This is a genomic window from Corticibacter populi, from assembly GCF_004217315.1.
GTDB lineage: Bacteria > Pseudomonadota > Gammaproteobacteria > Burkholderiales > Burkholderiaceae_C > Lampropedia > Lampropedia populi.
The window spans coordinates 198,061-254,567 of sequence record NZ_SGWR01000004.1; the positions used below are offsets into that span (position 1 = coordinate 198,061).

A 56,507-nucleotide genomic window follows, 5' to 3' on the forward strand; every position below is an offset into this window, starting at 1 on the left:
TCGCATCGCCTGTTGTTCGGCCTGGGGCGCGACTATGACGAACTGGTCGCGCGCGAAGACCGCAAGCAGATCGAGGAGCGTCTCAACGGCGATGCCGACGTGGCCCGACTGGTGGTGCTGCGCAACAGCGCACAGGTCACCGCACTGGCGCTGGAGCTGGCGGGCAATCAGGGCTTGTCGCGCAACAACGCGCTGGAGCGCCACCACCGCGACGCTCTCTCGGCCAAGGCGCACGGCCCCAATGCCAGCCTGCTGAAAGCAGCGTTGGTGCGGTATGGGCTGAAACAGCAGGGCAAGGAATGGCCTCCGGCCGCTCCTGCCGTTCCTGCGGCACCGGCGGCGCAGACCGCTCAACTGAGCGGGACAGCTGTAGCATGAGGGGTGCTTGATGGCGCTGGCAGGCATTGACGCGGCGGGCACTGCGCCCGTTGTCGCTCCCCGGCATGGCTTTGTCACCTTTTGCGTGGGCAGCGGTGTTTTTGCCGCTGGCGCAGCGGCGCAACGCACCGCGATCGGCTGGCTGGCCTGGGATTTGACGCAGTCGGTCGCCGGTGTCGGTGCCTTCGTGCTGGTGGATCTGCTGGCCACCCTGTGGGTGGCACCACTGGCCGGGGCCGTCACCGACCGCACGCAGCCGTATCGCTTGCTGCTGCGCACCGGCGGCGGCTCCTGCCTGCTGGCCTTGGTCCTGTGCGCACTGACCGTGCAGGAAGCGCGCAACCTCTATCTGATCTGGGGCATCGTGCTGCTCGATGCCAGCCTGCGCGGCTTGGGCCAGCCCGCGCAGATGCTGGCGCCGGGCATGCTCAGCGCGCCTGGGCGGCTGTCGCGGGCGGTCGCCACCTCGGGCATCAGCATGGCGCTGTCCCTCAGCATCGGCCCGGCGCTGGCGGGGCTGTGCATGCATTACCTGGACAGTGTGGCACTGGTGTTCGCGCTGAACGCCGTGTCGTTTCTGGGCCTGTTCGTGGTGTTGCGCAAGCTGCGCCCCTGGCTGGACCAGCGCCCGCCCGCCCGCGCGTTGAATTTCTGGCAGGACATGCAGGAAGGCTTTGGCTATGCGCTGCGCACGCGGCCCATCCGCCAGGTCTTGCTGATGGCGCTGCTGTTCTCGCTGCTGGCCCGGCCTTTCGGCGAACTGCTGCCGGCCTTCGTGGGCGACGTTTTCCACGGCGGGCCGGGCCTGCTGTCCGCATTGATGGTGGCCAAGGGCCTGGGTGCGGTGCTCGGTGCGGTGCTGATGCTGCGCGCCCATGACACTGCGCAGTTGTTTCGCTCCCTGTGCGTGGCCAGCCTCGGCATCGTGCTGGCGCTGCTGGTGTTCGTGGCCGCCCGGGAGTCGACCGTGATTCTGGCGGTCATCGCTCTGGCGGGCCTGTTCCATGTGACCTGCAACATCTGCATGCAGTCGCTGTGCCAGTTGCACAGCGCGCCGCCCTTGCGCGGCCGTGTCATGGCGTTGTATGGCCTGGTATTTCGGGTCGCGCCAACCGCCGGCGCTTTTGCCATTGCGCAGTGGGCATGGCTGGTGCCCTTGGGAAGGCTGATTGGCAGCCTGGCCGTGGGTTATGCCTTGCTGGTGTTGGGCGTCTGGCTGTTGGAAAAGAAAAAGACGGACTTGGTGTGATGAACCGCAAATTACCTCAAAAGACGCTCACCGAGCGTCTACCCGGCATCGTGATCGTGCTGCTGTTGCACGCCGGTCTGGCGTGGGCGGTGCTCAGCGGCCTGGGCCGCAAGGTGGTCGAGCAGATCATCCCGGCCGAGCCACTGGAAGTGGTGCTGCTGGCCGAGCCTGAGCCGGTGGTCATCGAGCCGCCACCACTGCCAGAGCCACCCCCGCCACCGCCTGAGCCACCGCCGCCAGCGCCACCCCCACCGCCCAAACCGCCCCCACCGGCGCCCAAGCCCGCCTACGTGCCGCCGCCCGAAGTGCCCGTGGCCGCGCCCGTCGCGCCCACCCTCACCGCCGTGCAAAACACCGCGCCCGAGCCCGCCCCGGCGCCCGCAGCCCCGCCACCACCACCGCCCGCGCCCCCGGCACCACCGGCTGCGCCCGCACAAGTGGCCATCGGCGTGGCCTGCCCCAACCACGTCGCCGTGCGCTCCAGCGTGCCGTATCCCAGCCGCGCCGAGCGCCGCGGCATCGAAGGCCGTGTGGTCGCCGAATTCACCGTCAGCCCAGGCGGTGCGCTGCAGAACGTGCGCATCGCCAGCAGCAGCGACGCCGTCTTCGACGACGTCGTCCTGCAGGCCGTGCAGCGCTTCAAGTGCAACGGCCAGGGCAGCCCCGTGCGCGTGCGCGTGCCGTTCGAATTCAACCTCCGCTGATCCGTCCCTTGCATTGATGCCATGAAACCTTCCACGTCCACCCCATCCCTCTTGCCGCAACGCCTGCTGGCAGCCGCACTGCTGGCCAGCCTGCTGGCCGCACCGCTGGCACAAGCCCAGGACAACCCAGCCCCACCGCCGCCACCGGAGGCGAGCGCCACAGCGCCATCGCCCACCGAGCCAGGCGCTACCGCCGAAGCCACGCCAGCGACCACAGGCACGAGCGCATCCGCACCCGCAGCTACAGCCACAGCCGTGCCAACAGCGGCCACTGCGGCGCCAGCCGCCGCCCCAGGCAGCACCCAGAGCATCGAAGTCGAGAACCCGTACGGCCTCAAAGCCATCTGGGAGCAAGGCGACCTGGTGGCCAAGATCACCCTGTTCATCCTGGTGCTCATGTCGGCCGCCAGTTGGTACGTCATCCTCGCCAAGCTGATCGAGCAAAGCCGCCTGCAGGCCAGGGCGCGCCATCTCAAGCGCAGCTTCTGGCAGCAGGCCGAGCACAGTGGTCTGCCCCTGGCCAGCAGCCAGCTCAAGCGCAGCAGCGAATTCCGCTTCATAGCCGACGCCGGCCTGATCGCCCAGCAGCAATACGCCGGCGCCCTCACCCAGGAAGTGGACCGCAACAGCTGGCTGAGCCAATCCATCGGTGAAGCCATCGACGCCATTGGCGAGCGCCTGCAAGGCGGCCTGGCGGTACTGGCCACCGTCGGCTCCACCGCCCCGTTCGTGGGCCTGTTCGGCACCGTCTGGGGCATCTACCACGCGCTGACGGCCATCGGCATCGCCGGGCAAGCCAGCATCGACAAAGTCGCCGGCCCGGTCGGCGAAGCCCTGATCATGACCGCCATCGGCCTGGCCGTGGCCGTACCGGCCGTGCTTGGCTACAACTGGCTGATCCGCCGCAACAAGGCCGCGCTGGACGAAGTCAAGGGCTTTGGCACCGAGCTGCACACCGTGCTGCTGGGCGGCAAAGCCGCCAACACCTTGACGGGGGGCCACTGAGATGGCGATGAACGTCGGCCAGGACAGCGGCGACCACCTGGTCTCGGCCATCAACACCACGCCGCTGGTGGACGTCATGCTGGTGCTGCTGATCATCTTTCTGATCACCATCCCCGTGGCCACGCAGACCGTGCCGGTGGCACTGCCGGTGCAGAACCAGCAACGCTACGACACCCAGCCCGAGACCATCAGCCTCTCGGTGACCAAAGACGGCAACGTCTACTGGGATGCCCGCTTGATTGGCCAGCAAGCCCTGCTGGAGCGGCTCAAAGGCCTCGCGCAGCAGGAGCCGCAGCCGCCCATCCAGATCCACGGCGATGAAGCTGCCAGCTACGCACCGATCGGCCAGGTGGTGCTGGCCGCGCAGCGTGCGGGCATCCGCAAGCTCAGCTTCATCACCGAGCCGCCAGCCCACCCGTGAGCAGCCACCATGGCCCTGAAGAGAAACCACAAAGCCGCGCAGCCTGAAGTGATGATGGACATCAACACCACGCCGCTGATCGACGTGATGCTGGTGCTGTTGATCATGTTGATCATCACGATTCCCGTGCAGTTGCACTCGGTGGACCTGAACCTGCCGGTGGCCAGCGAGACGCCACCGCCACCGCAGGAGGAGCCGCAGGTGGTGCGCATAGCGATCACGCAGGACAGCGCCATCGAGTGGGACGAGCAGCCGGTGGACCTGGAGCAACTCGAACAACGGCTGCAGGGCGCGGCGGCGCAGAGCCAGCCGCCGGAGCTGCACATCCGCGCTGACGGCCAGGCGGTCTACCGCCAGGTGGTGGCGGTGATGGGCGCGGTGCAGCGCCATGGCCTGACCAAGGTCGGGATCGTCGGGTTGGAGCAGTTCGAGCAGTGACAAGGCCATAGCGAAAGCCGCGATTCATGACAAACCCATTGCAAGCATTGTGGTACACCCGTTGCGGCGTGCCCACCGGATTCGGTCTGGCCAAGCAGGCCGGTTTCATCGACGAGGCGTTTGCCCGCCAGGGCACGCGCTTGCAGTCCATCAAGGAGTCGGACGACCCGCGCGTGCGCGAATCCCACTTCGACCACAGCCTGCAAAACTCGGTGCGTTACGGCGGCAACGGCCCGGCCGTGTGGGCGCGCGCCAGCGGCAGCCCGACGCGGCTGATTGGCGTCTCCACCAACGGCGACCATCCGCTGCTGCTGGCCAGCGAGGAAAGCGGCATCAAAAGTATCCGGGATTTGAAGGGCCGGCGCTTTGGCCTGCCGCGCTGGTTCAACCAGTCCATCGATTTTGCCGGGGCGTCGGCGCTGCGCACGCTGGAGTCGGCCTTGCGGCTGGAAGGGCTGGAGGTGGGCGACGTGGAGATCGTGGACTACCCCGTGGCGTCCAACATCACCAGCTACGCAGTCAGCCGCATCGAGGGCACGGAGACCTTCAAGCCGCGCGAACTGCCGGACCGGCCCAAACTGGTGCCGGACCTGCTGCGCGGCAAGATCGACGCCATGGCCTCGCTGGGCCGCTCGGGCCTGAACCTGGTGCGCGAATTCAGCCTGACGCAGGTGTTCGACCTGGCCGATCATCCCGACCCGCTGGCGCGCGCCAACAACAACAGCCCGCTGACGCTGGCGGTGGACCAGCACCTGCTGGACAGGCATTACGACTCCGTGGTGACGCTGGTGCAGCAGATTCTGAAGGCCGAGCGCTGGGCCAGGGAGCACCGGCAGGAGGCGCGCACGCTGATTGCCCGGGAAGTGCATGCCAGCGAATACTGGATCTGGAACCACTACGAGACCGCGCAGGGCGGCCTGGGCATCGACACCCACCTGGAGCCGCTGGCGCTGGCGGCCTTGCAGGACTACGCGGATTTTCTGCTGCGCTGGAAGTTCGTGCCCGCCCGGGTGGACGTGAACGAATGGCTGGACCCCCGGCCCCTGGCGGACGCCCGCCAGGCACTGGCCGCAACCGCAAGCTGAGAGAACAACAGACATGACGACGAATACCGATGAATTTGCGCCCCTGCTGGCCAGCGCCCGGGAACTGGCGCGGCGCTTTGCCGGGCAGGCCGACGCCATCGACCGCAGCGGGCAACTGCCGGTTGCCCACTTCCAGGCCCTGTTCGACGCGGGCCTGCTGGCGCTGAACATCCGCAAGGAGCAGGGCGGCCACGGCGCCGGGCTGGCCGTGTCGGAGGCGGTGGTGCGCACGATTGCCGAGGGCGAGCCATCCACCGCGCTGGTGCTGGCGATGCACTACATCCAGCACGGCGCGATTGCAGCGGGCGCCGAGGGCGGCTGGCCGGAACATCTGGCGCGCACGGTGGCCGATGCCGCTTTGCGGGGCGTGGCGCTCGTCAACGCCTCGAAGGTGGACGCGGGCTTCGGCTCGCTGAGCCACGGCGGGCCGCCGGGCGCCGCCCCAGGCGTTCCCGGCGTCCCCGCTGCCGAGGGCCGAACCGTAGCGCGCCGCACGGACGATGGCTGGAGCATCTCCGGCCACAAGAAATACGTGACCGGCAGCCGCCTGCTGCGCTGGGTGAACGTGGCGCTGGTGACGGACGAAACCCCGCCGCGCGCGGGCAATGCGCTGATTCCGTTGGACGCCGAGGGCGTCTCCATCGTCGATGTCTGGAACCCGTTGGGCCTGCGCGGCACCGGCAGCCATGACGTGGTGTTCGACAACGTGCGCCTGCCCCACGACCATTTCTTTGCCAGGCCGGTTGCGGCGGACGGCAGCGCCGCGCCGCCGGTGCGCGGCGGCGGCTGGTATCTGCTGCTGGTGGGCTCGGTGTACCTGGGCGTTGCGCAGGCGGCGCGCAACAGCATCGTGGCCTTTGCCAATGCCTTCAGCCCCGGCAGCCTGGGCGCGGCCGTGGCGACCCTGCCGAGGTTCCAGGAGCAGATCGGCCGCATCGAGGCCAGCCTGGCGGCGGCGCGGCATCTGCTCCAGTCCGTGGCGCGGGCCTACGACGCATCGGCGGGCATCGCGCAGGACGACTACGAGCAGATTGACCGCGATGCCTCGGCGGCGCGCATCAGCGCCATCAACACGGCCATTGCCGTGACCGGCCTGGCGCTGGAACTGGCCGGGCACGAGGGGCTGACGGCATCGGCGGACATCGTGCGGCACCACCGCAATGCCTTGCAGGGTCGCGGGCATGGACCGAAGGAAAGCGCAGTCCATCTGCGGCTGGGGCAGCAGGCGCTGCGCGGCGCCGCGTTTCTCGATGCGTCATCACGGCAGCTTCCAGCATGATCAAGCGTGTGTGTTTTTTTGGGCTGGGTTTTTTGCTGCATGCGCTGCCATGGGCTCATGCAGAGCTTGCGAGCGATGCGGCCGGACCATCGCACGCGCTGGCGCTGCTGGGCGCGCCACGGTACGCGGCCGATTTCAGCCATTTCGACTACGTCAACCCGGATGCGCCCAAAGGCGGCACGCTGGTGTTGCCCAATCTCGATCCGGCGGTGACGTACTTCGACAAGCTCAATCCGTTCAGCCTGCGCGGCGTGGCGGCGCCGGGCATGCTGAACCTGGTGTTCGAGACCTTGCTGCTGCCCAGTGCCGATGAGCACAACGTGTCCTACGGCTTGCTGGCCGAGTCGGTGCAGGCGGCCGCGGATGGGCGTTCGGTGCGCTTTACCCTGCATGCGGCTGCGCGTTTCTCCAATGGCGATGCGGTCACCGCCGAGGACGTGCGCTATGCGCTGGAAACCCTCAAAGGACCCCAGGCATCGCCGGTGTACCAGAGCTATTTCGCCGAGATCAGCCATGCCGAGGTGATCGACCGGCGCACGGTGCGCCTGCATTTCACCCGGCCGGGCGTCGATCTGGTCTACCGCGCCGGCACGCTGCCGGTGTTCTCGCGCCGATGGGGAGAGGCGGCTTTCGAGCGCGACAACGTGGCGCTGACGCCGCCGATTGCCAGCGGCCCTTATGTGGTGACCAGCGCGGACAAGGACCGTGGCCGCGTGGTCTACCAACGCAATGCGGATTACTGGGGTGCGCAGTTGCCGGTGCGCCGCGGCACCTACAACTTCGACCGCGTGGTGGTCAAGCTCTACAAGGATTACGTGACCATGCTCGAAGCCGTCAAGGCCGGCGAGGTGGACGTTAACGTCGGCGGGCCGTCAACCTACTGGGCGCGCATGTACTTCGGCCGCCGCGTCGATGCCGGGCAACTGCTGCGCCGCGAGTTCGAGCACCACAACCCCGTCGGCATCAAGGCCTTCGCCTTCAACCTGCGCAAGCCGAAGTTTCAGGACCGGCGCGTGCGCCAGGCGCTGGCGCTGGCCTACGACTTCGACTGGCTCAACCGCATGGTGTATTACGGCCTGTACCGGCGCCAGCACAGCTATTTCCCCGGCGGGCAGTGGGGCGCTGGCGCAGACGCCCCGACGTCGCAGGAACTGGCGCTGCTGGAGCCGTGGCGCGCGCAGTTGCCTGTCGAGGTGTTTGAGCCGATCGCCGATACGGCACCGGTGGATCTGCACGAGCGGTTGGTGCAGGCGCAGGCGCTGCTCAACGAAGCGGGCTGGCACTACCGCGACGGTGCGCTGCGCAACGCGCAGGGCGAGCCGTTCGAGATCGAGTTCTTCATCAACACGCGCGTGCCCATCGTCTACCTGGATGCCTACATGCGCGCGATCGCCAAACTGGGTTTTGTGGTGCGGCAGCGGCAGATGGACAACATCGTGCAGCAGCATCGGCGCCAACGCTTCGATTTCGACGTGCTGGAGTGGAATACCGCAGGCACTTTCATCCCCGGTGCCGAGTTGCGCAACCAGTTCAGCAGCGCGGCGGCGGACAACCCTGGCGCGCAGAACCTGCCGGGCATCGCATCGCCCGTGGTGGATGCCCTGGTCGAGCAGATTCTGGCCGCCGGCACCGCGCCGCAGCGCCAAGCCGCCACGCGGGCGCTGGACCGGGTGCTGCGCGCGGAATCCACCGTGGTGCTACAGCACAGCGCGCCAACCCACCGCGTCGCCTACGACCACCGGCTGGCCCAGCCGCAGCAATTGCCGCGCTACTACGCCGCCTACGACTGGATTCTGCAGACCTGGTGGGAGCACCCACAGGCGCAGGCACAGGCCGCGCAGTGACGGACGGGGACAACCATGCCTTCCTACATTCTCAAGCGGCTGCTGGCGATGATTCCGACGTTGTTCGGCGTCGTCACCCTGTCGTTTCTCGTCACCCAGTTCGTGCCGGGTGGGCCGATCGAGCAGATCATGCTGGAGTTGCAGGGCGGCGGCGCGCAGAGCGAGGCCGCGGCCACCGGCCCCGGCAGCTACGATGCCAGCTCCGGCATCAGCCCGCAGCAGATCGACGCCCTGCGCCAGCAATACGGTTTTGACAAGCCGCTGGGCCAGCGCTACCTGGAGATGCTGGCCAAGTACGCCCGGCTGGATCTGGGTATGAGCCATTTCCACCAGGAGCGGGTGCGCGATCTGCTGCTCTCGCGCCTGCCGGTGTCGCTGTCACTGGCGTTGTGGACGGTGTTGATCGCCTATCTGGTGTCGATTCCGCTGGGTATTGCCAAGGCCGTGCATGCCGGCTCGCGCTTCGATCTCGCCACCAGCCTGGTGGTGATCGTCGGGTATTCGATTCCCGGCTTCGTCATGGGCATTCTGTTGCTGCTGCTGTTTGGCGGTGGCGTGCTGCCGCCGCTGTTTCCGCTGCGCGGGCTGACCTCCGATGACTGGGAGACACTGAGCCTGGCGGGCAAGCTGCTGGATTACCTCTGGCACATGGCGCTGCCGGTGGCGTCGATGGCGGTGGGCAGCTTTGCCATCGCCACCATGCTGACGAAGAACACTTTCATGGATGAGTTTCGCCGCCAGTACGTGCTGACGGCGCGGGCCAAGGGCCTGTCCAGCAACGCGGTGCTGTACCGGCATGTGCTCAGAAACGCCATGCTGCCGCTGGTGACGGGGTTCTCCAACGTCTTCGTGGCCCTGCTGTTCTCCGGCAGCCTGTTGATCGAGACCATGTTCTCGCTCAATGGCGTCGGCCTGCTGTCGTTCGAGGCCATCATGCGGCGCGACTACCCGGTGGTGCTGGGCAGCATCTATCTGTTCACCATCGTCGGCCTGCTGATCAAGCTGGCGGTGGACATCGGCTACACATTCATTGATCCGCGCATCAAGTTCGATGCCTTGGAGGGCTGAAATGGCCACGCATTCCCGTTCCATCTCTCCCTGGCGCCGGGTCTGGCTGCGCTTCAAGCGCCAGCGGCTGGGCTATTGGAGCCTGATCGCGCTGGCTGCCATGCTGGTGCTGAGCCTGGCGGGCGAGCTGCTTTCCAATGAACGGCCGCTGCTGGTGGTGCACCAGGGGCATTGGTACTTTCCGCTGGTCAACGATTACTCGGAGCGGCAGTTTGGCGGCGCCCTCGATACCGAGGCCGACTGGCTGGATCCGCAGGTGCTGCAACTCGTGCGTGGCGATGGCGGCCAGGTGCTGCGCGCGCCCAACCCGTATTCCCACGACAGCCTGAACTACTTCTCCGCGCAGCCGCACCCGGCGCCGCCTTCGGCGGACAACGTGTTGGGCACCGACACCATCGGCCGCGACGTGTTGGCGCGGCTGCTGTACGGCTTTCGGGTGTCGTTCGTGTTCGGCATCCTGCTGGCCATCGTCGGCACGGTGATCGGCACACTGTTCGGGCTGGTGATGGGCTATTTTGGCGGCCGCGTCGATTTCTTTGGTCAGCGCCTGCTGGAAATCTGGTCGGCCATGCCAGAGCTTTATTTGCTCATCATCTTCGCATCCATGTTCAAGCCCAGTATGCTGCTGCTGGTGGTGCTGCTGTCGCTGTTCAGTTGGATCGGCCTGTCCGACTACGTACGTGCCGAGTTCCTGCGCAACCGGCAGGCCGAGTACGTGCGCGCGGCGCGGGTGATGGGGCTGTCGCATGCGCAGATCATCTGGCGCCACATCATGCCCAACAGCCTGACGCCGGTGATCACTTTTTTGCCGTTTCGCATTAGCGGCGCCATCGTCGTGCTCACCAGCCTGGATTTTCTGGGCATCGGCGTGCCGCCGCCCACGCCCAGCTTGGGCGAGTTGCTGGCGCAGGGCAAGGCCAACCTCTACGCCTGGTGGATTCTGGTGCCGACCTTCGGCGTGCTGACGCTCACCCTGCTGCTGCTGACGCTGGTGGGCGATGCGCTACGCAATGCGTTCGATCTGCGCGACCGCTCTGCGGGGGCCGCCTTATGAGTACCAATCACGCCAAAGCCTTGCTGGAGATCGACCAGCTTTCCATCCAATTCGGCGAGAAGACGGCGGTCGATGCGTTGTCGCTGTCATTGCAGGCGGGCGAGCGGCTGGCGCTGGTGGGTGAATCGGGCTCCGGCAAGAGCGTGACGGCACTGGCCATTTTGCGGCTGCTGAACGCGGCGCGGGTGCAGGGGCAGATCCGCTTTGCTGGCGATAACCTCAACGCCAAATCCGAGCGGCAGATGCAGGCCATCCGCGGCGCCGACATCTCCATGGTGTTCCAGGAGCCGATGACGGCGCTCAACCCGGTCTATACCATCGGGCGGCAGATCGCCGAATCCATCAGCCTGCACCAGGGCGTGCACCCGCGCGCGGCGCGCCCGCGCGTGATCGAACTGCTGGAGCAGGTCGGCATCGACGATGCGGCCCGGCGCAGCTACGCCTACCCGCACCAGCTCTCCGGCGGGCAGCGCCAGCGTGCCGTCATCGCCATGGCGCTGGCCTGCCGGCCGCGCCTGCTGCTGGCCGACGAGCCGACCACCGCGCTGGACGTGACGCTGCGCCGGCAGATCATCGACCTGCTGCTGGATGTGCAGAAGCAGCAGGCGAACGGCCAGAACATGGCGATCCTGCTGATTACCCACGACTTGGGGCTGGTGCGGCATTTCGCCCAGCGCGTGGCGGTGATGGAGCATGGCCGGCTGGTCGAGGTCGCGCCAGTCGAAGCGCTGTTCACCGCGCCGCAGCACCCCTACACCCGCAAACTGCTGGCCAGCACGCCCCGACGCGAGGTGCGGCCCGTGGCCGCCGATGCGCCCGTGCTGCTGCAGGCGCGCGGCGTGGCGGTGGACTATCCGGTGCCTGGCAAGGGCTTGGCGGCATTGGTGCGCCCGGCCACCCGGCTGCGCGCGCTCGATGGCATCGATCTGGACTTGCGGGCGGGTGAGACCTTGGGCATCGTTGGCGAATCCGGCTCGGGCAAATCGACGCTGGCTGCGGCGCTGCTGGGCCTGCAACGCACCAGTGCGGGCGAGATCCGTGTGTTCGGCCGCCCGCGCAGTGATTACGCGCGGCGCGAGCGACGGGCGTTGAGCGCCCGCATCCAGGCGGTATTTCAGGACCCGTTCAGCTCACTCTCGCCGCGCCAGACCGTCGAGCAGATTGTCGGCGAAGGCGTGGCGCTGCACCAGCGGCACTTCGATGCCGACGCACGCTGCCAACTGGTTTTGCAGGCGCTGGCGGAGGTGGGCCTGCCCGCCGATGCTGCAGGGCGCTTTCCGCACGAATTCTCCGGCGGCCAGCGCCAGCGCATCGCCATTGCCCGCGCCCTGATTTTGCAACCGGCTATCGTCATCCTGGACGAGCCGACCTCCGCGCTGGACGTCTCCATTCAGCAGCAGATTCTGCAGTTGCTGACGGACTTGCAGCAGCGCCACGGCTTTGCCTACGTGCTCATCAGCCACGACATTGCGGTGGTGCGCGCGTTGGCGCACCGCGTCCTGGTCACCTGCCATGGCCGGATCGTGGAGCATGGCGAGGTCTCTGCCATTCTTACAGCACCATCGCATGGCTACACGAAGAAGCTGATCGAGTCAGTCTGAGTGCGCCGTACCTCTTTGGCGCGCACCAGCACAGAGTCCTGGCAGATCGCCGCACTGGATGTGCGCACGTCTGGCGCCCTGTGGCCGGGCGCGGCAAGGCGGGCATGTCAGTCGCCGTACGGCAGCGCGCTGATCTCGTGCAGCAGCGCCACCAGCTGGGTGGCGGCATTGTCGACCAGCAGCCGGCCCTTCTCGGCGCTGGCGGCGCGGGCATCGCCGGCGGCACCCTCGGGGTTGTAGTCCTGCATCATCCAGCCCATCTTGGCGCTTTTGCCATTGCCGAGGATGGGATAGCGGCGGGCTCGCTCCTCGGAACTGGAGGCGAAGACGCGGGCCTGCTCCGTATGCACCAGCTCGGGGTGCAGGTGCAGCAGCACCGAGGTTTCCAGCGCGCCGGCATGGATGCCAAAGCGCTGCTCGTGCGCGGAGAACAGCGCCTCGATGTGCGGTGGCTGCGGCAGCTGGTACCAGCTGCTGCTGTAGGTCAGCATGCCATGCCTGCGGCGCAGCTGGCGCGCGACCATGTCCATCACGCTGACCTGGCCGCCGTGGCTGTTGAAGATCAGCAGGCGCCGGATGCCGCTGCGCGCCACGCTGGCGCCGATCTCGCTCCACAGCGCGATGATGGTGGCCGGCTCCAGCGTCAGCGTGCCGGGAAAGTCGGCGTGTTCGGGACTGAAGCCGATGGCCTGCGTGGGCAGGAAGAGGGCAGGGGCTCGCTCGGCCGGTGGCAGTGCCTCGAGCTGCGCGATGGCGCGGCCGACGATGCCATCGGTGATCTGCGCATCGACGCCCAGCGGCAGGTGCGGGCCATGCTGCTCGGTGGCGCCCACCGGCAGCACGGCGACGCTGCGAGCGAGCAGGGCGCTGCCGGCGCGTTCGGCGAAGTCGCGCGTGCCCAGCGCGCTCCAGCGCAGGCTGGGCCAGGCGTTGGGTGTCTCGGAGGGGGCGATGGCTTGGCTCATGCGGCGATTATGCCGTCTGGGCCGGCGCACCTTGCCGGCAGGAGACCCGGCTGAAGTCCGGCCTGAAGGCTTGACAGGAACCAATGCCGGCTTTGGCGCTCATAATCTGCGCTGGCGTGGCGCGGCCTTGAAAACCTGTTCAAAGACCGTTGGCCACGCCCTTGTTCGTGCACGGTGGTGCATGTGATTTTTGGGTGGCTTTTTGCGGTGGCAGGTGCCATTGGTTCCGGGTTGATCTGACGTGTTCGCATCGATTGTTTCTTCAATGGCCCGGCGGGCCTGCATGGGCCGCTTGAGCACCTGGCTCCAGCGGCAGGCGGCGCTGCTGTGTGCGGTGCTGCTGGCCGCCTGGGCTTGCGGTGCGGCAGCGCAAATCCGCTTCTCCACCGACGCATCGGGGGCTCCGGCGGCCTCTGCGCAGGTGCAGACCCCGCATGTGCGCGCCGAGCTGGTGGTGCATGCGCCAGAGGGCCTGCAGCCGGGCGAGCCGGTCTGGCTGGGCCTGTTGATCGAGCATGCGCCGGGCTGGCACACCTACTGGAAGAACCCGGGCGATTCCGGCATGGCCACCGAACTGCAGTGGCAGCTGCCGCCGGGTCTCGAAGCCGGCGCGATCGACTGGCCCACGCCGCGCAAGCTGCGCATCGGCACACTGGCCAACTACGGCTATGAGGGCACGGTGCTGCTGCCGGTGCCGGTCACGGTGGCGCCCGGCGGCGTGCAGGTGGGCGAGGCGCTGGGACTGGGCCGGGGCGCGGCCGTGCCCATCACGCTGCATGCCAGCTGGCTGGTGTGCAAGCTCGAATGCATTCCGGAGCAGGGCAGTTTCCACATCCAGGTGCCGGTGCAGGGCACGACCGGCCTGCACGCCGCCGGGTTCCAGCAGGCCTGGCAGCAGCGGCCCGAGGCGCTGGCCGCCGAAGGCTCCAGTGCGGCTGCCGAGGGCGATCGGCTGCGGCTGCGCATTGCCGGCCTGCCCGCCGCGCTGCAGGGACACAAGCTGGAACTGTTTGCCGAAACCCCTTTTACGCTGGCCCATGGCGCGCGCGATGGCCAGGAATGGCAACAGCACTGGGAAGAAGGCGCTGATGCCGCCGCAGGCGTGTGGATCGCCGAGGTGCCGCTCGCTCCTGACCGCGAGGCCAGCGGTGCCAGCCTGCCGTTGGTGCTCACCCGCATGACGGCCGAGGAAGGTGGCGACTGGCATCCGGCCGGGGGCGAGCTGACGCAGGGCTGGCGCGTGCAGGTGCCGGTCACCGCCGGCTGGCAGGGCGCTGCGCGCGCGCAGCCTTCGGCGGCACTGCTGCAGGCGCTGGCGGACAACCAGGCCCGCGCCGATGCCGGTGCGGCGGTGGCGACCGGTACGCCGGTGACTGTCGGCTGGAGTACCGCGAGCGCCGGGAGCACCGTGCAGTGGGCCTGGATGCTGGTGCTGGCGCTGCTGGGCGGCGCGGCGCTCAATCTGATGCCCTGCGTGTTCCCGGTGCTGGCGATCAAGGCCTTGTCGATCGTGCGCCATGGCGGCGACCGACGCCTGCAGCGCCGCAGCGCGCTGGCCTACGGCGCCGGGGTGGTGGTCTCGTTCGCGTTGCTGGGCGCGCTGATGTTGGCGTTGCGCCTGGCCGGCACCCAACTGGGTTGGGGCTTTCAACTGCAGTCACCCTGGTTCGTGGCCGGCATGGCGCTGCTGTTCACGTTGATGGGGCTGGCGCTGGCCGGTGTGTTCGAACTGCGCGTGTGGCTGCCGTCGGCACTCGGCGATGCCAGGCCACGTTCGCCACTGGTGCATGCGGCGCTCTCGGGTGTGCTGGCGGTGCTGATCGCCTCGCCCTGTACCGGACCGTTCATGGGCGCGGCGCTGGGCGCTACGCTGGGCCTGCCGGCCTGGGCTGCGCTGGGCATTTTCCTGGCGCTCGGGCTGGGCATGGCGCTGCCCTTCGTGGCGCTGGTGTGGTTTCCCGACTGGCTGGCACGCCTGCCGCGCCCGGGCGCCTGGATGGAGGGCTTTCAACGTGCCATGGCCTTCCCGATGTTCGCCACCGTGGCCTGGCTGCTGTGGGTGCTGGCGCAACAGGTTGGCATCGATGGCATGGCGGCCTGGCTGTTCGTGCTGTGGGCGCTGAGCTTTGCGCTGTGGCTGTGGGGCCACCGGCCCCGGTCCGCCGCCCTGGTATTGAAGGGCGCATGGGCTTTGGTGCTGTTGGCGCCGCTGGCCGTGCTGGCGTTGGGCGCGCTGCGTTTTGCGGCTGCGACGGCCGCGCCGCCTGCAGCGCCGCAGCTCTCGCAGGCCGAGACCGGTGCCGGCTGGCAGGAATGGTCGCCTGAAGTCCAGCAACAGGCACTGGACCAGGGGCTCCCGGTGTTCGTCGACTTCACCGCCAGCTGGTGCATCACCTGCCAGTACAACAAGGCCACCACGCTGGCCGACGAGGGGGTGCTGGCCGATTTTGCCGCTGCCGGGGTGCGACTGCTGCGCGCCGACTGGACGCGCCAGAATCCCGCCATCACCGAGGCGCTGCGTGCGCTGGGCCGCAGCGGCGTGCCCACCTACGCACTGCATGTGCCGGGCCGGCCGGTGGTGGTGATGGCCGAACTGCTCGACCGCGCCGAGCTGCGCACGCAACTGCAGGCCTTGCCGCCGCGCTGAAGCGGCGCCGAGGCACCGCCGCCAAGGAGGCGGGGCGTGGCGGGGCTTTGGCGGCAGGCGGACGATCCCGGGTGACAATAGCGCCCATGACATTCCCACGCCTGCACAACGACACCTTCCTGCGTGCCTGCCGCCGCCAGGCCACCGACTACACCCCTTTGTGGATGATGCGCCAGGCCGGGCGCTATTTGCCCGAGTATCGCGCCACGCGCGGGCGGGCCGGCAGCTTCATGGGCTTGGCCACCAACGTGGATTTCGCCACCGAGGTCACGCTGCAGCCGCTCGAGCGCTATCCGCTCGATGCCGCCATCCTGTTCTCCGACATCCTCACCGTGCCCGATGCCATGGGCCTGGGCCTGCACTTCATCGAGGGCGAGGGCCCGCGCTTCGAGCGCCGCGCCGATGACGAGGCCAGCATCGCTGCGCTGGCCGTGCCCGACCTGGAGCGGCTGCGCTACGTGTTCGACGCCGTCACCTCGATCCGCCATGCGCTGGGCGGCCGCGTGCCGCTGATCGGCTTCTCCGGCAGCCCCTGGACGCTGGCCTGCTACATGGTCGAGGGTGGCAGCAGCTCGGACTACCGCAAGGTCAAGACGCTGATGTATGCCCGGCCGGAGCTGATGCACCGGCTGCTGGCCGTCAACGCCGATGCCGTCGCCGCTTACCTGAACGCGCAGATCGATGCTGGCGCGCAGGCCGTGATGATCTTCGACAGCTGGGGCGGGGTGCTGGCCGACAGCCACTTCCGCGCCTTCAGCCTGGCCTACACCGAACGGGTGCTGGGGCAGCTCAAGCGCAGCGGCGCCGACGGCAGCGACGTGCCGCGCATCGTTTTCACCAAGGGCGGGGCACTGTGGCTGGGCGCCATGGGTGGGCTCGACTGCGAAGTACTGGGGCTGGACTGGACGGCCAATCTCGGCCGCGCCCGCGCGGCCGTGGGCGGCAGCGCGGGCCAGCCGGGCAAGGCCCTGCAGGGCAACCTGGACCCGAACGTGCTGTTTGCGCCGCCGGCGGTGATCGAGCAGGAAGTGCAGCGCGTGCTCGACGATTTCGGCGTGCCGCACACCGATGCCGGCACCGTCGGGCCCGCGCACATCTTCAACCTGGGCCATGGTATCAGCCAGTTCACGCCGCCTGAGAACGTGGCGGTGTTCGTCGACGCGGTGCACCGGCTCTCGCACCAGATGCGCCAGCGCGCCGGGTAAGCGGCCATGACCTTCGCGCAGCAGCAGGACAAGGGCAGCGCCAGCGCCTCGCCAGCCATGCTGGTGCCCGATTTCTGGGCCGAGGCCAGCCTGCACGGCCACAAGGGCCGCAAGCCGGTCACGGTGCGGCGCCACGGCTGGTCCAACACCAGCGCGGCGGAGGCGCAAGCCCACGCCCAGGCCCGTGCCGAAGCCGCGCTGCAGCGCATCCTGGCGGGCGAGACGCTGCCGCGGGGGGAGGCCCGGCAGGCCTATAACGGCGCCGACGGCATGCCGATCCGCGAGGAAGTGCTGGCGCGTCATGGCGAGCAGGTCATCACCCGCAACGCCTATGGCGCGCAGTGCCTGAATTCCCCCAATGTGCTGTTTGCCGATGTCGATGTGGTGCCGCGCCGGGCGCCCGGGCTGGCCTGGGTCTTCTCCGGCCTGTTTTTGCTGGTGTTGCTCGGCTTGCAGCTGTTCGCCGGATTCGCGCCGGGCGTGACCTTGCTGCTGGCGGTCTTGCTGGCCTTGCTGGGCACGTTCTGGGTGGCGCGGCCCCTGTTGCGCGGCTGGGTGGCGCGGCGCGATGCGCCCGAGCAGGCCATGCGCGCACGCCTGACGCATTTTGCCGGGACGCATCCGCTCTGGAACCTGCGCCTCTACCGGACGCCGGCGGGCTTTCGGGTCGTCGCCACGCACCGGCCGTTCCGCGCCGATGAGGACGAGGTGCGGCGTTTCTTCGACGCCGTGCAGGCCGATCCGGTCTATGTGCGCATGTGCCTGAACCAGCATTGCTTTCGCGCGCGCCTGACGGCCAAACCCTGGCGCATCGGCATGGATGCGCATCTGAAGCCGCGACCCGGCGTCTGGCCGGTGGCGGCCGAGCGACTGCCCGAGCGCCAGGCCTGGGTCGAGCGCTATGAGGCCCTGGCCAAGGATTTTGCGGCCTGCCACTATCTCGAATCGATCGGCTCGGGGCATGTCGACAACCAGGTCATGCCGGTGGTGGAACTGCACGACCGCCTGACGCGGGCGCATTGGCAGCAGGCCTCGCTGGCATGACGCGAGACCATCAGACAGCCACGCTGCCGCACCGTTTATGCACAGCCACCAGATGCCGCGGCAATGCTGGCAAGGTCTGGCCGGTCGATGCGCCACGGAATGCCGATGATTTCAAAAATTCCACGCAAGTCATTGATTTTCAATGACGGATTGGATTGCCTATTTGCGTGGCACTGCAATGAAAGCCTTGATATGACGCGCCCTGTGGCAGACATGCACAGTGTTTTCCACAAACTTATCCACAGGTTTTGTGGGTTAGTGGAAAAAAAGGCCTTAAATCAATGATTTGTGCCATCAATCGTGAAGAATTCTGAGTTTGGTCTGCAAGTTCGGGTGGGCTGCCCGGGCCTGTGGGAGGGGGCTTGCTCACAGCATGACAAGGGCTGTCACGCACCCCGGGGCGAGATCGGTATCTGCGGAACAAGTAATTGATTCATAAGCATATTGCCATGGATTGTGTGTGACGGATGGTGTCATATACCACAAAATTGGAAGCATCAAGGAAAAATTCTGGATGGATATTCACAAAGTTATCCACAGCCTGTCGTCTTCCCTGTCGCAGCGAGCCGGGGCCTGAGCGATGACGCACTGTGTGCAGGTGGCGCTGGAGGCGCCGTTTCATAGCGGCATTGGCCATTTGCTGAGCTATACCGCCGAGCAGCCACTGCCGCCGGGCACGCTGGTGCGTGTGCCGCTGGGCAGCCGGGAAGTGCTCGGCATCGTCTGGGATGAAGCCGCCCCGGACGACGCTGCGGCTGCCATCGATGCCGCGAGTCTGCGCCCGGTGGCCCAGGTGCTCGATGGCCAGGCGCCGCTGGCATCCGAGTGGCGCCGCCTGATGGAATTCGCCGCCCGCTATTACCAGCGCAGCCTGGGTGAAGTGGCCTTGATGGCATTGCCGGCTGCATTGCAGGACCAGGGGCTGGCGCAATGGCACAAGCGCCTGCAGAAGATCGCCAGGGATCCGGCTGAACCTGCCGCCAAACCCAAGGCCCGGCGCCGCCCCAGGGCCGTTGCCAGCGCGGAGCCTGCGCTGGCGCAGGAGGCTGCCGTAGACAACGCGCCGGCGGAGCGGGTCGCCGCATTGCAGCCGGCACCGCGGCCGGTGCTCACCGCCCAGCAGCAGGCCGTGCTCGATGCCCTGCAGCAGGGCGGCGGCACCTATCTGCTGCACGGCGTGACCGGCAGCGGCAAGAGCGAGGTCTATCTGCGCCAGGCCGAGGCACTGCTGCGTCAGGACCCGCAGGCGCAGGTGCTGTTCATGGTGCCCGAGATCAACCTCACACCGCAGTGGCAGCAGTTGCTGCAGCAGCGCTTCGGACCGTGGCTGGGGCCCGATTGCGTGGCCGTGCTGCACAGCGGCCTGACCCCGGTGCAGCGCCTCAACCACTGGCTGGCGGTGCACCAGGGCCGCGTACGGCTGGTGCTGGGCACGCGCATGGCCGTGCTGGCGAGCTTTGCGCAACTGCGTCTGATCGTCGTCGACGAGGAGCACGATGCCAGCTACAAGCAGCAGGACGGCGCGCGCTACCATGCGCGGGATCTGGCGGTCTGGCGGGGCAAGCAGCTGGGAGTGCCGGTCGTGCTGGGGTCGGCCACGCCCTCGCTCGAGAGCTGGTGGAACAGCCGCCCGGCCAGCGCCGAGGCGCCTGCCGGACACTACCGGCGCCTGTCCATGCCCGAACGCGTCGGCCAGGGCCAGCTGGCCGCGCTGCGCATGGTCGATATGCGCCAGCTGCCGCGCGAGACGGTGCTGGCGCCCAGCCTGCTGCAAGCCATGGAGGAGCGGCTGGTGCAGGGCGAGCAGTGCATGGTGCTGCTTAACCGGCGCGGCTATGCGCCGGTGCTGTGCTGCGGCGCCTGCGGCTGGAAGAGCGACTGCCCGCATTGCTCGGCCCACCAGGTGCTGCACAAGGCCGATCGCAGCCTGCGCTGCCACCACTGTGGCTACGCCAGCCGCATTCCGCGCCACTGCCCGCAGTGCGGCAGCACCGACCTGGCGCCGCTCGGGCGGGGCACCGAGCAGCTCGAGGAAATGCTGCAGCAGGCACTCGACGCCATGGCACTGCCTGATGGCCGTGCGCCGCTGGTGCTGCGCATCGATGCCGATTCGACCCGCCACAAAGGGGCGCTGCAGCAAAGCCTGGCACAGGTGCACAGTGGCGCCGTCGATGTGCTGGTGGGCACGCAGATGATTGCCAAGGGGCACGACTTCCGGCGCATTGGCCTGGTGGCCGTGGCCCAGCCCGATGGCGCGCTGTATTCCAGCGATTTCCGTGCGCCCGAGCGCCTGTTCGCGCTGCTGATGCAGGCGGCCGGCCGGGCCGGACGCGATGCCGGCTACATGCGCGATGGCGCTTCCAGCCCCGAGCTGTGGGTGCAGACCCGCGAGCCCGGCCACCCGCTGTTTGCGGCACTGGCACGGCACGACTACGAGGGCTTTGCCTGTCAGCAGCTGCACGACCGCCAGCAGGCCGGCATGCCGCCCTTCACGCACCAGGCACTGCTGCGCGCCGATGCGCGCAGTCAGGAAACCGCGCAGGCCTTCTTGCGCATGGTGCAGCAGCAGGCCCGCGCACAGGCACTGCCGGGCCACGATTGGGTGACGGTGTACCCGCCGGTGCCGTTGGGTGTGCAGCGCGTGGCCAATGCCGAGCGCGCCCAGATGCTGCTGGAAAGCCCTTCGCGCGGTGCGCTGCAGGCCTTTTTGCAAGCCCTGCAGCCGTTGCTGCAGGCGGCCCGCAGCGAGGCCGGCCGGGGTTTGCTGCGCTGGCTGGTGGATGTGGATCCGTTGCAGATCTGAGAGCGTGTTCGAAGTCTCGGCGTGTTTGCCGCCATGCGTGAAAAACTGCAGCTGCGTGGTGAGACTTTGAACACGCTCTGGGAACAGTCCCTATGGGCCAAGCGAGAAGGTACGCTGAGCCGGCGTTTACTGCGGCTGGCGGCGCTCCGCGCCACTGGCCAGCCGCTGCAGCGCGGCCTGGTCGCGCACCGCCACGCGCTTGCGGCCGTTTTCGACGATGCCGCGCTCCTGCCAGGCGCTGAGCAGGCGGCTGACGGTATGCAGCGTGGTGCCGGTCATCTCGGCGATGTCCTGGCGGGTGATCGGAAAGCCGATGGCGATGCGCCCGTCTTCCTGTGGCTGCCCCGATTGGGCCACCAGGCGCAGCAGCGTGTGAGCCACGCGCTGCTCGACCTCCTCGGTGGCCAGTTCCTCGATGCGCGTGTGCGCGCCCTGCAGGCGCTGGCCGACGGTTTGCAGTGCCTGCCCGGCCAGGCGCGGATGCAGCGCGAGCATGCGCTCCCACGCCCCGCAAGGCCAGGCCAGCGCCAGGCTGTCCTCGATGGCGCTGGCGGTGGCCGGATAGTCCGGGCGGTTGAGCAGCCGGGCGATGCCCAGCAGGTCGCCAGGGCGGACAAAGCGCACCACCACCTGCTCGCCCTGCGGCGTCGTCTTGACGACCTTGAGCGTGCCGCCCAGCAACAAAAAGAAATGCGTGGCGGTCTCGGCCTGCTGGAAGAGGGCTTCGCCGGCGGCCAGGCGGCGCACCTGCGCGTGCAGCAGCAGTGCCTGTAGTGTCTCATCAGGTGCCTGCGCAAACAGGTCGAAGCGGCGTATCAGGGCCAGGCTCAGCGGCGGTGTCACGGAAAGGCTCCCTCGGTGCAAGCTGGGACAGAGGCTGCGGACGGATTGGCTTGATCTGGCGCAAGTGCGGGCCAAGCATTGAACCGGCGCGCCCTTGGCCAGTGCACTTGTTTGTGATGGCACAAAGAGCGCCCGCAGCCGATCGGGCTCAATGCAGACATTCCCAACCCCTTTTGCAAAACAGAACGAGAGGATGTGCCATGAAAGCCCGATTGTCCGTGATTCCCGCAGCGCTTTGTGCGGCTTTTGCCTTCATGCCGCTGCATGCCGAGACCACCAAGGATCTCGAGCGCGTCAAGGTCAGCCTGGTGGCGCCGCCGCTGGTGCATGCGCACGAGCAGGCCACCGAGGCCGCGCCCCGGGTCGTGCAGTTTCGCATGGAGATCGTCGAGAAGAAGGTGGTGATCGACGACCAGGGCACCACGCTGCAGGCCATGACCTTCAATGGCACGCTGCCGGGCCCCACCATGGTGGTGCACGAGGGAGATTACGTGGAGCTGACGCTGGTCAACCCCGCCACCAACGTGATGGCGCACAACGTCGATTTCCATGCCGCCACCGGTGCGCTGGGCGGCGCCAAGCTGACCAATGTGAACCCCGGTGAAGAAGCCGTGCTGCGCTTCAAGGCCGACCGGCCCGGCGTGTTCGTCTACCACTGCGCGCCCGAGGGCATGGTGCCCTGGCACGTGGTTTCTGGCATGCATGGCACCATCATGATCCTGCCGCGTGAGGGCCTCAAGGACGGCAACGGCCAGCCGCTGCATTACGACCGGGTCTACACCATCGGCGAATTCGACTTCTATGTGCCCAAGGACGAGAACGGCAAGTACAAGGACTTTGCCTCGCTGCCCGAGAGTTTTCCCGACACCATCGAGGTCATGGAAACGCTCACGCCCTCGCATGTGGTGTTCAACGGCCGGGTGGGAGCCATTGCCGGCGAGAACGCCCTGCCTGCCAAGGTCGGCGAGAGCGTGCTGTTCATCCATTCGCAGGCCAACCGCGACACCCGCCCGCACCTGATCGGCGGCCACGCCGACTGGGTCTGGGAGCATGGCAAGTTCAACAACATGCCCTGGCGCGACCTGGAGACCTGGTTCATCCGTGGTGGCTCGGCCGGTGCGGCCTTCTACACCTTCAAGCAGCCGGGCGTGTATGCCTACGTCAATCACAACTTGATCGAAGCCTTCTACAAGGGCGCGGCCGGGCATGTGAAGGTCGAGGGCGACTGGAACGACGACTACATGAAGCAGATCAAGGCCCCCGGCCCGATCATCAGCACGCCTTGGTGAGCACCGGCGCCCGGACCAGGGGGACCAGGCGCCGCAGAGAGTGAGGAGTGGAGCCGGCAGGTCCGCGGCGAGGAGCCGCGGGCTCGCCGGCTTTTCTGTTGCCGGCCTCTGCCGGGGCGGCGAATCAGGCGGTCTTGAGGCCCAGCCGCCTGGCCAGCTTGTGCAGATTGCTGGCGTCGAGCTGCAGGCTGCGCGCCGCCTCGGCCCAGTTGCCGCCGCTGGCGGCCAGCGCGGCCGTGATGGCCTGGCGCTGGCACGCCGCGACGCCCTGGCGCAGCGGGACAATCGGCGCGGTCAAGGGCGACGGGGCAGGGGAGGGGCCGGCGCCATGATGGTCCGGCGCCGCGTGATGGCCGCCTTGCGGGGCGGCCAGCCCCGGTTCAAGGTCCATCCATTCCGCCTGCAGCGAGACGATGTCGGTGCGCCGGGCGCCGCGGCTCAGGGCCTTGAGGGCGGCGCGGCTGATGACGTGTTCGAGCTCGCGCACATTGCCGGGCCATGGGTAGGCCAGCAGGGCCTGTTCGGCCTGTGGACTCAGGCGCAGGCTGCGCAGGCCCAGCCGCGCACGGTTGAGTTCCAGAAAGCGCCCGGCCAGCAGCAGGATGTCGCGGCCGCGCTCGCGCAGCGGTGGGATGGGCACCGGGTAGACCGAGAGCCGGTGGTAGAGGTCGGCGCGGAAAAGGCCGCTTCTGACCTGCTCGCGCAGGTTGCGGTTGGTCGCGGCGATGATGCGCACCCGTACGCGGCGCGGCCGGTCTTCGCCCAGGCGCTGGATCTCGCCGCTTTGCAGCGTGCGTAGCAGCTTGGCCTGCACCACCAGAGGCAGTTCGCCGACCTCGTCGAGGAACAGCGTGCCGCCGTTGGCCGCTTCGAAGCGGCCGGGCCGTGCGCTGGTGGCCCCCGAGAACGCGCCCCTGGCATGGCCGAACAGTTCGCTCTCGGCCAGCGATTCGGGCAGCGCGGCGCAGTTCACATGCACCAGCGGCTTGTCGCGGTGGCGCGAGAGCTGGTGCAGGCGGTGCGCAAACAGCTCTTTGCCCACACCGGTCTCGCCCAGCAGCAGCACCGGCAGTTCGGCGTCGGCCACCACCGCCAGTTCGTGCAGCAGTTCGGTGACGAGCGGGCTCTGCCCGAGGATTTCGGCGCTGTCGTGCGCGCCATCGGCCGGCCCGGCCGGGGCGGCAGTGGTGCCGCGCAGCGCGCGTGCCTCGCCCTCGAGCCGGCCGACGCGCACAGCCACTTCCACCACCCGGGCGAGGTGTTCCAGCGCGGTCTGCGCAGCCGCATCGAAGGTGCCGATCTGCAGCGCGTCCAGTGTCAGCGCGCCCCATGCCTCGCCGTCCACCTGCAGTGCAATGCCCATGCAGTCATGCACGGCCAGCGGCTCGCCGGCATGTCCTTCGATCAAACCGTCATAGGGATCGGGCAGCAGGCTGTCGTGGTGAAAGCAGGTGGTGCCCCGGCGCGCCAGGATGGCCGCCAGTCGCGGGTGCTCGCCAGCGGCAAAGCGTCGCCCCAGCGCGTCGCCGACCAGGCCCGCCACCGCCACCGGCCGCAGGTGGTCCTGCTCCAGCTTCAGCAGGGCCACCGCACCGCAGCGAAAGTGCGCCTGCAGCGCGTCGACCAGGCGCTGCAGGCGCACGGCGGCTGGCAGTTCCCCGATCAGATCATCCAACAGGGATTGGAGCAGCGTGTTCATGGTTTGAATGACCATCAAATGGTGAAAATTACCTCAATGAATCAGGTCTTTTATACCATGAGTGTATTCAAGTCGTTGAGGTATAAGGGTGCGACGGCTGGCACATGGCTTGCACTTCCTGGGCTGTATCGACATGCAGACAGGAAAAAAGGAAACCACCATGGGGCACTACCGCAAACTCTGGTTCACGCTGATCGGCGTACTGGCCGTCACGTTCGGAATACTGGGCTTCTATGGCGCCGAGGTGTACCGCAGTGCACCGCCGATTCCGCAACAGGTGCAGACGGCCGATGGCCGCCTGTTGTTCAGCCGGGACGGCATCCTCGACGGCCAGACCGCCTGGCAGTCCGTGGGCGGCATGCAGCTGGGCTCGATCTGGGGCCACGGCGCCTACCAGGCGCCGGACTGGACGGCCGACTGGCTGCATCGCGAGCTGCTGGCCTGGCTGGACCTGGCCGCCGGGCAACTGCATGGCCAGCCCTATGCCGCGCTGGATGCGTCGCGGCAGGCCATGCTGCGGGCGCAATTGCAGGCGGAGTACCGCGCCAATGGCATCGATGCGCAGGGCGTACTCACCGTCTCGCCGCGCCGCGCCCGGGCCATGGCACAGACGGCTGACTACTACAGCCGGTTGTTCTCCGATGCGCCCGAGTTGCAGCCAAGCCGTGCCCATTTCGCGATGAAGGAAAATACCTTGCCGAGCCAGATGCGCCGCCAGGACCTGACGCAGTTCTTCTTTTGGACCGCCTGGGCAGCGGCCACCAACCGCCCCGGCACCGAGGCCACCTATACCAACAACTGGCCGCATGAGCCGCTGATCGGCAACGTGCCCACGTCCGAGAACATCATCTGGTCCATCGTCAGCGTGGTGCTGCTGCTGGCCGGCATCGGCCTGCTGGTCTGGGCCTGGGCCTTCCTTGGCAGGCATGACGATGCGCTGCCGGCTCCGGCCGCGCAGGATCCGCTCTCCCGCGCGCCGCTGACGCCATCACAACGCGCGCTGGGCAAGTATCTGTTCGTGGTGGTGGCCTTGTTCGCCTTCCAGGTGCTGCTGGGCGGTTTCACGGCGCATTACACCGTCGAGGGCCAGCATTTCTACGGCGTGGACGTCTCGCAGTGGTTTCCGTATGCGCTGGTGCGCACCTGGCACATCCAGGCGGCGATCTTCTGGATTGCCACCGGCTTCCTGGCCTTTGGCCTGTACTTCGCGCCGGTGCTCAATGGCAACAAGGACCCGAAGTTCCAGAAACTGGGTGTCGAGGTGCTGTTCTGGGCATTGATCGTGGTGGTGGTCGGCTCGTTCGCCGGCAACTGGCTGGCGATCGCGCAGATCATGCCCGCGCACCTGAACTTCTGGCTGGGCCATCAGGGCTATGAGTACATCGATCTGGGCCGCCTCTGGCAGATCGCGCTCTTCATCGGACTGCTGCTGTGGCTGGTGCTGATGCTGCGCGGCATCCTGCCGGCTTTCAAGGTCAAGGGCACCGACAAGAACCTGCTGGCGCTGCTGAGCTTCGCGGTGGTTGCTGTCGGGCTGTTCTACGCCTCGGGGCTCTTCTACGGCGAGCGTACCCACATCTCGGTGATGGAGTACTGGCGCTGGTGGGTGGTGCACCTGTGGGTCGAGGGCTTCTTCGAAGTGTTCGCAACCACCGCGCTGGCCTTCGTGTTCTCCACGCTGGGGCTGGTGTCCTACCGCATGGCCACGGCCGCCAGCCTGGCCTCGGCCTCGCTCTTCATGCTCGGCGGCATTCCCGGCACCTTCCACCACCTGTACTTTGCCGGCACCACCACGCCGGTGATGGCGGTAGGTGCTTCGTTCAGCGCGCTTGAAGTGGTGCCGTTGATCGTGCTGGGTCACGAAGCCTGGGAGAACTGGAGCCTGCAGCGCCGCGCCGTCTGGATGCAGCGGCTGCGCTGGCCGCTGATGTGTTTTGTCGCCGTGGCGTTCTGGAACATGCTGGGCGCTGGCGTGTTCGGCTTCATGATCAATCCGCCGATCTCGCTCTATTACCTCCAGGGCCTGAACACCACGCCGGTGCACGCCCATGCCGCGCTGTTCGGGGTCTATGGCTTCCTGGCACTGGGCTTTACACTGCTGGTGCTGCGCTACCTGCGGCCCCAATCCGTGTTGAACGACAAGCTGATGAGAACCGCCTTCTGGTGCATGAATGCCGGCCTGGTGCTGATGATCGCCACCAGCCTGCTGCCGATCGGCCTGTTCCAGTTCCATGCCAGTGTCAGCGAAGGTCTTTGGTATGCGCGCAGCGAGGCATTCATGCAGATGCCGCTGCTGCAGACGCTGCGCTGGGTGCGCACCTTGGGCGACCTGGTGTTCATTGCCGGCGCGCTGTCGATCGGCTGGCAGGTGGTACTGGCGCTTTGGAGCAAGGCACCGGCAAGCCTTGATCCGGTTCCGGCTCCTGAGGCGCATGGATGAACGTGAACAGGCACAAGAAGTCCTTGCCGCAGCCGTCCGTCCCTGATGGAGCATGGCGTCGCGGGCGGCCACTGCCCCTGCCGGTGGTGATGGCCGCGCAAGACCCGATCCTCCATTCGATCGAGGAGCCCGGGGGGCGCGAACGCAGGGCCTGGGCGCTGCGCTGGCTGGGCGCCGCGCCCCACCGGTTGATGTTCTTCGTCGGCGCTGCCAACCTGCTGTTGGCCATGTTGTGGTGGAGCTGGTGGCTGGCGGCGGCACGCTGGCCAGCCGTGCTGCCGCTTCCAATGACGCCCCAGCCGCCCGGCTGGCTGCATGCCTTCACCATGCAATTCCAGGTTCTGCCCAGTTTCTTCTTCGGCTTTCTGCTCACCGTGTTTCCGCGCTGGATGGGGTTGCAGGAGTTGCGGCCCTGGCAGTACCTGCCGGTCGGCCTGGGCATGTTCGGTGGCCAGGCGCTGGTGCTGCTCGGCGCCGCGGGCCTGCCGGGTGCCGGCGCGCTGATCGCCCTGGGGCTGGCCGCCACGCTGCTGGGCTGGGGCACGGGTCTGGTCTGGCTGGGGCGCTGGCTGCGCGAGGCCGGGCAGATCAACTGGCATGCGCGCTCCTGTTTCGCCGCCATGCTGCTGGGCTGGCTGGCCATCGCCGTGTTCGCTGCAGGCCTGTGGCTCGGACACCCGGTCTGGGTGCAGGCCAGTCTGAAGGTTGGCGCCTTCGGTCTGCTGCTGCCGGTGTACCTGTCGGTGGCGCATCGCATGTTTCCGTTCTTTGCCGGCAACGTCGTGCCCGGCTATGTGCCCTGGCGCCCCCTCTGGTGGCTGGCGGCGGTGTGGCTGCTGGCGCTGGCACACCTCGTTCCTGAGCTCGCCGGCAGGCCCGCCTGGCTGGCTTGGCGACGGCTGCCCGATGCCGCCATGCTGGCACTGGCGTTGCTCACGCTCTGGAAATGGTGGCCGCGCCGCGTGGCACCTGGTTTGTTGAAGGTGCTTTTCATCGGCCTGCTGTGGTGGCCCGTCACGTTCGTATTGCTCCTGCTGCAAAGCTGGTGCTATGCGGCGCATGGCACGCTGTTGCTGGGCCGCGCACCGGCGCATGCGCTCTTCATCGGCTTGTTCGGCAGCCTGCTGGTGGCCATGGTCACGCGCGTCACGCAGGGGCACTCGGGGGGACGGCTCTATATGCCATGGGTGGCATGGTTCGCCTTTATCGGCATCCAGCTGGTGGCAGTGCTGCGCATCGGCGCCGAACTGGCGCCGGACCCGCATGTCTGGCTGGTATCTGCGGCTCTGGGCTGGCTGCTGGCGTTGGCGCCCTGGGTGGCGCGCATTGGCAGCATGTACCTGCGGCCGCGTGTCGATGGCAAGCCGGGTTGACGGGGGACGATGACGATGATCGCGCATTACCTGCTCATCAAGCATGCGCACATGGGCCTGGCACTGCTCAGTGGTGCGCTGTTCGCGTTGCGTGGCGGCGCGCTGCTGCTGGGCATGGCCTGGCCGCGCCGGCGCAGCGTGCGTGCGCTCAGTTATGCGGTCGACACCGCGCTGCTGCTGGCCGCTTTCACGCTGGTGACCATGCTGCCGGCGGGCTATTTCGCCAATGGCTGGCTGCTGGCCAAGCTGGTGCTGCTGCCGTTCTACATCGGGCTGGGGTTTGCGGCGCTGCGCACGCGCCGGCGCGGCATGCGGGCGCTGTTGCTGGTCTTGGCGCTTCTGGTGTTTGCGCAGATCTACGGGATCGCCCGCGCGCACCATCCGCTGGGTTGGCTGGTGATGTTGTGAGCGTTGCCTCGGCAGGAATGGCCGACGCCTTCAGTTCGATGCGAATCGGCCGATCGCTGGCCAGCGCCAGTGCAGGTACAGCCAGGCCGCCAACCCCACCAGCATGAAGCTGGCCGACGCCAGTGCCAGCAGCATGGTCGAGTGCATCACCAGCGGCACCACCAGACCGGCCACCAAGCCATTGGCTGCCGAGGCAACGCAAGCCTGCATCGACGAGGCCATGCCGCGGCGCAGCGGGTTCAGGTCCAGTACCAGGATGGTCACCACCGGCATCATCACTGCCCAGCCTATCGAATAGAGCCCCAGCGGCAGGATGGAGAGCCACACCTTGGGCGTGAGAAACGCCGTGGCCGTCAGGTTGATCAGCGTTGCCACTGCCATCAGCACGAAGCCATGGCGAATCTGCCATTTCAGCGGCACCCTGCCAGCCATGCGGCCGCTGAGCACGGCGCCGCTCATGATGCCGCCGATGGTGCAGAAGAACAGCCAGAAGAACTGCGTGGGCGCCAGGCCCAGGTGGGTGCCCAGAAACTCCGGCGCGGCCAGGATGTAGACGAACATGCCGTTGAAGGGAATGCCGCTGGCCAGCGCCAGAAGCACGAAGCGGGCGCTGCCGCCGAGCGCCAGATAGCCCTGCAGCAGGGGTTTTGGCCGGAATGGCTGGCGCTCGCTGCGAGGCAGCGTCTCGGGCAGGTAGATCAGGTTGAGCAGCCAGAGCCCGCCGCCGAGCAGCGCCATGAACCAGAAGATGCTGTGCCAGCCCAGCAGCGCGAACAGCCAGCCGCCGATCACCGGCGCAATCGCCGGCGCGAGGCCGAAATACAGCGTCACATGGCTCATCACCCGCTGCGCCTGGGCGGGCGGGAACAAATCCCGGATGATGGCGCGAGAGACCACCATGCTGGCGCCGGCGGAGAGACCCTGCACGGCCCGGAACGCGATGAGCTGCTCGATGGACTGCGCCATCGCGCAGCCCACCGAGGCGAGCGCGAACACTGCCACGCCCACCAGCACCACCGGGCGGCGTCCGTAGCTGTCGGCCAGCGCGCCATGGAACAGGTTCATGAAGGCGAATGCCAGCAGATAGGCCGAGAGCGTCTGCTGCATCTGCACCGGAGAGGCTGAGAGCGACTGCGCGATACCGGAGAACGCCGGCAGAAAGGTGTCGATCGAGAAGGGGCCCAGCACGCTCAGCAGTGCCAGCAAAGCCGGCAGCGCCCAGCTTGGGCCACTCCACTGGATCTGGTTGTGCGGAGGGGACATTCAGAAACGACAGATAAGCGCTCGCCGCGGCCATGGGTACGACGATTGCGGGGGTGTGGGTGCCTGGCCATGGGAGGGCGTTGGCGGTTTCCCGCTGGCATGGGAACGGACCATGCTCCATGGAGCATGGCTATTCCGCGGGCAGGAGGCTCTCCCATGCGGGAAGGCGCCATTGTGCCCGAGGCGCGGGAAAGGAGTTTGTCTCTTTGGCAGCACTGGCTGCCGGAGTCTGGACTGTCTGCCATGGTTGGAACCCTCCGTATCCCATGCACATCGGGTACGGATCAGGCTTGCGGAGGCATGAATCTGCGGATGCATGGTGTGAGTCACTGCTGTCAGAACCTGTTCACGATCTTTTCTTGGGCCACGCAGGGGGTCAAAAATGCAGTGGGCAACGCCGCCCGATGCATTTTTGACCTCCTGCCCTTCGGGTTGCTCTGGCAAGCGCGCGCTGCGGTGTGACAAATCCTCGCCGAGCCACCGGCCCGACGGTGGTTTGCGCCTTGCATCGCATCGCCTGCGAGGGAGACGCGGCCCGCGAAAAGATCGTGAACAGGTTCTCACAGCGTGATGCAAACCCTTGCAATGGCAGGAGGATGCAGTGATCGCGGCAATGCCAGTGGGCCGGGATCTGGCCGTTGTTGTGCACCCGCAACGAAATCGCGTGGAATCCCTGTCCGATTGCAAATACTCTTTGCCATCGTCAGGAGGGTCTGTTGGAATACAACCTAACTTCCCCACCAGGAGGTTGGCTCGGGGAACCGGCGGGACTATCAGCTGGTGCAGCAATGACCCAAGACCCCCCGTACCGGAGCCCTATGTTTAACCTTGGAGTATCCGCAATGAAAAAATCTCTGATCGCTCTGGCCGCTGTTGCAGCTTCTGGCGCTGCCCTGGCCCAATCTTCCGTGACCCTGTATGGTGTTGCTGACGTCGCTGTTGGTTACCAAACCAAGAACAACGACAGCCAAGCCCGCGCATTCGCCAGCGAAGCCCTGAACAACGGCACCAGCCGTCTCGGTTTCCGCGGTGTGGAAGACCTGGGTAATGGCCTGAAGGCTTCCTTCAACTTCGAGCAAGCTGTCAACCTCGCCAACGGTAGCGCTTCGTCTGGCTATGCCCGCGCCGCCTGGGTGGCCCTGAGTGGCGACTTCGGTTCTATCCGCGCTGGCCGCAGCACTTCGCCTGCCAACCATGCTCGTGGCGCTTGGGAAGTTCTGGGTGACCCCAACTACTCCGTGGTTGCCAACCAGTTCGGCTACGCCGGTTCTGGCTCGCGTAACGATGCCCAACTGCTGTACATCACCCCTTCGTTCGGTGGTTTCACTGGTCAAGCCGCTTACATCTTCGAAGACAACCGTGATGGCAACAACGCCAAGTACGAACTGGCTTTGATCTACAAGAACGGCCCTCTGGCTGCTGCCATCAACTACGCTGACGCCGATGACGTCAACGGCTCCGGTACCGATGCCAATGGTCTGGATCTGGGCGTGAGCTACGACTTCGGTTCGTTCAAGGTCGCCGGTTCCTACCATGACGGCACGTTCTACGAACGCTCTGGCTTCAGCGGCCAAGACTACAAGGGCTTCAGCCTGGGTGCCAGCGTGCCGTTCGGTGCTTTCAGCCTGGGTCTGGAAGTCGCTTACGAAGACAAGTCGGACACCACCGACGCAGTGGTTGAAGCCAAGTACGCCCTGTCCAAGCGCACCTTCGTGTATGGTGTCTATGGCTACAACGAAAAGTCTACGGGCAAGAACGGCCTGAACGCTCGTCCGAGCGACTGGGGCAAGGACAACTTCGGCCTGGGCATTCGCCACAACTTCTAATCCGTGTGTAGTTGCACCAGCAACTAGCCATACTGCTTAGCAGACAAAGCGCCACCGTCAAGGTGGCGCTTTTTTTCGTCTGCTGTGTCTGCAGCGGGTCGTCGGCACTGCGCTGCATGCCTATTCGGCCCGGTCCACACAGAGGCATCCGGGTGATGTTTCACACGACGTCTGGTTCGTGAATCGGCAATGCCGCGGAGTCGACGAGAAAATGTTGCAACACGTGTCAACCGGTAGCATGGCTCGCGCGTCTTCACAAACGCTCTGGCAACATGTCGGGCATGAAAATCCTTGAGCACCGCATGTAAATCCCTGTTGCGTGGCTACCACTGATGCACAATCTGAAACCATCTTCGAAAACGTCAGTCGAACGGAATTGTTTTTTGGCGAATAATCAATCAGGCATCGCGTGAGTGCGTTCAGACATTGGATTTGTGCATGACCAAACAGGATTTTCTGGGTGTTGATACCGGCGCATCGGTGACCGGTTGCGGTACGGATGGTATGGATTGGCGCGCCACGCGTCGCGGCGCGTTGGGCGCATTGCTGGCTGCAGGTGCGGTGCCCGCGGCCCTGGCGCAGGGTTTGCGGGTGGAGATCTCCGGCTTCGAAGGGCGGCAGTATCCGATCGCGAACGTGCCGTTCAAGGGCGAGGTGCAGGCGCCGCAGAAGATCTCCGCGATCGTACGGGCTGACTTGGAGCGCAGCGGCGTGTTTCGCGGCGTCGATGCCAGCGGCGTGGCACTCGATGAGCTGTCCCGTCCGGATCTGGCTGTGTGGCGCCAGCGTGCCGCTGAATGGCTCAATACCGGCAGCATCAACCGCACGGCTGATGGCCGCTTCGATGTACGTTTCCGCCTGTGGGATGTGGTGCGTGGCGAAGACCTGGGTGGTCAGAGTTATGTGGTTCCGGCCGCAGACCTGCGGCTCGCGGCGCACCGCATTGCCGACTTCATTTACGAGAAGGTCACGGGTGAGCCGGGCGTGTTCTCGACTCGTCTGGCCTATGTGACCAAGGGGCAGCGCTATTCGCTGTGGGTCTCGGATGCCGATGGCGAGAATGCGCAGGCGGCGCTGACCAGCCCCGAACCGATCATTTCCCCCGCCTGGTCGCCCAATGGTGCACAGCTCGCCTACGTGTCGTTCGAGTCGCGCAAGCCCGTGGTCTATGTGCACGAGGTGGCGACCGGCCAGCGCCGGCTGGTTGCCAATTTCCGCGGTTCCAACAGCGCTCCGACCTGGTCTCCCGATGGGCGCCGCTTGGCGGTGACTCTTACGCGCGATGGCAGTTCACAGCTCTACACCATCGCGGCCACCGGCGGCGAGCCGGCGCGCATCATGCAAAGTGGTGGCATCGATACCGAGCCTTGTTTCTCGTCTGATGGCCAGTTCATCTACTTCGTCAGTGACCGGGGTGGCTCGCCGCAGATTTACCGTGTGCCCAGCAGCGGTGGCGGCGCGCAGCGCGTGACTTTCAGTGGCAGCTACAACATCTCGCCGGCACTCAGTCCCGATGGGGCTTACTTGGCCTATATCTCGCGCACCGGTGGCGGCTACCAGCTGCATCTGATGGACCTGGCTTCCGGCACGGTGACAGCCCTGACGAACACCTCGGCCGACGAAAGCCCGAGTTTTGCGCCCAACAGCCGGCTGATCCTCTACGCCACCCGCGAAGGCGGCCGCAGTGTGCTGGTGACCACGACGCTCGACGGACGCCACAAGGTCAAATTGTCCGGCCAGGGCGGAGAGATCCGTGAGCCGGACTGGGGTCCGATCCAGCGCTGAGCACCCCATGCCGGTGCAGGCGCACATGTCCATTTTTTTGAGGTTTTCTTTTACGCTAGTTAGCGGTTTGAGGAGTTCGTGATGTTGAAAAAGGCGCTTTCCTATTCCATGCTTGTGACAGCCATCGTGCTGGCAGGCTGTTCTTCCAAGGTCAAGCTCGACGACCAGGCCAATGCCGGGACGACTGGTACGGCCGCCTATGATCCATCCAGCGGTGCTGGTCAGAGCACGATCTCGGGCATTGACCTGACGACGTCGAACATCGAAGGCGAGGGCCCGGCCAACGTCGCCCATACCCTGTACTTCGATTTCGACAGTTACGCCATCAAGCCCGAGTATCAGGCCACGCTGCAGTCCCATGCGGATTTCCTGCGCGCCAACCGCAGCCGCACGGTGACGCTGGAAGGCCATACCGACGAACGCGGTGGTCGTGAATATAATTTGGCACTGGGCCAGAAGCGTGCCGAGGCGGTGCGCCAGGCACTGGACCTGCTGGGTGTGCCGGCCGGCCAGGTCGAGGCCATCAGCTATGGCAAGGAGAAGCCCAAGGTCCAGGGCTTCAACGAAGATGCCTACGCGCAGAACCGTCGCGTAGAGATCCGCTACAACAACTGATATGACCATGCAACGACCCGCACTGCCATTCCTCCGTTCTTCCCGCAAGGGTTTGCTGACCGTGGCGGCAAGCGCCAGCCTGCTTCTGCCGGGCGCAGCACACGCCTTGTTCGAGGATGGTGATGCCAGGCGCGCCATTCTGGAGTTGCGCGGTCGGGTCGATCAGTTGCAGCTCGTGGATCAGAACCATTCCTCCGAAATCCAGCAAATGCGCTCCAGCCTGCTGGAGCTGCAAAGCCAGATCAGCAGCCTGCGCAGCGAGATCGCCTCGCTGCGCGGTGAGAAGGAAGAACTGACCCGCGAGCTCCAGCAGTTCCGCGATGGGGTCGATGGCCGCCTCAAGCAGTTCGAGCCAGCACAGGTGCAGGTCGATGGTGCCGAGTTCTCCGCGCAGCCCGCCGAGCAGCAAGCTTATGAGGCTGCGCTCGATCTGTTGCGCAATGGTGACTACGCCAGATCGCGGGATGCCTTCACCGGGTTCTTGAAAGATTACCCGCAAAGTGGCTATGCGCCATCGGCGCGCTTCTGGTTGGGCAATTCCTACTACGCCACGCGCCAGTACCAGCAGGCTATCGACACCTTCAATGCCATGCTGCGCCAGGCGCCGCAGCACGAGCGCGCGCCCGAGGCGGCGCTGTCGATCGCCAATAGCCAGATCGAACTCAAGAACGTGACGGCGGCCAAGCAGACCCTGCAGAATCTGATCAACGTCTATCCGAATTCGGATGCGGCAGGCTCAGCCCGTGAGCGGCTGGCGCGCCTGCGCTGATGATTAATCGGAACTGAGCCAGAGCCAGAACCAGCGGCCATCGCCACGTGCGAATGGCCGTTGGTTTTTCTTTTTGTCCATCCTCTGACGCGTTTGCAGCAACAGCCCGATTGAAGCAACCCCATGCCATCCAACGAAACCCATGCCCAACGCCGTTTTGGCGGCATGCAGCGCCTTTATGGCGTCGAAGGAGCAGCTCGCATTGCGCAGGCTCGCGTCGCCGTGGTGGGCATTGGCGGTGTTGGATCCTGGGTGGCCGAGGCATTGGCGCGCAGTGGCATTGGCGCGTTGACGCTGGTCGATCTGGACAATGTGGCCGAGTCGAACATCAACCGTCAGATCCATGCCCATACCGAGAGCATCGGCATGCCCAAGGTGCTGGCCATGCAGCAGCGCATTGCTCTGATCCATCCCGGTTGCGAGGTTCAGGGCATAGAGGATTTTGTCGAGGAAGACAATGTGCAGCACTTGCTGGGCGGCGATGGGATTGATGCGGTTGTTGATGCCTGCGACCAAGTACGCGCCAAGGCCGCCATTGCTAGCGCCATGGTGGCGCTGAAGCGACCCTTCATCACCGTGGGCGCGGCAGGCGGCCGCACCCACGCCGAGCAGGTGGAGGTACAGGACCTCGGCCTGCTCTCCCATGACCCTTTGCTGGCGCAACTGCGCTACCGCCTGCGCCGCTACCATGGCTTTCCAAGCCAGGGCGCACGCATGCATGTGCCCTGCGTCTTTAGCAGGGAGGCCGTGCGCCAGGCCGATGCCAGTTGCGCCGCCACCCAGCAGGAGGGCAGCCTGAACTGCGCGGGCTACGGCTCATCGGTGGCCGTGACCGCCACCTTTGGCATGGTTGCCGCCGGCTGGATTCTGAATCGCTTGGCACTGGCGCCAGAGCCGCGCCGATAAGCTGCTATAATGCGCGGCTTCACGCAATTCTGATCATTGAGTTGCGGCAGCGTCGGGTCTTTAGCTCAGCTGGTAGAGCAGCGGACTTTTAATCCGTTGGTCGCGGGTTCGAATCCCGCAGGACCCACCAAAGAACAGTAGTAAAATCAAACACTTGACGTGAAAGCGTTGAGTGTTTTTTTGCGACCCGCTCCATGTAGCCGCTGTGTAGCCGACGGAAAGCAGAATCTCCACGAAACCTGTATCCCAAGAGCAAGGTTGCGCGGTAACGGTTTCTCTATACAGCAGGACCCAGCCAGCGCTCACCTGCCGGGATTTCATGCGGTGGGTTGCCGCACGCAGCGTTCGGCATCATCTATCGCCATCGATGCAGGCGGTGCGCTGCAGAGCGCCTGCATCGAGCGCTTCATCAGCAAGCTTCGACAGGAGTGTTTGGACGGACAATCGTTCGAAACATTGGTACAGACACATCAGGAGATCGCCCAAAGGCAGCACGATTTCAACGATGTGCGTCCCCACAGTTCACTGTGGCACACCCCGCGCGCGAGCTTCGCCTCCTGACATCGCCTGCGCTGGTGATGTCAGAAGGTCTAGAAAACCTTGGGTTCGCTATCTCACCACTGGTATGGTTGAAGCCGTCAAGTCAAAAGATCCTGCTCAAAACCCCGGACGATTCACAATGCTGCGCCGCTTCTCGAGGTGGCCGAGAAAAATCACCAGCGGCCACAACAGCGTCAAATAGATCGCTGCAGCCAACACGATGGGCGTGGGGTTGTAGAGCATCGACTGTGCGGTACGCGCCGCATAGAGCATGTCTGGGACCGAGACAACGCTCGCGAGCGTGGTGAGCTTGACGACCTCGATCATGTTGCTCACCAGATCGGGGAACACGTTGCGCAAGGCCTGAGGAATTTCCACCCAGATCAGGCTCTGCAGGCGGCTCATCCCTGTGGATCGGGCTGCTTCCCGCTGACCGGGCGCAACGCTCTCGAGACCGGCGCGAAAAATCTCACCGAAGTAACTCGAGTTGTTGAGCATGAAGCCGACGGCAACGCAGCCAAGCGGCGACAGCTCAACGCCCAGGTAAGGCAGGCCGGTGTAGAGAAAGATCAACAGCACCAGCGGCGGGAATGCCCGGAAAAAATCGATGTAAACCACCAGCACACCGCGTACCAAGCGACTTTTGGAGACGAAGCCGGCCACAGCAAGCAGCAAGCCACTTGCCAGGCCAAGTGGAATCACCCACAGTGACAGCGCCAGCGTGGTCCACAGGCCGTTGATGACATACGGCGTAACTTCTTTAAGCACGTCGATGTTGAAGAACGTTTGAATGATGTTGTTCATGGTGCCCGTTCTTCAGCTTCAGTGCATACCTGCGCCATGGCGGCGTTCGATGTATCGGCCCGCGATTACCACGGGAAGAAAAATCATGAGATAACCGAGGGCTCCCAGCATCAGCGGTGTTGGGTTGCCGGCGAAGCTCGTGGCGGAGGTCGCTTCGTTCAGAATCTCATTCAGGGCTGCCACCGAACCGTAGGCTGTGCCCTTGGTGATGGCGATCACACGATTGGTCAGCGGAGCAACCATCAGGCGGCAGGCCTGAGGCAATGTGACGTAAAGCATCGTCTGCGTGTGTGACAGGCCTGTCGAGCGCGCCGCTTCTTGAATGCCAGGAGGCTGCGCCTGGATGCCAGCCCAGTAGACTTCCTCCGAGAACGCTGCCAGCACCAGAGTCAAGGCCAGCCAGGTTGCCACGAACGCACTCATCGAGATGCCAACAAACGGCATCGCATAGTAGAAAAGAATGATCAATACCAAGGGCGGTAGCGCCCGCAGAATGTCTACCGACATTCTGATCGCCAGGCGCAATGTGCGCGAGGGAAAGGTCCGCAGATAAGCCAGCAGCAGACCCAGAGCAAGCCCGGCAACGACGATGGCCGCCCCTAGCTCAATGGTGACCATGGCGCCGCGCAGGATTTGCGGCAGATACTGGCGCGCAACGTCCGCGTTGAAGAATGTGAAAACGAGTTGATCAAGTTGCATGAGCAGGCCTCGCCGGGGTTTAGATACGGCGTTCGCCGATGCCCCCGACAAACGCCGCTGTGCGCGCTTGTGCCGGACTGCCAAAAACCTGGTCTGGATGGCCTTGCTCGACGATGACGCCATCTTCCATGAACACCACATGGTCAGAGGCCGCCTTCGCAAAGCCCATCTCATGCGTCACGACCACCATCGTCATCCCATCGTTGCGCAGCTCTCGCATGACTTCCAACACGCCCCCCACCATCTCCGGATCTAGCGCACTGGTCGGTTCATCAAAAAGTACCAAGGCCGGTCGCATCGCTATGGAGCGCGCGATGCCCACGCGCTGCTGCTGCCCGCCCGAGAGCTGCGCGGGGCGCGCATCGGCCTTGTGCTCCATCCCGACTTTTCTAAGCGCATCGATGGCGACTTTTTCGGCTTGGGCGCGCGGCATCTTCTTCACCTTGGTGAGCGCAAGGGCAACGTTACTCAGCACCGTCAAGTGTGGATAAAGGTTGAATGCTTGGAACACCATGCCCACCCGCTCACGCAGTTTGTTGAGATTCGAGCGTGGGTCATAGATGTCCTTGCCCTCAACAAGAACCTGACCGCTGCTCGCATTCTCCATGCGATTGCAGCAGCGCAGCAGCGTGCTCTTGCCGGAGCCGGAAGGACCGATGATGGACACCAGCTGGCCGGCTCGCACGTCCATGTCAATCCCTTTCAGAACGACATTAGACCCATAGTGCTTGAAGAGCTGGCGCACTTGCAGCAGCGAAGAAGAGGAAGTTGCGGACATCGGTTCGGGCAGTGAATATCTGGGGCTACAGGGCGCGATTAGTTGCAGTTCAGCTCGACGGGCGTTGCGTCATAGCCGTTGAGGCCTTCGACGCCATGGCCAGGCGGGGAGACCATGGTGGCGGAGTTGGGCAAAGGCTCGGAGTTAAACCATTTGGTGTAGAGCGCAGCCAGGGAACCATCTTTCTTCATGCACTTGAGCACCATGCTGACTTGGTCGCGACCGGCCTTATCGTCCAGGCGAAAAGGAATCGACCAGACCGAGCCTGTTTCAATGACAGCGGTCGATTTGATCGAGCCGTTGCTCTTGATCGCCCAGGCCGATGGCGTCAGCCCTGCCAGGTTGCCGTCAGCGCGTCCGGAGATCACAGCCTGTACGGCATCCGCATTGGTGCCATACACGGCAATTTCGTAGCCATACTGCTCTTGGTGGGCACGCGCCCACTCTTCCGGGCCGGAGCCCTTGTTGACTGCCAGCGTCTTGCCTCTGAAGTCTTCGAGAGAGTTCAGATCGTTCCGACTCTTCTTCACCACAATGGTGAAATTGTTGTTCATGTAGCCTTCGGTCAGAAGGACGGTCTTGGCGCGCTCGGCAGAAACTGTTGTTGGCGCCATCAGAAAATCGAACTTGCCTGCATTCAGCGCAGGAATCAGGGCGGAGTACTGTGCACCTTCAATCTCCAGGGGACGGCCGAGGCGTCTGGCGATTTCCTCGCCGAGCTCGACGTTAAAGCCCTGGTAACCACCACTGAGCTTGGGAAACGCATGCGGAGGGAAGTTCGGATCAATGCCGGTGCGCAGTGGCGTTTGGGCCATTGCGCTACCAATCAGGCAAGCCAGTGTGATAGGTGCAACAAAGAATCGAGTCAGGCGAGACATGGGCTAGTTCCTCTAAGCTAGGGTTAAGGGTCTGGGAGGGGGAGAGATGGGCGCTTCTGCACGCAGATCAGGCCGGAAAACCGCCAGCACGCGTCGCGCAAGTGCGTCGACAGAGTCGGTAATCACCACGTCAAAGGCATCACGGCACGTGTTCGGCAGCGCGAGTGGCAGCTCGGTACAAGCCAGCACCACGGCACGCGCGTGTTGTTCTGCCAGCGACGCGACAGCACGAGATGCCGGTGCCAATGCCTCGTTGGTGCGGCTTGCTTTGACCAGCTCGATCGCGCTCACACAGTCTTCAAAAGACTGGCTCTGTGGCACCAGAACGTCATAGCCGCGCGCTTTGAGGGCCGGCTGATAAAGATCCAGCGCCAAAGTTGCCGGAGTGGCAAGTAGGCCAATGGGGCCATCAACGACTCCTTGACTCGCCAAGTCATCAAGCACCGCATCGACGATATGCAGAATCGGTACATGGCTGTTGGCGGCCAGCTGCGGGTACCACAGATGCGCGGTGTTGCACGGAATTGCGATGCAATCGGCCCCTGCATCGACCAGTAACGCGATCCCTTGCATCATGTCCGGCAAAGGGCTTTTGCCGCCGTGCAGCATGGCGGCGGTGCGATCCGGAATTCTCGGATCACTGCGCAGCAGCACAGAAATGTGCTCCTGATCACAACCAGCTGGCGTCATTTCGATCAGCCGTTTGAGAAAGTGCGCGCCAGCCAACGGGCCCATACCTCCTAGTACGCCCAGACATTGGGGTGCTTGGGCACCGTTCATGGCTTGGCCTTCCCATTCACGGCATCAATGGCAGCAACAATGGCTGCCGCGCAAGGATCAATCACCGGGACATCAAGCGCCGACTCAAGCTGCCCGCGCAATGCGGACATGCCGGCGCAGCCAAGCAATATGGCATCAGCATGCAGCTTGTCGCGCAGTGTCCTGCCGGCAGCAAGCATGCGCTCGAAGGCCTGTACGTGATCACCGGATGCGGCTACCGAAATATTCAGTGCACGTTCACCCACTACGCGGTGTCCGATGCCTATGCGCTCCCAGTACGCAAGATGGCGTGGAATCGCAGCATCTGCGACAGCCACCACCCCAACACGCTCTCCCGCCTGCAGGGCGCAGCGCATGCCTGCCTCCCCCATGCCGATGACGGGGATTGCACACTGGCTGCGGACCGCCTCCAAGCCAGGATCGCTGAAACAGGCGATGACCGCAGCGTCGTACGCACCCAAAAAGTTGCCGACAACGCGCGCGCCCACGCGATGCCTTGCGTCTTCAAAATCGGCTTGTGTCACGATCCCCTCGGGTCCATCGCTGCAAGTAACACCGACTATTTCAGCCATGCGCTCGGGCATGGCGCAACGCATTGCATGCACCACCGACTGCGTGACGCTCTCGCTGCTGTTTGGGTTGAGCGCCAGGATGCGCGGCACCACATTCATTGCGGACCTCTCACTTCCAGCAGCGCCTTGAGTACTGATCCACGCACATGCGTAGCCGCCGTATTTGCTGCGGATGCGTTTGGCAACTCCGGTTTGCTGCGCCGCAGAAACTGCCCGGTGCCGCGCTCGACCAGCAATTGCCCATCCTGAACGACTACCCGGCCCCGGTTGATGACCGTGGTCGGCCAGCCCTGCATCGTTCGCCCTTCGTAGGGCGTATAGCCAGTGTTGTCGTGCAGCATGCTGGCCTTGATCGTGGTGCGGCGTTCTGGATCCCAAATGGCGATGTCGGCATCGGCGCCTGCCACCAGTTCACCCTTGCGGCCAGACAGGCCATATAACGCGGCGTGGTTGCCTGCCGTCAATGCGACGAATTGATGGATATCCATGCGTCCCGTCATCACGCCTTCGCTGAACAGCAATGGCATGCGCAATTCGATGCCTGGAACACCGTTTGCCATCTCTTTGAAGGTGGTGGCATCGCCGTTGGGAAGCTTGCCTGAAGCGTCGAAGCGGTAGGGGGCGTGGTCGGAGGAATACGTCGCCAGCGTTCCATCGAGCAAGCCGCGCCAGACTTCCTGCTGCGACGCGGCGTCGCGTGCGGGTGGCGAGCAGCAGAACATGGCGCCCTCCAACCCGGGACGATCCATATCCTTGGCGTCAAGGAACAGGTACTGTGGGCAGCTTTCGGCAAGAACCCGGGCTCCCAGGCGCTGCGCGCCGCGCAGCAACTGCACCGTCTCGGCTCCGGCAACATGCACGATCATCACCGGTACGTCCAGCAAGCGAGACATCGCGATAGCGCGATTGGTGGCTTCGCTTTCCGCGATTGGGTCATGCGCCACACCATGGAACTTGGGCGCTGTGTGCCCCTGCTCCAGCAGGCGTTGCGTGATCCAGCGGATCATGTCGTGATTCTCCGCGTGCAGCATCACCAGAGCTTGCTCGTGCCGCGCCAGTGCCAGAATATCCAGCAGCTGGTAGTCGTCAAGGCGCATCTTCTCGTAAGTCATATAGACTTTGAGCGAGGTAATGCCATCACGGATGGCCTGCGGCAAATCGGTCTGCATGGTCTCCTCATCTGGATTTGCCACGATGAGATGAAAGCCATAGTCGATCACCGCTTTTTCGGCTGCCCGCGCGTGGTAGTCAGCCAGAACTTCCGGGATGCTTGCATTGCGATGTTGCGCCGCGAACGGAATGATCGTGGTCGTACCACCAAACGCCGCAGAAACGGTTGCGCTGTAAAAGTCGTCCGCGCACATCATGCCCATCCCGGAGCGCTGCTCGACGTGACAGTGGCTATCAATGCCGCCTGGCAGTACCCAATGCCCGTTTGCGTCGATTTCGCGTTTTCCTGCGCCAAGCTGAGGTGCAATGCGCGCTATGCGCCCGTCGCATACGCCAACGTCACTCATCTCCACGCGGCCTTGTGTCACGACGCGGCCGCCGCGTATGACCAGATCATATTGGGGGACGTTCATTTGACCGGTGCTCCAGCGCCGGTGCGCTCCGTGATCAGCTTGTAATGCTCCGGCCGGCGATGCTTGGCGAAATTGAACACATGTTCACGGAACATCTCACCCAGCGACAGGTCCACGTTGGCGGTAATTACTTCATCTTCTTCCGATACCGCGCGTGCCACGATCTCGCCTGTAGGAGCGACGATCACCGAACTGCCGATCATGTGATGACCGTCCTCACTGCCACACTTGGCTGCCGCAGCCACCCAGAGACCGTTTTGATAGGCGTTGGCTTGCAGAGAAATCAAATGCGTGGTCGTGCGAAGATGCACCGGCTCATTCCAGTGGATGTTCAAGGACGGAGTGTTGTAGCCCAGCACCACCACCTCAGCGCTTTGCAGTGCCATGACGCGGTAAGTCTCTGGCCAGCGACGGTCATTGCACAGGCACATTCCCATGCGCACTTCGGTGTCTCCTAGCGGCACGTTATGCACCCTGAAACCCAAATCACCTACTTCAAAGTACTTCTTCTCCAAATGCTGAAATGGTGCCTCGGGCTTATGGTCAGAGTGACCTGGCAAATGGATCTTGCGGTACTTGCCAGCGATGCTGCCATCAGGCCGCACGATCACTGCGGAGTTGTAGGGCGTGCCTTCTGGCGTGAGCTCGGCATAGCCAAGATAGAACCCCACACCCAAATCGCGCGCGGTATCAAAAAGTGGACTGGTCTCCGTACTGGGCAGCGTTTGCTCAAAAAAGCGCGCCTGTGCTTCTGCATCTCCCATCCAGTAACGCGGAAAAAATGTTGTCAACGCCAGCTCCGGGAAAACGACAAACTGCGCGCCCCGATTTTTTCCCTCCTTCAGCATTTCCACCAAACGAGCCACCACCGACGCTCGGGAGTCATCCAGATTTACTGCGCCCATCTGAGCCACAGCCATCACGAAGCTACGCTTTCCAGTCATCTCATGTTTCCATATCAATTAGGGGTGCAGGAATGATTGCGCAACAGGACAGAAAAATCGATAACGCTTTTATTCCCAGCTATTGCCGTTTTGTTAACACCTGCAGTGGATGCACTGAATCCGAACATTTTTCGCACCAAACAAGGGCATTTATGGTCTCCATGCACGTCAGATGGCACCGAAGTTGTGCTCAGTCAAGGATGGGATATCTCCATGGCCGGACTATGCGAAGCATCGCCCGCGAATCTAAGAGCCTGTTCAAAGGCGTGGATGTCGGAGACACTCTTGCCTTGCCACCGTTATGCGCGAGTTGGAGTTAGAGTCACTGCATGAAGTTGAGACATCTGGAAGTGTTCTGGGCGGTCATGTCAACCGGCTCGGTCAGTGACGCCGCTCGGCTGCTGCACGTCTCTGTGCCGGCAGTGAGTCGGGTACTCGGCCATCTGGAAGTGCAGCTTGGGTTTCCCCTGTTTGATCGAATCAAGGGGCGTCTTTATCCGACCGAGGAATCAAAGCGACTTTTCAAGTCGGTCGATGACATCTACGGGCGTATACGTGATATCGACCGGCTCGCGCAAGACCTTTTGCAACGTCGTAAAGGCCTGCTCAGCATTGTTGCAAGCAATAGCATTGGCCATGAGCTAGTGCCTATCGCACTGGCAAAGCTGCGCTTGAGGTTTCCCGATTTGCACGTGCGCTTCGTACTGCTAGGGCACGAAGCGCTGCGCGACTGCATACTTGAAGGCCACGCCGATCTTGGCATATCGACGCTGCCGATGGAACACCCTCAACTCACGACGCGCCTGATAGCACGCAGTGAGTTGATGTGCATCTGTCCTTGGAGTCATCCCCTCGCGCAAGCCAGCGCCGTTAGTGCGCAGGAGCTGGCGCAGCACCTCAACATTGGTTACGTACCGAAAACACCAATGGCCCAACGCCTGGCCTCTTTTTTCGATCAGCATGGATCTGCGTTGCAGACCACCATTGAAGTCGGGACCCCCCATAGCGCCTGCGCATTGGTACAAGCCGGCGCAGGCGTAGCATTGGTAGAGCAATTCTCCCTGCAAAGCTGGCCAAGAGCTGCATTCAGGGTAATCCCTCTTGAGGGGGCAACGCCAATTCTCGCCGACTTGATTTATCTTCGCGGCGCACCGCTAAGTCGTCCCGCTGACGTGTTTGTGGAATATCTGACGGAGGTACTGGATATACGCGCCCTGATCCCCAATGCACCCAAACTTTCCATGCAGATGCTCTTGGATTGACTGAGTTGCGGGCCAAATCGTGCCATCAATCTTAACGACAAATATTTCTTAGCTCTGCGCCGCCTTATCTGACAGCCGACTATATACCTCGCTACCCAGCTATTGACCCTGTACCCGACTCAGCACCGCCCTGAAGCAGAAACTTCTGGCTCCTCTGATATCGCCGTTGCTGTCTGCATGCAGCAACGGCGGGCGAATTCGGCAGGTGTCGCCCACCCCAGCGCAGAGTGGGGGCGACTCTCGTTGTAGTCCCTGCGCCAAACCCCGATCTTGGCCTGCGCGTCGGCCAATGACAAGAACCAATGTGCATTCAGGCACTCCTGGCGCAACCGGCCATTGAAGCTCTCCACAGCCGCGTTGTCGGTCGGCCTGCCCGGTCGGCTGAAGTCGAGCTCCACACCACGCTCATAGGCCCATCTGTCCATCGCCTTGGAGATGAATTCGCTGCCGTTGTCGGTCCTGATCGTAGCCGGCAGGCCGCGCTGCGCAGTGATGCGATTGAGCGTGCGCACAACGTCTTCTCCCTTGAGGCTCTGCCCGACATCAATGGCCAGGCACTCGCGCGTGTACAGCTCAACAACCGTCAACATGCGCAGCTTGCGCCCGTCGAACAGCGCGTCGGCCACGAAATCCATGCTCCAGATCTCGTTGCATCCGAAACGCTGTATCAATTCGGGCACCACCGCCCGGCGCGGCGAAGGCCTCAAAGCTTTTTTCGACCATCGCCTGCAGCATCGTCTTGTCCAGGCTCAGGTTGGCCACGATCTGCTTGAGCTTGCGCTTCTCTTCTTCGAACTGGCCCAGCCGACGCAGCTCCGATGGTCCAACGCCTGCGTACTTCTTGTGCCACACATAGAAGGTTGCATCGCTGATGCCCATCTTGCGGCACACCTGCTCGACGCTGATGCCCAGTTCCGCCTGCTTGGGCGCAAAGGCCATCTGATCCTCAGTGAACATGTTCTTCCTCATGACATGCTCCTGGCCCGATCCGGGCCTTCAATCATGCCGGTCGTTCTGTTACCGAACGCTTCGAAATCATGGGACAGGGTCAACTCTCACACACTGTGAATAAAGCGGACCACCCGCTTGAGCATGTCGAAATCCAGATCTTCTTCGAGTTTGGGATTGCGCAGTGCCCTGACCGACAGGCCTGCAAGCAGTGCTGCCACGATTTCGAGGCGCGAGCGGGTCTCGCGGCTGTCATCTCCGACAAGTTCTTGGAGCGCCGTGTGGAATTCGGCATCGTTGCGATGCACCACTGCGGCGATGGCGGGGTTGCGCGCCGCTTCGGCCAGGATTTCAATGGTTAGCGAAGCGCGCTTGAGATCTTTGTGGATGGAGACGGCGTGGCTGAGTTGGTCGATGAACAAGTCCATGACATCTTGCCCAGGGTTGGCCGCGGCAGCGCTTTGCAGCACGCTGATCTCGCTGCGGTCGCGCTCGACGATCGCGGCGACGATGTCTTCCTTGCTTTTGAAGTAGTGGTAGATGTGGCCCGAGCTCATCTCTGCCGCTTCGGAGATTCTGGCCATGCTGCTGCGATGAAATCCCCTGACGCGAAAACACTCCGCGGCAGCATCGAGGATTTGCGCCTTGCGCTTACGGGCAATTTCCGATTCTTCTTTGTTCATGGGTGTAGATCCTGAGGGCCTGCTGCGGAGTGCGCCTGCCGACCGCGTTTGCCGCGTACCAAAGTCTTGTCTTAGGTATGGGTTGCGTGGACCGGACCGAACAGCCGGGCTTGCGGGGCAGAACCCAAAACTTTACCTGACTGCCCTACCCGCGTGACGCACTCAGACAATGTGTCGTGTGGCCGACACAGGCGGCAGCGGGGAATCATACTCAAGGATATCCCTCGACGGAGATTGGTTAGTCGCGCGGCTTTTCCTGCGGCGGCGCAAGGCAACGGACTCGTCATTGAGTTGGGTCGGTCAATCAACCTATATAATCTCGCGTGGCTTGCTCAAGCTTCGCAAGCTTCTTGCTTGGAAATAGTTTGGTCAACCAACAACTCTAAGTCTGGCCAATGGGTGGCAAGACCCTCGCAACGATTGCGCCGGTAACCGCGCAACCCGAAAGATCAAGGAATTTCCCGTGAAAGAGTCCAAACCTCCATTGCGCTGCAAAGGGTTGGCGTGCTTGTTCGGCACGCTGCTGTTGTTGACCGCGTGCAGCGGCGAGCGTGCCGAGAGTTCTGCCCCGCCGCAGGCGCCCCCTCCAGAGGTCGGGGTCATGACGCTGCATACTCAGCCGGTCACTCTCTCGACAGAGTTGCCTGGTCGCACTGCAGCCTATCTGATTGCGGAGGTGCGCCCTCAGGTCGGCGGCATCCTGCGTGAGCGCTTGTTCGAGGAAGGTTCGGACGTGAAAGCGGGACAGGTGCTCTACCAGATCGACCCGACGTCGTATCGCGCCACGCTGGCACGGGCCGAGGCCAGCCTGGAATCGGCCAAACTGCTGGCCGACCGTTACGACCGCCTGATTCAGAACCGAGCCATCAGCCAGCAGGAGCGCGACGATGCCCGCTCGCAGTACCTGCAGGCCAAGGCGACGGCGGATACGGCGCGCATCGACGTGGGCTACACCCGCATCACCGCCCCAATCTCCGGGCGTATCGGGCGCTCATCCGTCACGCAAGGTGCGTTGGTGACGGCCAATCAGGCCGAGGCACTGGCCACCATCCAGCAGTTGGATCCGATCTACGTGGACATCGTCCAGCCTTCCGGCGCCATGCTGCAGTTGCGCGAAGACCTCGCCAGCGGGCGCCTGCAAGCCGCCGGCGATGGCAGGGCGCCCGTGCAATTGGAACTGGAAAACGGCCGCAGCTACGCGCATCCAGGCACGTTGCAGTTCTCCGAAGTCAGCGTGGATCCCGGTACCGGCTCGGTGACTTTGAGAGCCGTGTTCCCCAATCCGGATGGCGTGTTGTTGCCGGGCATGTTCGTGCGTGCCAAGTTGCAGGAAGGTGTGCGCGAGCAGGGCTTGCTGGTGCCGCAGCGCGCCGTCTCGCGCGACAACCGCGGTCAGCCCTCGGTGTTCGTCGTCAACGCGCAGGGGCAAGTGTCGCAGCGGCCCATTCAGACCGAGCGCACCGTGGGCGGCGACTGGTTGGTCAGCGATGGATTGCAGGCCGGTGAGCAAGTCATCGTCGATGGCATCCAGCGCGTGCGCGATGGCGCGCAGGTCAAGGCCGTGCCGGTGCAAGCTGCACCGGCGCCCGCTGCTGGTGCAGCACCGGCCGCTCCAGCAGCGCCTGAAGCCAACCAGTAAGAGGTCAGGTCATGGCACGCTTTTTCATTGACAGACCGATTTTTGCCTGGGTCATCGCGATTGTGCTGATGCTGGCCGGTGCGCTGGCGATTCGCTCGCTGCCCGTCAACCAGTATCCCAACATCGCGCCACCGGCCATCCAGATTTCCGGCTCCTACCCCGGAGCCTCCGCGCAGACGGTGCAGGATACGGTGGTGCAGGTGATCGAGCAGCAGCTCAATGGCCTGGATGGTCTGCGCTACGTCAGCTCGGCCAGCAACGCCGATGGCAGCTTTTCCATCACGGTGACCTTCAACCAGGGCACCGACCCCGACATTGCCCAGGTGCAGACGCAGAACAAGCTCTCGCTGGCCGAGCCGCTGCTGCCTGCCGAAGTGCAGTCACAAGGCATCCGGGTCGTGAAGTACCAGATCAACTTCCTGCTGGTGCTCGGTTTGATTTCCACCGACGGCAGCATGACGGCGCCGCAATTGGGCGACTACATCGTCTCGAACCTGCAGGACACGCTCTCGCGCACCGAAGGCGTGGGCGACTTCATGGTGCTGGGCTCGCAGAACGCCATGCGCATCTGGCTCGATCCCTCCAAATTGACCAGCTACAGCCTGACCCCGCTGGACGTGAGCACTGCCATCCAGCAACAGAACGTGCAGGTTTCCGCTGGCCAGTTGGGCGGCCTGCCGACGCGCCAGGGCGTGCAGCTCAACGCCACGGTGCTGGGCAAGACGCGCTTTGAAACGCCGGAGCAGTTCGCCAACATTCTGCTCAAGGTCAACAGCGATGGCTCGCAGGTGCGCCTGCGCGACGTGGCCACGGTGGAGATTGGCGCCGAGAGTTTCTCGATTACCTCCAAGTTCAACAACCAGCCCTCGGCTGGTATTGCGATTCGCCTGGCGACCGGTGCCAACGCCTTGCAAACCATCGCCAACATCCGCGCCGAGCTGGACCAGCTTGAGCAGAGCTTCCCGCCCAACATGGAGGTCGTGTACCCCTATGACACCGGGCCGGTCATCAGCGAATCCATCTCCGGTGTGGTGAGTACGCTGATTGAAGCCATCGTGCTGGTGTTCTTCGTGATGTTCCTGTTCCTGCAGAACTTCCGCGCCACGCTGATCCCGACGATGGCGGTGCCGGTGGTGCTGCTGGGCACGTTCGCGGTGATGTCGGCCTTGGGCTTCACCATCAACATCCTGACCATGTTCGGGCTGGTGCTGGCCATCGGCCTGCTGGTGGACGATGCCATCGTGGTGGTCGAGAACGTCGAGCGGCTGATGGCCGAAGAAGGCCTCTCGCCCAAGGAGGCGACCTACAAATCCATGGAGCAGATCACCGGTGCGCTGGTCGGCATCGGGCTGGTGATCTCGGCCGTGTTCGTGCCGATGGCGTTCTTCGGCGGCTCCACAGGCGTGATTTACCGGCAGTTCTCCATCACCATCGTCACGGCGATGTCGCTGTCGGTGCTGGTAGCCATCATCTTCACGCCGGCGCTGTGCGCGACGATTCTCAAGCCCGTCAAGCACGACCACCACGAAAAACGCGGCTTCTTCGGCTGGTTCAACCGGTGGTTCGACCGCAATGCCGACCGCTATCAGGGCGGGGTGGCACGCCTGGTCGGGGCACGCAAGCGCGGCATGGTGGCGTTTTTGATCATCGTTGCCGGGCTGGCCTGGCTGTTTCCGCAACTGCCATCGTCTTTCCTGCCGGATGAGGACCAGGGCACGATGCTGGTGCAGGTGCAAATGCCGCCCAACACTCCGGCGGAGCGCACGCAGGCGGTGCTCGATGAAGTCTCCAGCTATCTGGTCAACGAGCAGTCCGATGCGGTGGCTTCCGTCATGGTGGTCAACGGTTTCAACTTTGCCGGGCGCAGCCAGGGCTCGGGCATGGCCTTCGTCAGCCTGAAACCGTGGGCGGATCGCAGCAAGAGCGTGTTCGAGCTGGCGGGTCAATCCATGGGGCGCTTCTCGCAGATCAAGGAAGGCACGGTGATTGCCATCGTGCCGCCTTCGGTGTCGGAGCTGGGCAATGCCACCGGCTTCAACCTGTTTCTGGAAAACCGTGGCGGCCTCTCGCATGAGGAGTTGATGGCGGCGCGCAACCAGTTTCTGGGCATGGCGGCGCAGCATCCGGCGCTGACCGGCGTGCGGCCCAACGGCATGAACGACGAGCCGCAGTTCCAGGTGCTGATCGACGACGAGCGGGTGCGCACGCTGGGCCTGAGCCTGGCGGACGTCAACAGCACGATGTCGGCGGCCTGGGGTTCTTCGTACGTGAACGACTTCATCGACCGCGGCCGCGTCAAGAAGGTCTACATCCAGGGCGAGGCCGATGCGCGCATCGCGCCGGAGGACTTTGGCAAATGGTATGTGCGCAACGACCAGGGCCAGATGGTGTCCTTCGATGCCTTCGCCAGCAGTGAGTGGACGTACGGCTCGCCCAAGCTGGAGCGCTACAACGGCGTGGCGGCGGTGGAGCTGCTGGGCCAACCCGCGCCAGGTTACAGCTCGGGCGAGGCGATGGCCGCCGTCGAGGAGATCGCGGCGCAACTGCCGCCCGGCCTGACCGTGGCGTGGACCGGCCTGTCTTACGAGGAGCGCCAATCCGGCTCGCAAGCGCCGGCGCTGTATGCCTTGTCGCTGCTGATCGTGTTCCTGTGCTTGGCCGCGTTGTATGAGAGCTGGTCGATTCCCTTCTCCGTCATGCTGGTCGTGCCGCTGGGGGTGATCGGCACTGTGCTGGCCACCATGATGCGCGGGCTGGAGAACGACGTGTTCTTCCAGGTCGGCTTGCTGACGACTGTCGGCTTGTCGGCCAAGAACGCCATTCTGATCGTCGAGTTTGCGCGCGATCTGTATGAGAAACAGGGCAAAACGGTGATCGAGGCCGCCGTGGATGCCGCGCGCCTGCGCCTGCGGCCCATCATCATGACCTCGCTGGCCTTCACCGCCGGGGTGATTCCGCTGGCCATTGCCAGTGGCGCGAGCTCGGGGGCCAAGCACGCCATCGGCACTGGCGTGATCGGCGGCATGGTCTCGGCCACGGTGCTGGCCATCTTCTTCGTGCCGCTGTTCTTCGTGGTGGTTGTACGCCTGTTTGATCGCAAGGCCCGCGCCACGCCCGATCAGCCAGGCCCAGGCACTGCGTCGGCAAACCCATCTGCCCAGCCTGTTGGAGGTCAAGCATGAACCATCTGAATTTTCGCCCGAGCGTGATCGGGCGCCACGTTGCGGCTGCGCTGGGCGCACTGGTGTTGGCCGGTTGCAGCTCGCTCGCGCCGCAGTATGAACGTTCTACCGAGTCGGTCACCGCGCCGCAATGGCCGGTCAGTGCCAACCAGCCCGCAGCAGCGGATGGTGCCGTGCCTGCCGCACAGTTGCCGTGGCGTGATTTCTACACCGAGCCGCGTCTGCAGCAGGTGATTGCCACGGCGTTGGCGCACAACCGCGATCTGCGGCTGGCCGCGCTCAACATCGAGCGCGCCCGTGCGCAGTACCGCATCCAGCGCGCCGGTTTGCTGCCAGAGGTGGGTGCCTCGGGCGGGCAGAGCGCGCAACGTGTGCCGGCCTCCGTGTCTGGCACTGGCGACAGCATGATCAGCCGCTCCTACAGTGCGCAGGTCGGCATCAGTTCGTATGAAATCGACGTGTTTGGCCGCATCCGCGATTTGCAGGAGCAGGCCTTGCAAACCTATCTGGCGAGCGAGGAAACCCGCCGCGCCACGCAGATCAGTTTGATCGGCGAGGTCGCCGGGGCTTACCTGACGCTGGCTGCCGATCTGGATTTGCAGCGTGTCGCGCAGCAAACCCTGGCCAGCCGCCAGGACTCTTACGAATTGCAAACCGAACGCGCCGAGGTCGGCACCGCCTCCGAGCTGGAAATGCGCCAGGCCGAAGGTGAGCTGGAGGATGCCCGCGCGCAGGTGCTCACGATCGAACAGCAACTCTTGCTGGATCGCAATGCACTGGAGTTGCTCACCGGCAGCCCGCTGCCAGACGCCTTGCTGCCCGAACCCGGCAGTTTGCTGCGCTTGCTGCCGGTGCAAAACATTCCGGTCGGCTTGCCCGCCGATCTGCTGCAAAACCGCCCGGACATCCGCGCCGCCGAGCGCACGCTGGTAGGCGCCCACGCCAACATTGGCGCGGCGCGGGCGGCATTCTTCCCCAGCATCAGCCTGACCGGCACGCTCGGGCGCGCCAGCGGTGACCTGGAAGGGTTGTTCGGCAGCGGCGGCGGCCTGGGTTGGACCTTCGTGCCGCAGATCAACCTGCCCATCTTCACTGGCGGGCGCCTGCAGGCGCAACTGGATACCGCCGAGGTGGATCGGGAAATCGCCCTAACGCAGTACGAAAAGTCCATTCAGGTGGCTTTCCGTGAAGTGGCCGATGTGCTGGCGCAGCGCAGCGTGGTCGACCGCCAGTTGGCGACGCAGCAGCGCCGGGTGGACGCGACCAGCGCCACCTCGGAGCTGGTCGACTTGCGCTACGAAGGCGGTGTTTCCAGCTACCTCGAAGTGCTCGATGCGCAGCGCAACCTGTTTGCCGCCCAGCAAGCCCAGATTCAGGCCGAACTGGCGCAGCAGGCCAGCCTAGTCACGCTCTACAAGGTCTTGGGCGGCGGCTGGTCGGTGCAGGACCAGCAAAGCGCCGATGCGGCGGCCCAGGCCCGTGCCGATGTCCGCGCCGCCAGCGCCAGCGTGCTCGACGCCCGGCAACTGTGGCAGCGTCAGTGATATGGTTCGACGCACCCGGCGTGAATCGATGGCCACGAGGGAGGGCATTCTGAATGCCGCCGAGTGGAGCTTTCGCACGCATGGTGTCAGCGCCACCACGATGGCGGCCATTGCCGCACGCGCAGGTTGTACGCGGGGAGCCGTATATTGGCATTTCCCCGACCAGCAGGCGTTGCTGCAGGCCGTTATCGCCCGTGGCCTGCCGTTGCTCAGCCCCCGGCTGACAGAGGAACTGGCGACGCGTCAGCGCGATTGGTTGGGTGTGCTGCAGGCAACGTTGCGGCGCTTTCTCGACGACGTCGAGGCCGACCCGCACGCGTTGAGCGTGCTGGAAATCGTCCTGCATCGCTGCGAATTCACCGGCTCGCTCGGCCAGGCGTGCCTGACCGTCTGCGCACAGGAAGAAGCGCAGGTGTTACAGGCGTTCGAGCAGTTTTTCGACCAGGCGCAGCGCCAGGGCGAGTTGCGACCGGAACGTTCGCCCGCCACCTGTGCCAGCCTATTGCTGCTGATGGTGCTCGGCATCTGGAAAGCGCGTTTTCTGCACAATCCGCTACGGCCTTTCACACCAGACGCGCACGGTGCCTTGCAGATGGTGTTCGAGGTCTGGCGCGGCGCTGCTGCTGCCGCGCCAGAGGCCGGTGGACCTCGGCGCTGCGAACTCTATGCTCCACCCCGGCGACGCTGAAACTGGTCTACCGTCGCCCGGCCTGCCATTGCAGGCGGGAGCGGCCCGCGTGCAGTTAGTCGTCCGGAGCCATGGCTGCCGGCATGGGGGCCCTTTTCGGAGATCATTCCGCCTGTCTTCTCTGCCTGTCTTTTCTGTGCGATTGCCCGGGTTTCCTGATCGGACCGGACATGGAGCAAAAGCGCATGATTTCGCAAGCCACTCGCCTGATCAACACCGTGTACGGCGCCACTGTTCCCAAGATCACGGTGGTGCTGCGTAAGGCCATTGGCCTGGCCTACCTGGCCATGGGGGGCGGCAGGATGGGGGCGAGCAGCCTGCTGGCATGGCCGACCGCCCGCTTCGACGTGATGGGGCCGGACGTGGCGGTGGAGTTGATGCACGGGCGGGAGATCGCGGCAGCCTCCAACCCGGTGGAAAAGCGCAAACAGATCCACTAACGGGTGCGGGACGCCTCGAGTGCCTGGCGGGCCGCAGAGCTCGGCCTGATCGATGATGTCATCGATCCTACGGATACGCGGCGCCTGATTGTGACGCTTCTGGAACGGCAGGGACAACCGCTGCGCCCGGCATTCAAGCACCGCATCGACCCGTGACGCGCGTCTTTGGGCACAATGGCTGCGTCTTTGTACATTTGTGATGGAGCCGACCGATGCCCATGTATTGCGATGACCAGCCTGCGGGCCTGTCCGGCGCGACGGGTCAAATAGCGCGGCGTGACTGGCTGCGCGCCGCCGTCAGCCTGGTTGCGGCGCCGTTGATGGCCGGCCGCGTTGCCGCATCGTCGGCATCATCGGACGCAGTGCCGATGGAGGTCTGGTTGGATCCGAGCTGTGGTTGCTGCAAGGACTGGATCGCACACATGGTCGCCAATGGCTTTGCGCCGACGGTCCATGAGACGGGCAACCATGCCGTGCGCGAGCGGCTGGGCATGCCGGTGCGCTATGGCTCGTGCCATACCGCGCTGGTGGGCGGCTATGTGCTCGAAGGGCATGTGCCGGCGCAGGATGTGCGGCGCCTGCTGCAGTCGCGCATCCAGGCGCTGGGTCTGGCGGTTCCGGGCATGGTGGTGGGCTCGCCCGGCATGGATGGGGCGGTCTATGAGGGGCGCAGCGATCCCTACGAAGTGCTGCTCGTCCTCAAGGGTGGCGAAAGCCGCGTGTACCGCGCCTACCGCTGAGAACGGGCCCTGAGGGCGCAGGCGAGGGCCAAGGCGGTGGCTGGAGTTGGGTCCTCCCGCTCAGCCAATGTCCTTGCTGATGGCCTGGTAGCGCTCCTGCAGTTCGTGGCGCAGCTGGCGGCGCTGCTGGGCCTGGTGGTAGCGGCGCTTCTCGTCCGGTGTCTGCGGCGACAGGCCGGGCACCGTGATGGGCTTGCCGCCGTCATCGACGGCCACCATGGTGAAGAAGCAGCTGTTGGTGTGACGCACCATGCGCTTCTGGATGTCTTCGGTGATGACCTTGATGCCGACTTCCATCGAGGTGCGGCCGGAATAGTTGACCGAGGCGAGAAAGGTCACCAGTTCGCCCACGTGGATGGGCTGGCGAAACACCACCTGGTCGACGGACATGGTGACCACGTAAGTGCCGGCATAGCGGCTGGCGCAGGCATAGGCGACTTCGTCAAGGTATTTGAGCAGGGTGCCACCATGCACGTTGCCTGAGAAGTTGGCCATGTCGGGCGTCATCAGCACGGTCATGGTCAGTTGGTGGTTGCCGGGTTCCATTACGGGCATGTCGATCTTCCGGGGGTTGTTCTGTGATGGAGACGCATTGTGCCCGCAGGCGCCCGGTTCTTCAGGGCGCTTTGCGCCAAGCAGGCTTGGCCGAGCGGGTTATTGCAGGGCATGCACATTCGATGCCAGCTTGCGCACCCATCCCTGTCATGGCATGCCATGACAGGGATGGGTGCGCAGGACCGCCTGCGCGGGCGGGGCAACGCGGCGGTGTTTGATGCAGCGCAGCCAGCAGGGCTGCATAAAATGGTATAAAGTTTTCATGGGTGCACCGCACCCGATCTGGCATCCGGTCCTTGTATGGCAACCCACTCCCGAAAGATTTTCCTCGCATTGCTGGCGCTCGTTGTCGGCGTGGCTGCCGCATTCCTGCTGTGGCCCACAAAACAGGAGGCGCCGGCGTCGAGTTTCGTGTTGCTCGATGGTTCGCGTCAGACCTCGGACGATATGCGTGGCAAGGTCACGCTGGTGAATTTCTGGGCCACCAGCTGTGTGACCTGCGTGGCCGAGATGCCGGAACTGGTGTCGACCTACCAGAAGTTCTCCGCACGCGGCTTCGACACGCTGGCCGTGGCGATGTCCTACGACCCGCCCAGCTACGTGGTCAACTTCGCGCAATCGCGCCAGTTGCCCTTCAAGGTGGCGCTGGACAACACCGGCGAGCTGGCCAAGGCTTGGGGCGATGTGCAGATCACCCCGACGACTTTCCTGGTCGACAAGCAGGGTCACATCGTCAAGCGCTATGTCGGGCAACCTGACTTCGGTGAGTTGCACGAGTTGATTGAAAGGCTGCTGGCGCAGCCTGTCGCCTGATCCGGCATGGACCCCATCCCGCAGATATCGATCCGCCTGGCGCAAAGCCCGGCGGACTTCGAGCAGGCCCGTGAGCTGTTTGCCGAATATGCCGCGAGCCTGGACATCGATCTCTCCTTCCAGAACTTCGAGGCGGAGCTGGGCAGCCTGCCGGGTGACTACGCCGAGCCTGCCGGTTGCATTCTGCTGGCGGACATCGATGGTGTGCTCGCGGGCTGCTGCGCCATGCGGCCGTTGATGGCCTCGGCATATTCGAACGCCTGTGAGATGAAGCGCCTCTACGTGCGCAAGCTGTTTCGCGGCTTTGGCCTGGGGCGGCGTCTGGCCGAGAACATCATGGAGATGGCGGTCCTTGCGGGCTACTCCTGGATGCTGCTCGATACCATCGACGAAATGGAGTCGGCCCGCGCACTCTACGAGGATCTGGGG

General features: G+C 64.6%; 49 protein-coding genes, 1 tRNA gene and 1 pseudogene (2 of these 51 only partly in view). 36 read left to right on the forward strand and 15 right to left on the reverse strand.

Going from position 1 to position 56,507, the window contains the following annotated elements:
* The 12 genes in view from EV687_RS14985 to EV687_RS15040 are tightly spaced (at most 26 nt apart) and all read left to right on the forward strand, a layout consistent with a single transcriptional unit that may run on beyond the window.
* On the forward strand, nt 1-378 hold the 3' end of the coding sequence (locus EV687_RS14985) for an acyl-CoA dehydrogenase family protein (RefSeq protein WP_122229526.1). 894 nt of this gene lie to the left of the window's left edge; 378 of the gene's 1,272 nt are visible here — the last part of the coding sequence; its start codon lies off the left edge, out of view; the stop codon is at nt 376-378.
* Between the two features lie 10 nt (nt 379-388).
* On the forward strand, nt 389-1,627 hold the full coding sequence (locus tag EV687_RS14990; RefSeq protein WP_122229524.1) for an MFS transporter: 1,239 nt from the start codon (nt 389-391) through the stop codon (nt 1,625-1,627).
* Complete coding sequence (locus EV687_RS14995; protein ID WP_122229522.1) at nt 1,627-2,331, forward strand: energy transducer TonB; 705 nt, start codon at nt 1,627-1,629, stop codon at nt 2,329-2,331. Before EV687_RS14990 ends, EV687_RS14995 begins: the two co-directional genes overlap by 1 nt.
* Nucleotides 2,332-2,352: 21 nt before the next feature.
* A complete protein-coding gene (locus EV687_RS15000; RefSeq protein ID WP_122229520.1) occupies nt 2,353-3,336 on the forward strand; it encodes a MotA/TolQ/ExbB proton channel family protein in 984 nt (327 codons plus the stop codon).
* Between the two features lies 1 nt (nt 3,337).
* Nucleotides 3,338-3,757 (forward strand): ExbD/TolR family protein, encoded by a 420-nt coding sequence (locus EV687_RS15005; RefSeq protein ID WP_122229518.1) that lies wholly within the window; start codon nt 3,338-3,340, stop codon nt 3,755-3,757.
* A gap of 9 nt (nt 3,758-3,766) precedes the next feature.
* Nucleotides 3,767-4,195: an ExbD/TolR family protein gene (locus EV687_RS15010; protein ID WP_122229516.1), complete on the forward strand. Its 429-nt coding sequence runs from the start codon at nt 3,767-3,769 to the stop codon at nt 4,193-4,195.
* A gap of 26 nt (nt 4,196-4,221) precedes the next feature.
* Nucleotides 4,222-5,280 carry an ABC transporter substrate-binding protein gene (locus EV687_RS15015; protein ID WP_122229514.1) on the forward strand — a complete coding sequence of 353 codons (1,059 nt, stop codon included), beginning with the start codon at nt 4,222-4,224 and terminating at the stop codon, nt 5,278-5,280.
* Nucleotides 5,281-5,293: 13 nt separating this feature from the next.
* Nucleotides 5,294-6,559 (forward strand): acyl-CoA dehydrogenase family protein, encoded by a 1,266-nt coding sequence (locus tag EV687_RS15020; protein ID WP_122229513.1) that lies wholly within the window; start codon nt 5,294-5,296, stop codon nt 6,557-6,559.
* The gene (locus tag EV687_RS15025; protein ID WP_242612668.1) at nt 6,556-8,403 is read left to right on the forward strand and encodes an extracellular solute-binding protein; all 1,848 of its coding nucleotides are present in this window, start codon (nt 6,556-6,558) and stop codon (nt 8,401-8,403) included. Before EV687_RS15020 ends, EV687_RS15025 begins: the two co-directional genes overlap by 4 nt.
* Nucleotides 8,404-8,418: 15 nt before the next feature.
* Nucleotides 8,419-9,471, forward strand: coding sequence for an ABC transporter permease subunit (locus EV687_RS15030; RefSeq protein ID WP_122229511.1), 1,053 nt, complete (start codon nt 8,419-8,421; stop codon nt 9,469-9,471).
* Nucleotides 9,455-10,525, forward strand: coding sequence for an ABC transporter permease (locus tag EV687_RS15035; RefSeq protein ID WP_122229509.1), 1,071 nt, complete (start codon nt 9,455-9,457; stop codon nt 10,523-10,525). Before EV687_RS15030 ends, EV687_RS15035 begins: the two co-directional genes overlap by 17 nt.
* Nucleotides 10,522-12,126, forward strand: coding sequence for an ABC transporter ATP-binding protein (locus EV687_RS15040; protein WP_122229507.1), 1,605 nt, complete (start codon nt 10,522-10,524; stop codon nt 12,124-12,126). The genes EV687_RS15035 and EV687_RS15040 overlap by 4 nt, the downstream gene beginning before the upstream one ends.
* A gap of 107 nt (nt 12,127-12,233) precedes the next feature.
* On the opposite strand, the gene EV687_RS15045 is transcribed toward EV687_RS15040, so the two are convergent.
* Entirely contained in the window at nt 12,234-13,091 is an 858-nt protein-coding gene (locus EV687_RS15045; RefSeq protein ID WP_122229505.1) for a creatininase family protein, read from the reverse strand.
* Nucleotides 13,092-13,374: 283 nt separating this feature from the next.
* On the opposite strand from EV687_RS15045, the gene EV687_RS15050 reads away from it, so the two are divergent.
* From EV687_RS15050 to priA, 4 genes are all read left to right on the forward strand, one after another.
* On the forward strand, nt 13,375-15,738 hold the full coding sequence (locus EV687_RS15050) for a protein-disulfide reductase DsbD family protein (RefSeq protein WP_207226472.1): 2,364 nt from the start codon (nt 13,375-13,377) through the stop codon (nt 15,736-15,738).
* An 86-nt stretch (nt 15,739-15,824) separates the two neighbouring features.
* Nucleotides 15,825-16,943: a uroporphyrinogen decarboxylase gene (gene hemE / locus EV687_RS15055; RefSeq protein WP_122229501.1), complete on the forward strand. Its 1,119-nt coding sequence runs from the start codon at nt 15,825-15,827 to the stop codon at nt 16,941-16,943.
* Nucleotides 16,944-16,949: 6 nt separating this feature from the next.
* On the forward strand, nt 16,950-17,987 hold the full coding sequence (locus tag EV687_RS15060) for a hypothetical protein (protein WP_242612670.1): 1,038 nt from the start codon (nt 16,950-16,952) through the stop codon (nt 17,985-17,987).
* 580 nt (nt 17,988-18,567) lie between these two features.
* On the forward strand, nt 18,568-20,790 hold the full coding sequence (gene priA, locus EV687_RS15065) for a replication restart helicase PriA (protein WP_122229499.1): 2,223 nt from the start codon (nt 18,568-18,570) through the stop codon (nt 20,788-20,790).
* A gap of 126 nt (nt 20,791-20,916) precedes the next feature.
* On the opposite strand, the gene EV687_RS15070 is transcribed toward priA, so the two are convergent.
* Nucleotides 20,917-21,633: a Crp/Fnr family transcriptional regulator gene (locus EV687_RS15070; RefSeq protein WP_122229497.1), complete on the reverse strand. Its 717-nt coding sequence runs from the start codon at nt 21,631-21,633 to the stop codon at nt 20,917-20,919.
* Between the two features lie 200 nt (nt 21,634-21,833).
* Here EV687_RS15070 and nirK point away from each other — a divergent pair, with 200 nt between their 5' ends.
* The gene (nirK, locus tag EV687_RS15075; RefSeq protein ID WP_122229495.1) at nt 21,834-22,922 is read left to right on the forward strand and encodes a copper-containing nitrite reductase; all 1,089 of its coding nucleotides are present in this window, start codon (nt 21,834-21,836) and stop codon (nt 22,920-22,922) included.
* A gap of 124 nt (nt 22,923-23,046) precedes the next feature.
* Here the strand turns inward: nirK and norR are convergent, their stop codons facing one another.
* Nucleotides 23,047-24,621 (reverse strand): nitric oxide reductase transcriptional regulator NorR, encoded by a 1,575-nt coding sequence (norR, locus tag EV687_RS15080; protein WP_242612671.1) that lies wholly within the window; start codon nt 24,619-24,621, stop codon nt 23,047-23,049.
* Between the two features lie 160 nt (nt 24,622-24,781).
* On the opposite strand from norR, the gene EV687_RS15085 reads away from it, so the two are divergent.
* Genes EV687_RS15085 through EV687_RS15095 form a run of 3 tightly spaced genes read left to right on the forward strand, consistent with a single transcriptional unit; the run spans nt 24,782 to nt 28,842 of the window.
* Nucleotides 24,782-27,061, forward strand: a complete 2,280-nt coding sequence (locus EV687_RS15085; protein WP_122229919.1) for a nitric-oxide reductase large subunit — start codon at nt 24,782-24,784, stop codon at nt 27,059-27,061.
* Entirely contained in the window at nt 27,058-28,434 is a 1,377-nt protein-coding gene (locus EV687_RS15090; RefSeq protein WP_207226473.1) for an NnrS family protein, read from the forward strand. The genes EV687_RS15085 and EV687_RS15090 overlap by 4 nt, the downstream gene beginning before the upstream one ends.
* A gap of 15 nt (nt 28,435-28,449) precedes the next feature.
* Nucleotides 28,450-28,842 (forward strand): SirB2 family protein, encoded by a 393-nt coding sequence (locus tag EV687_RS15095; RefSeq protein ID WP_122229917.1) that lies wholly within the window; start codon nt 28,450-28,452, stop codon nt 28,840-28,842.
* A gap of 30 nt (nt 28,843-28,872) precedes the next feature.
* On the opposite strand, the gene EV687_RS15100 is transcribed toward EV687_RS15095, so the two are convergent.
* Nucleotides 28,873-30,105, reverse strand: a complete 1,233-nt coding sequence (locus EV687_RS15100; RefSeq protein WP_122229490.1) for a multidrug effflux MFS transporter — start codon at nt 30,103-30,105, stop codon at nt 28,873-28,875.
* Nucleotides 30,106-30,947: 842 nt separating this feature from the next.
* Here EV687_RS15100 and EV687_RS15105 point away from each other — a divergent pair.
* From EV687_RS15105 to EV687_RS19435, 7 genes are all read left to right on the forward strand, one after another.
* A complete protein-coding gene (locus tag EV687_RS15105) occupies nt 30,948-31,931 on the forward strand; it encodes a porin (RefSeq protein ID WP_162846612.1) in 984 nt (327 codons plus the stop codon).
* A gap of 504 nt (nt 31,932-32,435) precedes the next feature.
* Nucleotides 32,436-33,716, forward strand: a complete 1,281-nt coding sequence (gene tolB, locus EV687_RS15110) for a Tol-Pal system beta propeller repeat protein TolB (RefSeq protein ID WP_122229915.1) — start codon at nt 32,436-32,438, stop codon at nt 33,714-33,716.
* Between the two features lie 108 nt (nt 33,717-33,824).
* Nucleotides 33,825-34,331 carry a peptidoglycan-associated lipoprotein Pal gene (pal, locus tag EV687_RS15115; RefSeq protein WP_423201096.1) on the forward strand — a complete coding sequence of 169 codons (507 nt, stop codon included), beginning with the start codon at nt 33,825-33,827 and terminating at the stop codon, nt 34,329-34,331.
* A 1-nt stretch (nt 34,332) separates the two neighbouring features.
* Nucleotides 34,333-35,100: a tol-pal system protein YbgF gene (gene ybgF, locus EV687_RS15120; RefSeq protein ID WP_122229484.1), complete on the forward strand. Its 768-nt coding sequence runs from the start codon at nt 34,333-34,335 to the stop codon at nt 35,098-35,100.
* 123 nt (nt 35,101-35,223) lie between these two features.
* Entirely contained in the window at nt 35,224-36,006 is a 783-nt protein-coding gene (locus EV687_RS15125) for a tRNA threonylcarbamoyladenosine dehydratase (RefSeq protein WP_122229482.1), read from the forward strand.
* Between the two features lie 54 nt (nt 36,007-36,060).
* Nucleotides 36,061-36,136 (forward strand) — tRNA-Lys (locus EV687_RS15130).
* Nucleotides 36,137-36,330: 194 nt separating this feature from the next.
* Nucleotides 36,331-36,567, forward strand: a complete 237-nt coding sequence (locus EV687_RS19435; RefSeq protein ID WP_423201103.1) for an integrase core domain-containing protein — start codon at nt 36,331-36,333, stop codon at nt 36,565-36,567.
* Between the two features lie 96 nt (nt 36,568-36,663).
* On the opposite strand, the gene EV687_RS15140 is transcribed toward EV687_RS19435, so the two are convergent.
* From EV687_RS15140 to EV687_RS15175, 8 genes are read right to left on the reverse strand one after another with little or no spacing between them, the layout of a single operon-like run.
* Complete coding sequence (locus EV687_RS15140; RefSeq protein ID WP_122229478.1) at nt 36,664-37,350, reverse strand: amino acid ABC transporter permease; 687 nt, start codon at nt 37,348-37,350, stop codon at nt 36,664-36,666.
* A gap of 18 nt (nt 37,351-37,368) precedes the next feature.
* Nucleotides 37,369-38,049, reverse strand: a complete 681-nt coding sequence (locus tag EV687_RS15145) for an amino acid ABC transporter permease (protein WP_122229476.1) — start codon at nt 38,047-38,049, stop codon at nt 37,369-37,371.
* Nucleotides 38,050-38,068: 19 nt separating this feature from the next.
* Complete coding sequence (locus EV687_RS15150; RefSeq protein ID WP_122229474.1) at nt 38,069-38,827, reverse strand: amino acid ABC transporter ATP-binding protein; 759 nt, start codon at nt 38,825-38,827, stop codon at nt 38,069-38,071.
* 38 nt (nt 38,828-38,865) lie between these two features.
* On the reverse strand, nt 38,866-39,705 hold the full coding sequence (locus EV687_RS15155) for a transporter substrate-binding domain-containing protein (RefSeq protein ID WP_122229472.1): 840 nt from the start codon (nt 39,703-39,705) through the stop codon (nt 38,866-38,868).
* A gap of 12 nt (nt 39,706-39,717) precedes the next feature.
* Complete coding sequence (gene cuyB, locus EV687_RS15160) at nt 39,718-40,485, reverse strand: cysteate racemase (RefSeq protein ID WP_122229470.1); 768 nt, start codon at nt 40,483-40,485, stop codon at nt 39,718-39,720.
* On the reverse strand, nt 40,482-41,156 hold the full coding sequence (locus EV687_RS15165; protein ID WP_122229468.1) for an aspartate/glutamate racemase family protein: 675 nt from the start codon (nt 41,154-41,156) through the stop codon (nt 40,482-40,484). Before EV687_RS15165 ends, cuyB begins: the two co-directional genes overlap by 4 nt.
* On the reverse strand, nt 41,153-42,640 hold the full coding sequence (hydA, locus tag EV687_RS15170; RefSeq protein WP_122229466.1) for a dihydropyrimidinase: 1,488 nt from the start codon (nt 42,638-42,640) through the stop codon (nt 41,153-41,155). The genes EV687_RS15165 and hydA overlap by 4 nt, the downstream gene beginning before the upstream one ends.
* Nucleotides 42,637-43,584 (reverse strand): N-carbamoyl-D-amino-acid hydrolase, encoded by a 948-nt coding sequence (locus tag EV687_RS15175; RefSeq protein ID WP_122229464.1) that lies wholly within the window; start codon nt 43,582-43,584, stop codon nt 42,637-42,639. The genes hydA and EV687_RS15175 overlap by 4 nt, the downstream gene beginning before the upstream one ends.
* A gap of 329 nt (nt 43,585-43,913) precedes the next feature.
* Between EV687_RS15175 and EV687_RS15180 the strand changes: the two genes are divergently transcribed.
* Nucleotides 43,914-44,846, forward strand: coding sequence for a LysR family transcriptional regulator (locus EV687_RS15180; RefSeq protein ID WP_122229462.1), 933 nt, complete (start codon nt 43,914-43,916; stop codon nt 44,844-44,846).
* 119 nt (nt 44,847-44,965) lie between these two features.
* Here EV687_RS15180 and EV687_RS15185 read toward each other — a convergent pair.
* Nucleotides 44,966-45,815 (reverse strand): annotated as a pseudogene (locus tag EV687_RS15185) (IS3 family transposase).
* Nucleotides 45,816-45,901: 86 nt separating this feature from the next.
* Entirely contained in the window at nt 45,902-46,477 is a 576-nt protein-coding gene (locus EV687_RS15190) for a TetR/AcrR family transcriptional regulator (protein ID WP_122229460.1), read from the reverse strand.
* 601 nt (nt 46,478-47,078) lie between these two features.
* On the opposite strand from EV687_RS15190, the gene EV687_RS15195 reads away from it, so the two are divergent.
* The 6 genes from EV687_RS15195 (at nt 47,079) to EV687_RS15220 (ending at nt 54,710) form a co-directional block, all read left to right on the forward strand.
* On the forward strand, nt 47,079-48,116 hold the full coding sequence (locus EV687_RS15195; RefSeq protein ID WP_122229913.1) for an efflux RND transporter periplasmic adaptor subunit: 1,038 nt from the start codon (nt 47,079-47,081) through the stop codon (nt 48,114-48,116).
* 11 nt (nt 48,117-48,127) lie between these two features.
* The gene (locus EV687_RS15200) at nt 48,128-51,298 is read left to right on the forward strand and encodes an efflux RND transporter permease subunit (protein WP_122229458.1); all 3,171 of its coding nucleotides are present in this window, start codon (nt 48,128-48,130) and stop codon (nt 51,296-51,298) included.
* Entirely contained in the window at nt 51,295-52,842 is a 1,548-nt protein-coding gene (locus tag EV687_RS15205; protein WP_122229456.1) for an efflux transporter outer membrane subunit, read from the forward strand. Before EV687_RS15200 ends, EV687_RS15205 begins: the two co-directional genes overlap by 4 nt.
* A gap of 28 nt (nt 52,843-52,870) precedes the next feature.
* Nucleotides 52,871-53,530 (forward strand): TetR family transcriptional regulator, encoded by a 660-nt coding sequence (locus EV687_RS15210; RefSeq protein ID WP_162846610.1) that lies wholly within the window; start codon nt 52,871-52,873, stop codon nt 53,528-53,530.
* An 83-nt stretch (nt 53,531-53,613) separates the two neighbouring features.
* Nucleotides 53,614-53,970, forward strand: coding sequence for a carboxyl transferase domain-containing protein (locus EV687_RS15215; protein ID WP_278044268.1), 357 nt, complete (start codon nt 53,614-53,616; stop codon nt 53,968-53,970).
* Nucleotides 53,971-54,182: 212 nt separating this feature from the next.
* Nucleotides 54,183-54,710 (forward strand): DUF411 domain-containing protein, encoded by a 528-nt coding sequence (locus tag EV687_RS15220; protein ID WP_423201097.1) that lies wholly within the window; start codon nt 54,183-54,185, stop codon nt 54,708-54,710.
* Nucleotides 54,711-54,770: 60 nt separating this feature from the next.
* On the opposite strand, the gene EV687_RS15225 is transcribed toward EV687_RS15220, so the two are convergent.
* The gene (locus tag EV687_RS15225) at nt 54,771-55,256 is read right to left on the reverse strand and encodes an acyl-CoA thioesterase (RefSeq protein WP_122229451.1); all 486 of its coding nucleotides are present in this window, start codon (nt 55,254-55,256) and stop codon (nt 54,771-54,773) included.
* 309 nt (nt 55,257-55,565) lie between these two features.
* On the opposite strand from EV687_RS15225, the gene EV687_RS15230 reads away from it, so the two are divergent.
* Both EV687_RS15230 and EV687_RS15235 read left to right on the forward strand, forming a co-directional pair.
* Nucleotides 55,566-56,078 carry a TlpA family protein disulfide reductase gene (locus tag EV687_RS15230; protein WP_122229449.1) on the forward strand — a complete coding sequence of 171 codons (513 nt, stop codon included), beginning with the start codon at nt 55,566-55,568 and terminating at the stop codon, nt 56,076-56,078.
* A 6-nt stretch (nt 56,079-56,084) separates the two neighbouring features.
* On the forward strand, nt 56,085-56,507 hold the 5' portion of the coding sequence (locus EV687_RS15235; RefSeq protein WP_122229447.1) for a GNAT family N-acetyltransferase. It continues 75 nt past the right edge of the window; 423 of the gene's 498 nt are visible here — the first part of the coding sequence; its start codon is at nt 56,085-56,087; its stop codon lies off the right edge, out of view.

What these genes read in the sequence shown, in the direction of transcription:
- EV687_RS14990 (WP_122229524.1), top strand. Translation starts at nt 389, where the DNA reads ATGGCGCTGGCAGGCATTGACGCGGCGGGCACTGCGCCCGTTGTCGCT.
- EV687_RS14995 (WP_122229522.1), top strand. Translation starts at nt 1,627, where the DNA reads ATGAACCGCAAATTACCTCAAAAGACGCTCACCGAGCGTCTACCCGGC.
- EV687_RS15000 (WP_122229520.1), top strand. Translation starts at nt 2,353, where the DNA reads ATGAAACCTTCCACGTCCACCCCATCCCTCTTGCCGCAACGCCTGCTG.
- EV687_RS15005 (WP_122229518.1), top strand. Translation starts at nt 3,338, where the DNA reads ATGGCGATGAACGTCGGCCAGGACAGCGGCGACCACCTGGTCTCGGCC.
- EV687_RS15010 (WP_122229516.1), top strand. Translation starts at nt 3,767, where the DNA reads ATGGCCCTGAAGAGAAACCACAAAGCCGCGCAGCCTGAAGTGATGATG.
- EV687_RS15015 (WP_122229514.1), top strand. Translation starts at nt 4,222, where the DNA reads ATGACAAACCCATTGCAAGCATTGTGGTACACCCGTTGCGGCGTGCCC.
- EV687_RS15020 (WP_122229513.1), top strand. Translation starts at nt 5,294, where the DNA reads ATGACGACGAATACCGATGAATTTGCGCCCCTGCTGGCCAGCGCCCGG.
- EV687_RS15025 (WP_242612668.1), top strand. Translation starts at nt 6,556, where the DNA reads ATGATCAAGCGTGTGTGTTTTTTTGGGCTGGGTTTTTTGCTGCATGCG.
- EV687_RS15030 (WP_122229511.1), top strand. Translation starts at nt 8,419, where the DNA reads ATGCCTTCCTACATTCTCAAGCGGCTGCTGGCGATGATTCCGACGTTG.
- EV687_RS15035 (WP_122229509.1), top strand. Translation starts at nt 9,455, where the DNA reads ATGCCTTGGAGGGCTGAAATGGCCACGCATTCCCGTTCCATCTCTCCC.
- EV687_RS15040 (WP_122229507.1), top strand. Translation starts at nt 10,522, where the DNA reads ATGAGTACCAATCACGCCAAAGCCTTGCTGGAGATCGACCAGCTTTCC.
- EV687_RS15045 (WP_122229505.1), bottom strand. Translation starts at nt 13,091, where the DNA reads ATGAGCCAAGCCATCGCCCCCTCCGAGACACCCAACGCCTGGCCCAGC.
- EV687_RS15050 (WP_207226472.1), top strand. Translation starts at nt 13,375, where the DNA reads ATGGGCCGCTTGAGCACCTGGCTCCAGCGGCAGGCGGCGCTGCTGTGT.
- hemE (WP_122229501.1), top strand. Translation starts at nt 15,825, where the DNA reads ATGACATTCCCACGCCTGCACAACGACACCTTCCTGCGTGCCTGCCGC.
- EV687_RS15060 (WP_242612670.1), top strand. Translation starts at nt 16,950, where the DNA reads ATGACCTTCGCGCAGCAGCAGGACAAGGGCAGCGCCAGCGCCTCGCCA.
- priA (WP_122229499.1), top strand. Translation starts at nt 18,568, where the DNA reads ATGACGCACTGTGTGCAGGTGGCGCTGGAGGCGCCGTTTCATAGCGGC.
- nirK (WP_122229495.1), top strand. Translation starts at nt 21,834, where the DNA reads ATGAAAGCCCGATTGTCCGTGATTCCCGCAGCGCTTTGTGCGGCTTTT.
- norR (WP_242612671.1), bottom strand. Translation starts at nt 24,621, where the DNA reads ATGAACACGCTGCTCCAATCCCTGTTGGATGATCTGATCGGGGAACTG.
- EV687_RS15085 (WP_122229919.1), top strand. Translation starts at nt 24,782, where the DNA reads ATGGGGCACTACCGCAAACTCTGGTTCACGCTGATCGGCGTACTGGCC.
- EV687_RS15090 (WP_207226473.1), top strand. Translation starts at nt 27,058, where the DNA reads ATGAACGTGAACAGGCACAAGAAGTCCTTGCCGCAGCCGTCCGTCCCT.
- EV687_RS15095 (WP_122229917.1), top strand. Translation starts at nt 28,450, where the DNA reads ATGATCGCGCATTACCTGCTCATCAAGCATGCGCACATGGGCCTGGCA.
- EV687_RS15100 (WP_122229490.1), bottom strand. Translation starts at nt 30,105, where the DNA reads ATGTCCCCTCCGCACAACCAGATCCAGTGGAGTGGCCCAAGCTGGGCG.
- EV687_RS15105 (WP_162846612.1), top strand. Translation starts at nt 30,948, where the DNA reads ATGAAAAAATCTCTGATCGCTCTGGCCGCTGTTGCAGCTTCTGGCGCT.
- tolB (WP_122229915.1), top strand. Translation starts at nt 32,436, where the DNA reads ATGGATTGGCGCGCCACGCGTCGCGGCGCGTTGGGCGCATTGCTGGCT.
- pal (WP_423201096.1), top strand. Translation starts at nt 33,825, where the DNA reads ATGCTTGTGACAGCCATCGTGCTGGCAGGCTGTTCTTCCAAGGTCAAG.
- ybgF (WP_122229484.1), top strand. Translation starts at nt 34,333, where the DNA reads ATGACCATGCAACGACCCGCACTGCCATTCCTCCGTTCTTCCCGCAAG.
- EV687_RS15125 (WP_122229482.1), top strand. Translation starts at nt 35,224, where the DNA reads ATGCCATCCAACGAAACCCATGCCCAACGCCGTTTTGGCGGCATGCAG.
- EV687_RS15140 (WP_122229478.1), bottom strand. Translation starts at nt 37,350, where the DNA reads ATGAACAACATCATTCAAACGTTCTTCAACATCGACGTGCTTAAAGAA.
- EV687_RS15145 (WP_122229476.1), bottom strand. Translation starts at nt 38,049, where the DNA reads ATGCAACTTGATCAACTCGTTTTCACATTCTTCAACGCGGACGTTGCG.
- EV687_RS15150 (WP_122229474.1), bottom strand. Translation starts at nt 38,827, where the DNA reads ATGTCCGCAACTTCCTCTTCTTCGCTGCTGCAAGTGCGCCAGCTCTTC.
- EV687_RS15155 (WP_122229472.1), bottom strand. Translation starts at nt 39,705, where the DNA reads ATGTCTCGCCTGACTCGATTCTTTGTTGCACCTATCACACTGGCTTGC.
- cuyB (WP_122229470.1), bottom strand. Translation starts at nt 40,485, where the DNA reads ATGAACGGTGCCCAAGCACCCCAATGTCTGGGCGTACTAGGAGGTATG.
- EV687_RS15165 (WP_122229468.1), bottom strand. Translation starts at nt 41,156, where the DNA reads ATGAATGTGGTGCCGCGCATCCTGGCGCTCAACCCAAACAGCAGCGAG.
- hydA (WP_122229466.1), bottom strand. Translation starts at nt 42,640, where the DNA reads ATGAACGTCCCCCAATATGATCTGGTCATACGCGGCGGCCGCGTCGTG.
- EV687_RS15175 (WP_122229464.1), bottom strand. Translation starts at nt 43,584, where the DNA reads ATGACTGGAAAGCGTAGCTTCGTGATGGCTGTGGCTCAGATGGGCGCA.
- EV687_RS15180 (WP_122229462.1), top strand. Translation starts at nt 43,914, where the DNA reads ATGAAGTTGAGACATCTGGAAGTGTTCTGGGCGGTCATGTCAACCGGC.
- EV687_RS15190 (WP_122229460.1), bottom strand. Translation starts at nt 46,477, where the DNA reads ATGAACAAAGAAGAATCGGAAATTGCCCGTAAGCGCAAGGCGCAAATC.
- EV687_RS15195 (WP_122229913.1), top strand. Translation starts at nt 47,079, where the DNA reads ATGACGCTGCATACTCAGCCGGTCACTCTCTCGACAGAGTTGCCTGGT.
- EV687_RS15200 (WP_122229458.1), top strand. Translation starts at nt 48,128, where the DNA reads ATGGCACGCTTTTTCATTGACAGACCGATTTTTGCCTGGGTCATCGCG.
- EV687_RS15205 (WP_122229456.1), top strand. Translation starts at nt 51,295, where the DNA reads ATGAACCATCTGAATTTTCGCCCGAGCGTGATCGGGCGCCACGTTGCG.
- EV687_RS15210 (WP_162846610.1), top strand. Translation starts at nt 52,871, where the DNA reads ATGGCCACGAGGGAGGGCATTCTGAATGCCGCCGAGTGGAGCTTTCGC.
- EV687_RS15215 (WP_278044268.1), top strand. Translation starts at nt 53,614, where the DNA reads ATGGGGGCCCTTTTCGGAGATCATTCCGCCTGTCTTCTCTGCCTGTCT.
- EV687_RS15220 (WP_423201097.1), top strand. Translation starts at nt 54,183, where the DNA reads ATGCCCATGTATTGCGATGACCAGCCTGCGGGCCTGTCCGGCGCGACG.
- EV687_RS15225 (WP_122229451.1), bottom strand. Translation starts at nt 55,256, where the DNA reads ATGGAACCCGGCAACCACCAACTGACCATGACCGTGCTGATGACGCCC.
- EV687_RS15230 (WP_122229449.1), top strand. Translation starts at nt 55,566, where the DNA reads ATGGCAACCCACTCCCGAAAGATTTTCCTCGCATTGCTGGCGCTCGTT.